At 45.4% G+C, this 57,671-nt stretch carries 49 protein-coding genes; 4 read left to right on the forward strand and 45 right to left on the reverse strand.

What is annotated here, in order from left to right:
- The 21 genes from AC4OGX_RS14925 to AC4OGX_RS15025 all read right to left on the reverse strand — a co-directional run.
- Nucleotides 1-744, reverse strand: a 744-nt coding sequence (locus tag AC4OGX_RS14925; protein WP_493331387.1) for a glycosyltransferase, incomplete at its 3' end; no start/stop codon positions are given.
- A 56-nt stretch (nucleotides 745-800) separates the two neighbouring features.
- Nucleotides 801-1,424 (reverse strand): acyltransferase, encoded by a 624-nt coding sequence (locus tag AC4OGX_RS14930; protein ID WP_493331389.1) that lies wholly within the window; start codon nucleotides 1,422-1,424, stop codon nucleotides 801-803.
- The gene (locus tag AC4OGX_RS14935; RefSeq protein ID WP_493331390.1) at nucleotides 1,417-2,565 is read right to left on the reverse strand and encodes a glycosyltransferase family 2 protein; all 1,149 of its coding nucleotides are present in this window, start codon (nucleotides 2,563-2,565) and stop codon (nucleotides 1,417-1,419) included. The genes AC4OGX_RS14930 and AC4OGX_RS14935 overlap by 8 nt, the downstream gene beginning before the upstream one ends.
- Nucleotides 2,555-3,595: a stealth family protein gene (locus AC4OGX_RS14940; RefSeq protein ID WP_493331391.1), complete on the reverse strand. Its 1,041-nt coding sequence runs from the start codon at nucleotides 3,593-3,595 to the stop codon at nucleotides 2,555-2,557. The genes AC4OGX_RS14935 and AC4OGX_RS14940 overlap by 11 nt, the downstream gene beginning before the upstream one ends.
- Nucleotides 3,596-3,674: 79 nt before the next feature.
- Nucleotides 3,675-4,838, reverse strand: coding sequence for a glycosyltransferase family 4 protein (locus AC4OGX_RS14945; RefSeq protein ID WP_493331392.1), 1,164 nt, complete (start codon nucleotides 4,836-4,838; stop codon nucleotides 3,675-3,677).
- Nucleotides 4,839-5,819, reverse strand: a complete 981-nt coding sequence (locus AC4OGX_RS14950; protein ID WP_493331393.1) for a glycosyltransferase family 2 protein — start codon at nucleotides 5,817-5,819, stop codon at nucleotides 4,839-4,841.
- 26 nt (nucleotides 5,820-5,845) lie between these two features.
- Nucleotides 5,846-7,162, reverse strand: coding sequence for a UDP-glucose dehydrogenase family protein (locus tag AC4OGX_RS14955; RefSeq protein ID WP_493331394.1), 1,317 nt, complete (start codon nucleotides 7,160-7,162; stop codon nucleotides 5,846-5,848).
- A gap of 98 nt (nucleotides 7,163-7,260) precedes the next feature.
- Nucleotides 7,261-9,123, reverse strand: coding sequence for a hypothetical protein (locus AC4OGX_RS14960; RefSeq protein ID WP_493331395.1), 1,863 nt, complete (start codon nucleotides 9,121-9,123; stop codon nucleotides 7,261-7,263).
- Between the two features lie 3 nt (nucleotides 9,124-9,126).
- On the reverse strand, nucleotides 9,127-10,596 hold the full coding sequence (locus AC4OGX_RS14965; RefSeq protein WP_493331397.1) for a flippase: 1,470 nt from the start codon (nucleotides 10,594-10,596) through the stop codon (nucleotides 9,127-9,129).
- A complete protein-coding gene (locus AC4OGX_RS14970) occupies nucleotides 10,596-11,618 on the reverse strand; it encodes a glycosyltransferase family 2 protein (RefSeq protein WP_493331398.1) in 1,023 nt (340 codons plus the stop codon). Before AC4OGX_RS14970 ends, AC4OGX_RS14965 begins: the two co-directional genes overlap by 1 nt.
- Before the next feature lie 40 nt (nucleotides 11,619-11,658).
- Complete coding sequence (locus AC4OGX_RS14975; protein WP_493331399.1) at nucleotides 11,659-12,666, reverse strand: glycosyltransferase family 2 protein; 1,008 nt, start codon at nucleotides 12,664-12,666, stop codon at nucleotides 11,659-11,661.
- A complete protein-coding gene (locus tag AC4OGX_RS14980) occupies nucleotides 12,657-13,766 on the reverse strand; it encodes a glycosyltransferase (RefSeq protein WP_493331400.1) in 1,110 nt (369 codons plus the stop codon). Before AC4OGX_RS14980 ends, AC4OGX_RS14975 begins: the two co-directional genes overlap by 10 nt.
- Nucleotides 13,763-15,145, reverse strand: coding sequence for an O-antigen ligase family protein (locus tag AC4OGX_RS14985; RefSeq protein WP_493331401.1), 1,383 nt, complete (start codon nucleotides 15,143-15,145; stop codon nucleotides 13,763-13,765). The genes AC4OGX_RS14980 and AC4OGX_RS14985 overlap by 4 nt, the downstream gene beginning before the upstream one ends.
- Nucleotides 15,146-15,174: 29 nt before the next feature.
- Nucleotides 15,175-16,260, reverse strand: a complete 1,086-nt coding sequence (locus AC4OGX_RS14990; protein WP_493331402.1) for a glycosyltransferase family 2 protein — start codon at nucleotides 16,258-16,260, stop codon at nucleotides 15,175-15,177.
- An 80-nt stretch (nucleotides 16,261-16,340) separates the two neighbouring features.
- Nucleotides 16,341-17,561 (reverse strand): glycosyltransferase family 4 protein, encoded by a 1,221-nt coding sequence (locus AC4OGX_RS14995; RefSeq protein WP_493331403.1) that lies wholly within the window; start codon nucleotides 17,559-17,561, stop codon nucleotides 16,341-16,343.
- A 54-nt stretch (nucleotides 17,562-17,615) separates the two neighbouring features.
- Nucleotides 17,616-18,314 (reverse strand): sugar transferase, encoded by a 699-nt coding sequence (locus AC4OGX_RS15000; protein WP_493331451.1) that lies wholly within the window; start codon nucleotides 18,312-18,314, stop codon nucleotides 17,616-17,618.
- 32 nt (nucleotides 18,315-18,346) lie between these two features.
- Nucleotides 18,347-19,549, reverse strand: coding sequence for a DegT/DnrJ/EryC1/StrS family aminotransferase (locus tag AC4OGX_RS15005; RefSeq protein WP_493331404.1), 1,203 nt, complete (start codon nucleotides 19,547-19,549; stop codon nucleotides 18,347-18,349).
- A gap of 5 nt (nucleotides 19,550-19,554) precedes the next feature.
- A complete protein-coding gene (locus tag AC4OGX_RS15010; RefSeq protein ID WP_493331406.1) occupies nucleotides 19,555-21,555 on the reverse strand; it encodes a polysaccharide biosynthesis protein in 2,001 nt (666 codons plus the stop codon).
- Between the two features lie 25 nt (nucleotides 21,556-21,580).
- Nucleotides 21,581-23,398, reverse strand: coding sequence for an LCP family protein (locus AC4OGX_RS15015; RefSeq protein ID WP_493331407.1), 1,818 nt, complete (start codon nucleotides 23,396-23,398; stop codon nucleotides 21,581-21,583).
- 231 nt (nucleotides 23,399-23,629) lie between these two features.
- Nucleotides 23,630-25,792 (reverse strand): protein translocase subunit SecD, encoded by a 2,163-nt coding sequence (gene secD / locus AC4OGX_RS15020; protein WP_493331408.1) that lies wholly within the window; start codon nucleotides 25,790-25,792, stop codon nucleotides 23,630-23,632.
- Between the two features lie 32 nt (nucleotides 25,793-25,824).
- Nucleotides 25,825-26,262: a hypothetical protein gene (locus AC4OGX_RS15025; RefSeq protein WP_493331409.1), complete on the reverse strand. Its 438-nt coding sequence runs from the start codon at nucleotides 26,260-26,262 to the stop codon at nucleotides 25,825-25,827.
- Between the two features lie 236 nt (nucleotides 26,263-26,498).
- Between AC4OGX_RS15025 and AC4OGX_RS15030 the strand changes: the two genes are divergently transcribed.
- Nucleotides 26,499-26,984 carry a cytidylate kinase-like family protein gene (locus AC4OGX_RS15030; RefSeq protein ID WP_493331410.1) on the forward strand — a complete coding sequence of 162 codons (486 nt, stop codon included), beginning with the start codon at nucleotides 26,499-26,501 and terminating at the stop codon, nucleotides 26,982-26,984.
- An 83-nt stretch (nucleotides 26,985-27,067) separates the two neighbouring features.
- Here AC4OGX_RS15030 and AC4OGX_RS15035 read toward each other — a convergent pair whose 3' ends face one another.
- On the reverse strand, nucleotides 27,068-28,339 hold the full coding sequence (locus AC4OGX_RS15035) for a dicarboxylate/amino acid:cation symporter (RefSeq protein WP_493331411.1): 1,272 nt from the start codon (nucleotides 28,337-28,339) through the stop codon (nucleotides 27,068-27,070).
- The gene (gene rfbD / locus AC4OGX_RS15040; RefSeq protein ID WP_493331412.1) at nucleotides 28,340-29,299 is read right to left on the reverse strand and encodes a dTDP-4-dehydrorhamnose reductase; all 960 of its coding nucleotides are present in this window, start codon (nucleotides 29,297-29,299) and stop codon (nucleotides 28,340-28,342) included.
- A 132-nt stretch (nucleotides 29,300-29,431) separates the two neighbouring features.
- On the opposite strand from rfbD, the gene AC4OGX_RS15045 reads away from it, so the two are divergent.
- The gene (locus AC4OGX_RS15045) at nucleotides 29,432-30,328 is read left to right on the forward strand and encodes a DUF4474 domain-containing protein (RefSeq protein WP_493331414.1); all 897 of its coding nucleotides are present in this window, start codon (nucleotides 29,432-29,434) and stop codon (nucleotides 30,326-30,328) included.
- Nucleotides 30,325-31,194 (forward strand): metallophosphoesterase, encoded by an 870-nt coding sequence (locus AC4OGX_RS15050; RefSeq protein ID WP_493331415.1) that lies wholly within the window; start codon nucleotides 30,325-30,327, stop codon nucleotides 31,192-31,194. The genes AC4OGX_RS15045 and AC4OGX_RS15050 overlap by 4 nt, the downstream gene beginning before the upstream one ends.
- Nucleotides 31,195-31,209: 15 nt before the next feature.
- On the opposite strand, the gene AC4OGX_RS15055 is transcribed toward AC4OGX_RS15050, so the two are convergent.
- The 4 genes from AC4OGX_RS15055 to pth form a co-directional block, all read right to left on the reverse strand.
- Complete coding sequence (locus tag AC4OGX_RS15055; protein WP_493331416.1) at nucleotides 31,210-31,770, reverse strand: manganese efflux pump MntP; 561 nt, start codon at nucleotides 31,768-31,770, stop codon at nucleotides 31,210-31,212.
- 126 nt (nucleotides 31,771-31,896) lie between these two features.
- Nucleotides 31,897-32,949, reverse strand: a complete 1,053-nt coding sequence (locus AC4OGX_RS15060; RefSeq protein ID WP_493331418.1) for a peptidylprolyl isomerase — start codon at nucleotides 32,947-32,949, stop codon at nucleotides 31,897-31,899.
- Nucleotides 32,950-32,997: 48 nt separating this feature from the next.
- Nucleotides 32,998-36,375, reverse strand: a complete 3,378-nt coding sequence (gene mfd / locus AC4OGX_RS15065; RefSeq protein ID WP_493331419.1) for a transcription-repair coupling factor — start codon at nucleotides 36,373-36,375, stop codon at nucleotides 32,998-33,000.
- A 5-nt stretch (nucleotides 36,376-36,380) separates the two neighbouring features.
- On the reverse strand, nucleotides 36,381-36,959 hold the full coding sequence (pth, locus tag AC4OGX_RS15070; RefSeq protein WP_493331420.1) for an aminoacyl-tRNA hydrolase: 579 nt from the start codon (nucleotides 36,957-36,959) through the stop codon (nucleotides 36,381-36,383).
- 221 nt (nucleotides 36,960-37,180) lie between these two features.
- On the opposite strand from pth, the gene AC4OGX_RS15075 reads away from it, so the two are divergent.
- Nucleotides 37,181-37,615, forward strand: a complete 435-nt coding sequence (locus AC4OGX_RS15075; RefSeq protein WP_493331421.1) for an FMN-binding protein — start codon at nucleotides 37,181-37,183, stop codon at nucleotides 37,613-37,615.
- A 24-nt stretch (nucleotides 37,616-37,639) separates the two neighbouring features.
- On the opposite strand, the gene AC4OGX_RS15080 is transcribed toward AC4OGX_RS15075, so the two are convergent.
- From AC4OGX_RS15080 to mraZ, 18 genes are all read right to left on the reverse strand, one after another.
- Nucleotides 37,640-37,903 (reverse strand): glyoxalase, encoded by a 264-nt coding sequence (locus tag AC4OGX_RS15080; protein ID WP_493331422.1) that lies wholly within the window; start codon nucleotides 37,901-37,903, stop codon nucleotides 37,640-37,642.
- Nucleotides 37,896-38,573: an HAD family hydrolase gene (locus AC4OGX_RS15085; protein WP_493331423.1), complete on the reverse strand. Its 678-nt coding sequence runs from the start codon at nucleotides 38,571-38,573 to the stop codon at nucleotides 37,896-37,898. The genes AC4OGX_RS15080 and AC4OGX_RS15085 overlap by 8 nt, the downstream gene beginning before the upstream one ends.
- Before the next feature lie 254 nt (nucleotides 38,574-38,827).
- Nucleotides 38,828-39,607, reverse strand: coding sequence for an RNA polymerase sporulation sigma factor SigG (sigG, locus tag AC4OGX_RS15090; RefSeq protein WP_493331424.1), 780 nt, complete (start codon nucleotides 39,605-39,607; stop codon nucleotides 38,828-38,830).
- 227 nt (nucleotides 39,608-39,834) lie between these two features.
- A complete protein-coding gene (locus AC4OGX_RS15095) occupies nucleotides 39,835-40,452 on the reverse strand; it encodes a manganese catalase family protein (protein WP_493331425.1) in 618 nt (205 codons plus the stop codon).
- Entirely contained in the window at nucleotides 40,453-40,890 is a 438-nt protein-coding gene (locus AC4OGX_RS15100; RefSeq protein WP_493331426.1) for a spore coat protein CotJB, read from the reverse strand.
- 111 nt (nucleotides 40,891-41,001) lie between these two features.
- Nucleotides 41,002-42,612 carry an MBL fold metallo-hydrolase RNA specificity domain-containing protein gene (locus AC4OGX_RS15105; protein WP_493331427.1) on the reverse strand — a complete coding sequence of 537 codons (1,611 nt, stop codon included), beginning with the start codon at nucleotides 42,610-42,612 and terminating at the stop codon, nucleotides 41,002-41,004.
- A gap of 758 nt (nucleotides 42,613-43,370) precedes the next feature.
- Nucleotides 43,371-44,111 (reverse strand): RNA polymerase sporulation sigma factor SigE, encoded by a 741-nt coding sequence (gene sigE, locus AC4OGX_RS15110; RefSeq protein ID WP_493331429.1) that lies wholly within the window; start codon nucleotides 44,109-44,111, stop codon nucleotides 43,371-43,373.
- Nucleotide 44,112: 1 nt separating this feature from the next.
- Nucleotides 44,113-44,901, reverse strand: coding sequence for a sigma-E processing peptidase SpoIIGA (locus AC4OGX_RS15115; protein ID WP_493331430.1), 789 nt, complete (start codon nucleotides 44,899-44,901; stop codon nucleotides 44,113-44,115).
- A 417-nt stretch (nucleotides 44,902-45,318) separates the two neighbouring features.
- Nucleotides 45,319-46,518 (reverse strand): cell division protein FtsZ, encoded by a 1,200-nt coding sequence (gene ftsZ / locus AC4OGX_RS15120; protein WP_493331431.1) that lies wholly within the window; start codon nucleotides 46,516-46,518, stop codon nucleotides 45,319-45,321.
- A 235-nt stretch (nucleotides 46,519-46,753) separates the two neighbouring features.
- The gene (locus tag AC4OGX_RS15125) at nucleotides 46,754-47,827 is read right to left on the reverse strand and encodes a cell division protein FtsQ/DivIB (RefSeq protein ID WP_493331432.1); all 1,074 of its coding nucleotides are present in this window, start codon (nucleotides 47,825-47,827) and stop codon (nucleotides 46,754-46,756) included.
- A gap of 36 nt (nucleotides 47,828-47,863) precedes the next feature.
- The gene (locus tag AC4OGX_RS15130) at nucleotides 47,864-48,949 is read right to left on the reverse strand and encodes an FtsW/RodA/SpoVE family cell cycle protein (RefSeq protein WP_493331433.1); all 1,086 of its coding nucleotides are present in this window, start codon (nucleotides 48,947-48,949) and stop codon (nucleotides 47,864-47,866) included.
- 14 nt (nucleotides 48,950-48,963) lie between these two features.
- Nucleotides 48,964-50,331 carry a UDP-N-acetylmuramoyl-L-alanine--D-glutamate ligase gene (gene murD, locus AC4OGX_RS15135; protein ID WP_493331434.1) on the reverse strand — a complete coding sequence of 456 codons (1,368 nt, stop codon included), beginning with the start codon at nucleotides 50,329-50,331 and terminating at the stop codon, nucleotides 48,964-48,966.
- A 3-nt stretch (nucleotides 50,332-50,334) separates the two neighbouring features.
- The gene (gene mraY / locus AC4OGX_RS15140; protein ID WP_493331435.1) at nucleotides 50,335-51,291 is read right to left on the reverse strand and encodes a phospho-N-acetylmuramoyl-pentapeptide-transferase; all 957 of its coding nucleotides are present in this window, start codon (nucleotides 51,289-51,291) and stop codon (nucleotides 50,335-50,337) included.
- A 131-nt stretch (nucleotides 51,292-51,422) separates the two neighbouring features.
- Complete coding sequence (locus tag AC4OGX_RS15145; RefSeq protein WP_493331436.1) at nucleotides 51,423-53,192, reverse strand: peptidoglycan D,D-transpeptidase FtsI family protein; 1,770 nt, start codon at nucleotides 53,190-53,192, stop codon at nucleotides 51,423-51,425.
- Between the two features lie 79 nt (nucleotides 53,193-53,271).
- Nucleotides 53,272-55,290, reverse strand: a complete 2,019-nt coding sequence (locus AC4OGX_RS15150) for a peptidoglycan D,D-transpeptidase FtsI family protein (protein WP_493331437.1) — start codon at nucleotides 55,288-55,290, stop codon at nucleotides 53,272-53,274.
- An 11-nt stretch (nucleotides 55,291-55,301) separates the two neighbouring features.
- Complete coding sequence (locus AC4OGX_RS15155; RefSeq protein WP_493331438.1) at nucleotides 55,302-55,841, reverse strand: hypothetical protein; 540 nt, start codon at nucleotides 55,839-55,841, stop codon at nucleotides 55,302-55,304.
- 72 nt (nucleotides 55,842-55,913) lie between these two features.
- The gene (gene rsmH, locus AC4OGX_RS15160; protein WP_493331439.1) at nucleotides 55,914-56,855 is read right to left on the reverse strand and encodes a 16S rRNA (cytosine(1402)-N(4))-methyltransferase RsmH; all 942 of its coding nucleotides are present in this window, start codon (nucleotides 56,853-56,855) and stop codon (nucleotides 55,914-55,916) included.
- A 37-nt stretch (nucleotides 56,856-56,892) separates the two neighbouring features.
- A complete protein-coding gene (mraZ, locus tag AC4OGX_RS15165; protein ID WP_493331440.1) occupies nucleotides 56,893-57,330 on the reverse strand; it encodes a division/cell wall cluster transcriptional repressor MraZ in 438 nt (145 codons plus the stop codon).
- Nucleotides 57,331-57,671: the final 341 nt, after the last annotated feature.

Genomic DNA, 57,671 nt, shown 5'->3' on the forward strand with positions numbered 1-57,671 from the left:
CTTATCATTAAGATATTCAAAAAAATTTTTCTCATCTATTCGTAATTTATTTGATACATTGTTATTTTTTGAAGTTGAAATTCCACTGCCAAATTCATACCATATAACATTTCTGTTTATAAAACCAATATCCTCTTTTTTTACTAAAGCAAGTACTTGTACAAGATCTTCGCAATAAATAACCTTATCCTGCATTTCTTGCATAGATTGAAGTATAAACTCTCTTTCATAAAACAAACTAGCACCTGAAATATATTTGCCGAAAACTATAATATTTCTTTGAATTTTTTTCATATTTTTATTATAAAAAGAATCTATATCAAAAGGAACTGGATAATATACTAATTTATTTTCACATATATTAAATGCCTGTAACAAACCAAATGCTATTTTCTTACTATTTGATTCCATGTAAGTACACATATGATATAACACGTTGTTATCATACAGATAATCCCCAGGTCCAATAGCCTTTATATATTTTCCTCGCGCTTGCTCTATTGCCTCATAAAAATTTTTAACTGTTCCTACATTTTTTTCATTTTTTATAAGCTGATAATTGCTAAACGCTTTTTTATTAAAATATTCTTGAATATCTTCAAAGTAATCATTTTTGGATCCATCATCGCTTATAATAATTTCTAATCTTTCAAACTCTTGATCAATAATTGAATCTAACGTTTTAATGATCTTCTCTTTCTGCGAATTATAAGTCAAAACAATTACACTGCATAAAAATATCATGTTTTATCCCCTCTAGACTCTTCATTAATGTTCATCTCAAATAGCTCTCCACTTACTTACAATACTTTTTTAATAACTTTTGCTGGGACTCCTGCTGCAACACAATTAGAAGGTATATCTTTTGTAACAACCGCGTTTGCCCCCACAGTAACATTATCACCTATTGTAACACCTGGGAGTACTACTACATTTTCTCCTAACCACACATTACTTCCGATACGAACTGCTCCTTTTGAATGTAATTCTCTTTTAATAGGTTCTATCGCAGCCTCTTCCATTATTATTTTACCATGTGCATGATCTGTAATATATACGTGCCCACCTGCTAAAAAATTATTTCCTATAACAATTTTATTAATGCAACCAATATGACAATTCATGCCAAAATAAGCATTTTCTCCAATCTGAATACTTGGTTCAAAATTTTGCTTTTCGTATTTATCATAGCACTGTAGAATCATTCCCTCATGAGCAGTAAAATTATCACCAACTTCTATGTATTCCATTCCCTTTATATTAAGAGGCATAAAAACGCGAAAATTTTCACCACTATTTTTCAAGCAACGTTTTATTTTTTCACTATATAAATACCTATTAAAAATCTTAAACGCTTTTATTAACTTTAATGGATATAAATAGGATAATAATTCTATAAACTTTAAAACAACTTTTTTATTCATTATCTTCACCTATTTTTTTCCCAACTAAACCTTTCACCTTTTCTTCAATAAAAAACCAAGTCTTCCCTTTAATTGCTCTCTCTCGAATTCTTTTATACTCTACTACCCAAAAATACGACATCATCCAGCATCTGTGAGCCAATAATGACAAAGCAACTTTTTTTCTGATGGATGATTTCCAAATATGTTTCCTAAATAAAATGACCTCTTTAAAGTTGTTCTGATATATTATTTTCTTTATATGCTTTATTTTTTCGAATAATCTCCTGTCATTCTTGCAACTCCCTTCATTTAACAGCAACTGTTCAAACATCGTGCACACTTGATAGTTTTTATAGTGAGTTAGTATACTATTGTCATAATTAGATTTTTTCAACATACAGATTACATCATCTATAAACTGCATATATTTTCTTTCAAATCCTTCTATATATTTCCAATTATAAGTTTCAGATTGTAAGTTTATTCGCCATTTATATCCCATATAAGAAAGTGTACAAACTTTTTTAGCGTGTAGCATTATATCTAAAAAAAACAACAAATCATCTTCGAAATCAACATATCTTCGAAATCTTATATTATTACTTACAATCAGTTCCCTCAGTACCATACACTTCCAAATACTTCCGACCCATCTTTCGCTAGGGGCTCTTCCTAAATCAGAACCATAAAATAAAACAGGTTCTATTATCTCCCTATTAATCTCCTCTTCCGGTATTACTTTATCAGCAAACTTTTCCAGTGGGATTTCTTGGTTGTTGATATATCTAGAAGTCCCACAAATCGCAATATCACCATCATTCTCTTTTAATGTTTTTAATAAAAGAGAATACATGTCTTTATTAACCAAATCATCTTGATCACAAAAAGAAATATACTCTCCAGAAGCTAGTTCTAATCCTAAATTGCGGGCTGATACGATTCCACCATTCTCTTTTTTAATATACAAAATATTGTCATTGCTATCCATTAAATCTTTACATATTTTAGCGCTACTATCTTTTGAACCATCATCTATTATAACTATTTCAATTTCCTTTAAGCTGGAATTTAATATAGAATCTAATGTCTCTTTTAAAAACTCTTCCCCATTATAGACTGGAATAATAACGCTTACATAATACTTTTTATTACTTTTCATATACACTCTTTTCTGGCAATATTTCAGCAAAACTACTTTTTATTTTATCTTTTACATTATTAAATACTTCATTAGTACAATCATCATTCAAACAAATAACTTTATATTTTTGTTCTTTAATTGCCTTATATATCTTTTTATTGTCTTCATGAATAAAAAAAGCATGCCCCATTTTGAATATATTTCCAGGCACAAATTCTCCTTTTAATAAATTCCAAAGACGGAAAATATATATATTAACATCTCTCGCATCTCTGAACTTATTCATACAAACCTTATTTAAAATCTCGCCTTCTTTATCCCACAAATCTAAGAAAGACGACTTTAAATATGGTCTTGAGAAATGTGGCGTTAGCAAACCAAAAAACCTGGGATATGGTATGCAATACAATATTAAGTTGTAGAAAAAATACATCCCGTATTTGGGTGTTAGAATTTTACTTCGTAATTTTCTTTTATATTCTTTCCTTGAAAAGTATTTTCCAATCAAATTGAAATCATTGGCTAATACATTTGAAAAAACCGCAGCATTTCCTCCACACATAATCGGATATTCCATAAAAATATCTTTTGGTAACCCTTTGTCAAAAAAGTCTTCTGGTTTTACATAATTTGTCAAAAAGCAATCATCATTAAACACAACAAATTTCTCACTCAGTCCTGGTATTCTATGCAAATTCAACTCTATTGGATGTGAACTAAAAACAGGTAAATACTGCTCTGGAATATAGTCTTTATGATCAATAATACATACTTTTGGATGCTCTTCATTTAGCCAAAATGGAACCTGCTCATCAGAAATGAAATAAATCTTATTTACCCAAGGTGCAAATTTTTCTATCCCCCTAAATAAATATTGTAGATTATCCCAATCTCTATATCTATTTATTCCATTATCTTGTTCTGATGAGTTGCAATACTCTTGGCGTTTTTTCTGCCATCTTTTATCATTACCATCTACCCAATAAATAACAAAATCTATAGTTTCATTACATACCATAGTTCCAATCTCTCCTAAAATTCGCTCCATTCATAATTTCCCACATTTCTATCTTTCTACTATTATTCTTTTCACTACATCATTTCATAGTTCTAAAAATATATTTACATCATAAACACGTTTTTATTAATTCTGCATACTCCTGTCCAATTATAGCATAATCATATTTTCTTGCAGTATCTAGTGCTCCTTCTTTTATTTTTTCATACATTTTACTATCATTCAAAAGAATATTTAACTTATTTGCAATGTCAGAAGCATTTTTTTCTTCTGTAAGCAATCCGTTCTGACCATCTATAACAACTTCTGGTATTCCTCCTGAATTGCTTCCCACTACGGGTAACCCCGAAGCCATAGCCTCTAAAAAAACTAACCCAAACCCTTCTTTATCCCCATCTTTTGCGGTTATAGAAGGAGCAGCAAAAACATCTGCAGATGCATATATTTCTTTTAACTCCTGATGTGTTTTAGGTCCCAAAAAAACAATTTTATCACCTTGCTCTTTGGCCTGTTCTTTTAGTTCTACTTCAAGATTCCCTTTACCTACAATTACTAGCTTTGCATCAACTGTCTTCATTGCATCAATCAGATAGGTTACTCCTTTTTTTTCTGCAAGTCTTCCAACAAATAGTACCACCTTTTTATTTCCTTGTTGAAAATAATCATGCACTTTATATTGAGGACTAAACTCATTCACATTGCATCCCATAGAACGAACATATATTTCCGATTCTGGAACCAATTTATGTATTTCCTCTTTTAGCGCATTCGAAACAACAGTCACTTTTGCAGCATTTCTCAAAGATTTAATTTTTAGTTTCTTTATTAGCCCTTTATTAAGTGAAGTCACATCTCCCCCATGACCTGTAACAATATATGGCTTCTCAAAAAATGATTGGACAATCCCCTGAGGGATTAACCAATGTGCATGGATAATATCAAAATCCTTAATAATTTTTGTCATTTTAATCCATAACCCCAAAAATAAAAATGGCACTAAAAAAATACGCACCTTTTTTTCCTTAATCCGTGGTAAAATAGCCCCTGGATAACATAATGTTTCCCATTTATGAATTGGGAAATAGTGATAACGTATTACATTTATTCCTTCCATAACCTCTATATCTTTGGCTTCTGGACAGCTAGGAACAAGCACGGTTACCTCAAAATATCTTTTCATAGCTATACACAAATCTAGTATAAATCTAGGTTCTGTATCATTAATCCATCTTGGAAATGTTGAAGCAGTTACTAATATCTTAGGTTTACTCATTTATTCTTCCTCATTACTATTTATCTTCTGTTCTTCATGCCCTTTGCCATAATCCATTTTTCGCAATTCGAACTGTATTTCCTCTAACAATTTTCTATTTGCAGAAATAACATCTCCTAAAAGTCCAATCACTCCACAAAGAACTGAGATAATAATTAACATACTTGCTAAAATCAAGGACTGAATATGTCCAGTTCCGGCACCTAAAGCCATATAAACTAAGAATCGAATCCCTAACGCCAATCCTGCAATCCCAAACACAGCCGCAATACAAGCAAAGCAGTACAGAGGCTTATACATCATCAAGGCCCGACCAATCGTCAGCATAGACTTCTTCACATACCCAAACATACTGCTGAACAGCCTGGATGGTCTAAGCTCTGCATTCGTACGAATCGGAACAGAAGTAACTGCCATTTTCTGGCGCCCGGCCTGCACAATTGTCTCCAAAGTATATGTATACTCATTAATAACATTCAACCGCATAGCAGTATGTCTGCTATACGCTCTGAACCCGCTCGGTGCATCCGGTATATCCGTCTTTGATGCTTTTCTTACCACCCAGCTTCCCAGATGCTGCAATTTTTTCTTAAGCGGTGAAAAGTGTTCCGTATCATCGATCGGACGCTCTCCAACTACCATTCCTGCCTCTCCTCTAAGAATCGGCTGGATCAATTTTTCGATATCGGCACCACAATACTGATTATCTGCATCAGTATTTACAATGATATCTGCACCGTTCCTTAAACATGCATCGAGACCTGCCATGAATCCTCTGGCAAGTCCCTTATTATTTCTGAAATTGACGACATAATTAACACCCCAGTTTTTTGCTACTTCAACTGTATTGTCCTTACTTCCATCGTTAATAATCAAATATTCTATTACATCAACACCATCGATATGTTTCGGCAGGTCATTTAACGCAACCTCCAGCGTCTCAGCTTCGTTATAACATGGAATCTGAATAATTAACTTCATTTGCTTATCCTCTTGTTTCTTTTTATTTATTTCTTAAGTAATTCCTGATTCACAACACTACGGCCAATTGAATCATAAACTACATTTGTATTCCTCATCTGCTCTAATGTATAGCAATTTCTTCCATCAAGCACAATCGCCTTATTCATCAGGTCTTCATACTTATGAACATCAAACTGCTTTACTTCATCCCACTCAGTCAGAATCAGACAGAGGTCAGCACCTGTGATGGCCTCCTCTATACTATCACAGTACTGTATCTTTTCGGGGTAATGCTTCTTAAAGTTCTCCATACCAACCGGATCCCAAATTCGGACATGTGCTCCGTCTTCCATAAGAAGAGGAACATTGACCAATGATGCGGCCTCTCTAAGATCATCTGTTCCCGGCTTGAATGTACACCCAAGTACAGCCACATTCAAGAACAGGAAATCATCATAATATTTCTTCGCTTTTTTAATTAGCTTAAACTTCTGGTTTTCATTTACTTCAATAGCAGCACGGATCGTCCTGATCTCGTTGTCATTAAAATTAGCAAGCCAATTTAATGCTTTTGTATCCTTCGGAAAACAGGAGCCGCCATAACCAATTCCCGAATTCAGAAACTTATTACCGATTCTGGCATCATATCCCATTCCACAGGTAACTTCCTCAATGTCAGCACCGACAATCTCGCACAGATTGGCGATCTCATTAACATAACTGATTTTCAGGGCCAGGAAGTCATTGGAAGCATACTTGACCATCTCTGCACTTCTTCTCTTCACAACGAGCTTCGGCGCTTCAAATTTTTCATATACCTTTTTCAATATTTCCCCAGGTACTTTCTCCTCCACACCAATAACAATCCTAGATGCATGAAGAGTATCCTTCACTGCCGTTCCCTGTGAAAGGAATTCTGGGTTGGATGCAACATGAATCTTTACATCGTTTTTCTGTTTGTCATGGATATAGGCTTCTATCTTATCATTGGTTCCGATTGGGACCGTTGATTTTACTACTACTACACAATCATGTTCTACACTTTCTGCGATCTGTTTTGCCACTTTATACACATAGGAAAGATTTGCAGAACCATCCTGCTTCTCTGGGGTACCGACACCGATAAAGATAACCTCCGCGTCTTTATATGCAGATGCATAATCTGTCGTAAATGTCAGGTGCTCCATACTCTCCGTCATCAGTTCTGACAGACCTGGTTCATAAATTGGAGATATGCCTTTCTGCATGATTTTCACTTTATCCTCATCGATGTCAACACATGTTACATCATGACCTTTACTTGCCAGGCAAACACCTGTTACTAATCCTACATATCCGGTACCGGCAACTGCTATTTTCATATTAACTCACCATTCCTCGTCCGTTTTCATAATTGATTTTCGTTAATTTTCGACATGTTCTTTAATAATATAACATACTTTTCTTGCTTTTTCCACCCTTAATGAGTGCCTGTCAATGATATACCATACTCTCCTATCTTTTCCTGTAGATTTTCGCCAAGAACATAGACATACTCATGCTCTGCAACCTGCCCCAAAAGATAGCCTTCTTTACTGAGTTTCTGCCACTCTTCCGGGTTTTGGCACAGGTAAACAGCCTCTTTCTCATTACCTGGCGGCAATTCAGAAACCACCGGATTGCCCAACATACAAAATTGATATAAATATTTTGTCTGCTGTCCTGTCCCCTCTACGCTTGCATCTTCTACATAGATTTTATCTGGCAATACTCCATCCTGTTCCAGGTTCTTAAGCAGATCTACCGTGTCATCCACATAGGAGTAATTTTTCTGCCCGCGGTATCCTTCATGATATACCGCATTGTAACAATAACAATAAACTAACATCACACATAATAACCCAAGTATAATCTGAGTTTTCTTTTTCCTGTACAAAATATAACAGATCACCAGAACCGCCACTACTACCAGTGTCCCCGGAAGGTAAGTCCTCAAACGTATGGTATCTTCAAATCCTTTTGTTAAGGAATATGGGGCAAAATCCCAACAGCTTCCGTTAAAATTACTGATATAAGGTAAAATGCACAGCACCCAATACCCCTGCAGTAATACTGTGGTAACGCAAGCAACCGGATACAGCTTCCCAAACATTTCTTTCTTATGATAAAAATAGGCAATTCCTATCATCAGCAGCGGTCCTACATAGGCACCATAATAACGAAAATAGGTGAGTGCTCTGTATTGGTCCGGATCACCATCAAAAAACATCGCATCCCTCACACCTGCAAGCCAGCTGATTGACTGTCCTCCTATTGTTGCCACGACTGCAGCAAGAAAAACACTTCCAGCCAAAATGTACGGACTTAAGTTTTGAAGCTCAATTCTGTCACTTTTTTTCCTTACAAGCCCTTTCCATAAAAGGATTAAAGCAGCAATAACTACAAATACTGCCAAACCACCTGTCACGATTACCGCTTCATTCAATTGACCCATGATGATATTCACCCAGGCCGGCCATGTTTTTATGTCCTCCAAGAGATTTCCAAGAGGCAGCGACACCCCCGTATTAGACACCTCTGAGCTTCCCACCTTCACAAAGTAATTCAGAACCGCTTCAATTCCCTTCTGGCTGACAACAAACGCCCCTGCCCCCATCACCAGGCAGACAGGAATAGATACCAGTGTCTTTCTATACACCCAGCCATAATACACAATCCCGAATGCAACGGCCATCCATACAGCCGTTGCCCGTGAATGTACGGTCGACGCATAGAACAGAACCAGAACTAAAACAACCGTATACAGAATCTTTCTCCTCTTATCATCCACACAGGCATTCAGCTTAAGCAGTACCCAGGCCAGCAGCCACATCACGAATACATAAATGAATTCCGGATAAGTATATACTGCCCGGACTGCCACCAGGTAAGAACAGCAGATAGAAGACACACACAATATCTTCTCATTATCCACATTCAAATACTTTTTCATTAAATGATATGCGATCGGAGCACTTGCGCTCTGTGCCAATGCCATCAAAAGCACCATCATACGATACAAAAGTACCGGCTCATGTATGAACTTGAAAAAGGGGATCAAAAGAGCCGTATAGCCATACCCATAATACCGGTAACTCTGCATGACCCCGCTCCAGTCATATCCGACCAGTTTTGCAGCAGGCCCCATTGCAAAGATCTCGTCCCCTCCAATAGATACTGGATCCGATAAAAATACAAAAATAAGTCTGGGCAGAAATGCCGCTGCAAATGCCAGCCATATATATTTATTTTTATAGATAGACTGTAAGGCTCCTCCGCCTTTTCGTTTGTTCTGCTGTTCCATTTCCTATCTCCTGTTCAGTTTATTCTTTATCATCTGATAGCTGCCTTCCAGCGTTGTACACACAAAGCTTTCCTTCTGTAACACAAGCATTCCTCCGTAGATCCCGAAGAATACAACCGCCGATACAAGCAGATTCAAAAACAGATTTGTGATATTTAAATAGCGCACTGCTTCCCCGCCTGCCATCGCAAGGATCACTGATATCAGTATCTTTCGCACGCTGATATCCTTGACGATCTTAGGAAGGGTATCTTTCAGATAAACACACTGCACCAGCAGTACGACCAGCTCTGCCACCGTTGTGGCGATGGCAGCACCATCCGCCGCAATATAAGGGATCAGAACCAGATTTAATACAAAATCTGTCGCCGCACCCGCAAGGATCGAATACAGGACTTTTGCCTCACGTCCTGTCGGGGTAAGCACCTGGATTCCCGTTACATTCGAAAGACCGATCAGAAGCACCGTCGGCATCAGATATTTCATCGGGGCGATCGCTCCGTAAAAGTCTTCCCCAGCCAGCAAAAGAATGGACTCCTTCGCATACATCCAGAAGTACACCGTCACTCCCGCACCCAATAAAACGACAAAATTGCAGGCCTTCGCAATAATCTTGTAAAATTCCTCTTTATTCCCCTTTTCCGCATAATAGGACAGCCTTGGAAGAAGAACTGTTCCCAGAGATGTGATCAGAGTGGACAAAACGGATTTCACCTTAATCCCTGCACTATAGTACCCTACGTCCACATTGGTCTTCATCATCCAAAGCATGACCGTATCCAGGTTTGTATAGACACTGATCCCCGCAGATGTCGCAAAGAAGATCATGATCGGTTTCAGATGCTCTTTAAAGTGGTACGGCTGCGTTTTCTTAAAATCCACATATCTGCGCAGCCGCAGAAAGTTCAGGACATAAGAGCCGCCGCCGGCAAACACGCTGATGGCACCATAAATAATATAATCATCCGGGCTTTTTACCATCAGGAACATGAATATGATGGAGATCACTTTAAAGATCAAGGTCCTGCTGGCTATATACCCGTACTCCTCCAATGCACTGTAAAGCCAGGAAACACCGATCACGTTCAGGATCAGGGAGATACTGTTGATCATAAGAAGCTCTTTCTCAGCAGCAAACTTCGGGACAACAGCCAGCAGGATCAAAAATACCACATAGGTCAATACTGTGGTTACAGTATTAATGATCATCAGCTCCTGAACAGTCCTTGAAAGCTCCTCCCTGTTATCCCGCACCCTGGCGCATGCACGGATTCCATATGTCGGGATCCCCAGAGAAGCGAACATTGCAAAATATGACAGCACAGAGGCTGCAGACGATACCGCCCCGCTTCCGGCTGCCAATAGTGTCCTAGATATATACGGGAAGGTGATCAACGGGAAAATGATAGAGGATGCCGTCAATATGAAATTCATAATGAAGTTAAACTTCACTGAATTTACCTTTAAGGCCATTACGCTTCCTCCATCCCGTTCCGCTTTTTCCCCATCGCCATGATTTTCTTGTATCCTACAAAATTCAGTTTCCGAAGCAGCTTTAAAGTCCCGCTTTCTTCTCCTGACTTCTCATAGATTACCCGATTCGTATCCCTGATCTTTTTATCAAATCCGATGAACTTTGCCTTAATCTCCTCATTCTCTACAGGATAGCTCATAAAGATCGTCACCTGATCCCCTATCATCTGGGCAATCCGTTTGGAAATAAAAGCAAGCTTCTCCGGTTCTGCCTGACTGTCCTTTTCATACCTGCCATAAAACTCCGTCAAATGCTGAATCACATCCATATGATTCTGGATATGCTTTTGAAAGCCCTGCATGCTCACGCTCTGTGTTGCCTGAGCCAGACGATACATATAGATAAACAGGTCGAAATAAGTCACCGTCCTGACATAAGGCAGCGGGTAGAGGATATACTCCACATCTACATAAAAGCTGTGCTCATCCAGGCGGATTCCATTCTCCTTTAGAATACTGCTTTTGAAGATCAGAGCATGCATAGACGGCTGAACCTTCTCCGCGATCTCTTTAAAAGTCCAGTGTCCCTCTACCCTGTCTTTTAATAATTCCTTGTATTCCTTCTTCGTTTTTTCCCCGGTCTGATTATTCACTTCATAATAGTTGGTGACAACATAATCTGCATCACAGTTCTCCAGTTTCCCGATCAATATCTTGAAGTCTTCGGTGTTGACCCAGTCATCCCCGTCCACTACCTTAAAGTATTTTCCCGTGCATTCCTCGATCCCTCTGTTGATCGTAGAACCATGTCCCCCGTTCTCCTTCGAAATAAGGCGGAAGGAGCCAGGATATCTCTCCTCAAAACGTTTTCCGATCTCTGCTGTGCCATCCTTGGAGCCGTCGTCCACGATGAGGACCTCGATAGCATCCAGAATGCTCTCCTCTATAAATGATTCCAGTGTCTGTTCCAGATATTTTTCCACATTATATGACGGAATGACAATTGACAATGTTTTTCCCATACTATCCTTACAATCCTTTCTTTATGTGCCGTGCACTCTTTTATCTGTGGCGTATGATATCGGCCTGTTTGCGGGCTTTGGACAAAAGGACCGTCACCTTGTACCATCTCCGCTGGATCAGCCACAGCATGATCTTATCCTTTATTGATAAACATTCCCCTATATAGGGATTTTTAGACGCATTGGGGAAGATCCCTTTTACATATTCCCTGAACTGTTCCAGATAGGGGCTTTTCGGGTCATACAGAAGAACTTCCTTTGTCGGTACAAAATAGGCATGCTCAAAAGCAAGATACTCCAATTCGCAAAGAAAGATATTATAGATCCCCCGTTCTTTAAAATAGCTCATGATATCCTCTATCGCTGCCCTCCGGTCCTCGAAGCTCTTCTGAAAATTCCTGCTGCGCATGATGGATCCCTCGTGAAGGATATAATGATACAACGGCTTACTGTCCAGATATATGATCCGCTCTGCATTCGAAAGCAGCATCGGGATCAGAGTCAGGTCCTCGTAGTTCCTCCCCAGCGGATATCTAAGCCCGCTCTCCCTCCAAAATTTTGTCCGGTACAGCTTATTCCAAGGGCAGGGCGTGGTGATCAAAAGCTTGGGGACCAGCCCCGCATTGATCGGAGTATCCCGTTCGACGTTCATACTCCATCTGTCCACACGTCCCGTGCTTTCTTCGATCTCATCAAAATCCAGGATCACTACGTCTGCCTGATGCTTAACGGCCGCATTGACGGCATACTCCACGAACTCGGGGGCCACGTGATCATCCCCGTCCACGAACATCAGATAATCACCTTTCGCCTCTTCAACTCCCAGGTTTCTCACATCTGCGATCCCGCCGTTTTTCTTATGTATGACTCTGATGCGCGGATCTGCTTCTGCTAACCGGTCGCAGATCTCTCCGCTTTTATCTGTCGAGCCGTCATCAATCAGTAATAGTTCCAATTCCTTCCAAGTCTGGTCTCTCAGACTTGTCACACATTTCTCTATATAGCGTTCCACATTATATGCTGCTACGATTACACTGACTAGTGGCATACAATCCTCCTTAGCTGTTCTTTTTGTCTGTCCAAGTCATAATTTGCTGCTTCCTCTGTCAATTTCACCTGTGCCCTGTCATATCTGCTATGTTCCAGGATGAAGTCAGCCCATTTCCCTGCATTGTCCGAAGGCGGCAGGAAATAGCAATGGTCCTGTATCTTTGCCTCGCGGGTAATGGTATCACTGAATATACAGAGAAGCTTTGCACATTGCGCCTCCACACCCACGATCGGCAGTCCTTCAAATCTGGAAGGGAGCAGGAACAGATCCATAGCCTGATACAATCTGTCTGCATCCGGCCTCCATCCCAGGAATCTGACGCAGTCTGCCAGCCCTTTTTGTTTCACCAAAGCCCGGACCTCCTCCTGCTCCACGCCTGTTCCTACAAGCAGGAATGTACAGTCCTTCCTTTTTTCATAGACGGCTGAAAATAACTCCACCAAAAACGGATAATTTTTTGCATAACAAAAATTCCCGATATGGCCGACCACAAGCTGATCATCTGTAATCCCAAGCTCCTGCCTGACCTGACTCCTGATATCAGCCTGATATTGAAAACGCTTACGATCCACAGCGTTATAAATCACTTCGAATTTCTCTGACCGGACAATCCTTTTCGGGAAAATCCATTCCCCCGCTTTGACAGAGCAGCCATAAAACCGGGTCCCCGCACGGTAAAAAAACATTTTGCAGATCCGATGCACTGTATTATAAATCAGGCGCTGCAGCGTACTTTCACAGTCATTCCCACTGGAATGGCTGTGGATCGCCCGCTCCCTAACCCCCATCTTCCTGGCTGCGAATGCCGCGATACAGTCGATGGCGGTAGACACATTCAGGTATACCATGTCATAGGGCTTTTGTGCCAAAATGGAACATACCTGCCGAAACTGTCTGACCGGATGCCTTAATCCGGCGATCGCATACAGTTCACAGTTGTACTGTGCCAAATATGTCTTCAGCTCTTCGTGTATCTCATCTGTCAAAAAGTCGATCTGCACATCCTGGTCCTTTACGGCATCCAGAAAATTCAACAGATACTTATCGACTCCTCCTGCTTTGCCGTCCATAATAAATCCGGCTAATATCCGTTTCATACCGTTTCTTTCTCTCCTAACTGGCAAAACCTCATCGCATATCCTAAAAACAGCCAGAAGCATAGGTTTTGAGGTGTATTTACATAAAATATAAAGGATAAAAATGTCCCTGCCACAAACAGCGCCCCTGACGCGGCCACCGCAAATACTGTTTCTGCAGTATCTTTGGATGCTGTCCGGTGAAGCCTCTTAAACAGGACCACGCAGGTATTTCCGACCAGAAGCAGGAACAAGATCCCGCCTAAGATTCCCTGGCTTACCAGAACATCCAGTTCCAGATTATGCATGGAATCATACTGGATACCAGAAGAATTTTTCATCAGATATCCTTCCGGAAAATGCTCTTTCGAATATCCCACGATGTTCCGGTAACCGATCCCGACAACAGGAGAACTTTCTACGATCTGCAGACCGTTCTTCCAGATTTCAAAACGTCCATTGCTGTAATCCTTCTGTATATCCGTTTTTCTGTTTGTCTTGCTGATCGGTTTTACAGGCTTTTTCACAGTTAACATGCTTACGATTTTCTTATCGATCGGCTGGTATGCCTCATTTAAAGCATATGTTCCTGCAAGCAGGACACCTGCCGCAAGTACTGTACACAACAGAGCCGGGATCACGCGTCTCCTATGTTCACCGCTCCGAGCCTTTATCCAGACATATGCGATCCCTGCAAGCAGAACCCCTGCTGTCAAAGTCACTATCCCCGTCCTGGAGTCTGACAGGACCAAATACAGGTAGTTTATGACAAAGCATAGGATAACTACTGCCCTCTGCCAAATTTTTCTCCCCCTGTAAAACAGATATATCAGCAGAAATATCGCAGCCACCGTGATCGTAGCCCCGTGGTTTGGATCATCATAAATTCCCCACAGACGGTTCCAGCGGTAACCAATGGAATGAACCATCCCGGTTCCGTCTGTGTAATCAAGCTTACGCCCCCAGTACACCATCGTCAGGCTGACAAGGTTGGCCGCCGTACAATAGAGAATATAAATAACCGAAAACCACTTTAATTCTCTTCGGATCTCCTCTCCTGACATATCAAACGCAGCAATATAGGCAAGAAAAATCGGAAGCACCAGCCAGATCAGACCTTTCACATTGTCAGATACTCCATAGGAAAGATGCAGTACTGCACTGATGACATAGCTTACGATAAATGCCCCCAGGATCCATAAGTGATACGCCCGCCTGTAACGCTTATACTGGAAGAACATCCATAGGATCAGTACGAGTCCTGCAGCCGTGATCACATAGGATGCAGCATTCATCCAGGCCATCCCGTTAAAGAATGCATTGAATGCGAGCAGTAAGTACACCAGGTAACAAATCTTGAAAATAAATAATGTCTGTTTAAATTTTTTGTTTTCTGTCATAATACCCCTTATTTCTTTTCTTGAATCCACTACCTCCCTGATTTAATCTTTGAATAAACCATTGGCAGAAATTTACGAATTACATAGATCCCCCGCCCCATTATCAAACAAAGGATTGCCCTCTTCCACCTGAATAATACCAATGCGATGCGAAGTGACAAGCTTTCCTTTGCCCTTGCTACTGGTATCAGCTCATTGAACAGCCCGTCTGCAAATACAGATCTGCACCATTTGTAGCGCTGTGAATGGTCCATTTCGGAACGTTTGTCACAGTTTCGTTCCAGTGCAGATAAAATATATCGGGCATATAAACTTCCCAGTATGCTTCTGATTTCCTCTGTACAGATTCCCCAATAGGAAAACTGGTCAAACAGCATCTCGATCCTGCGCTTATGCAGTGCAAAATAGTCCGGCACAAACTTATTCGTCAGGTTTGCCTCCATACGCTTCCCATAGTGGTAAGGTGTGATCGGCAGTATATTCAAGGATTCGATATCCATGAAATATTTCACATTGAATGTAATGTCCTCTATCAGCCTGATATTTTCAAAATCCAGCTTTAATTCCCGGATATAGTCAAGCAGATAAAACTTATTCCATGCATATCCATACAGCGTCTCCTGTTCTAACTCGATGATATGCGGACGGAACTGCCGGGCACTTTTAAAATATTGCTCCTTTGGACAGATAGAATGTGTATACTGAAGCTTTCCCCTCTTATCGTAGTACTCTTCCACATGTCCAAACAAGATCACCTGCGCAGGATTGTTCTCTATGGAATGGTATACCTTCTCTAACAAGTCCGCATCCACATAGTCATCCGGATCCATATACCAGATGTATTTTCCGGATGCCGCCCTGGTTCCTGTATTACGTGCCGGGCTTAAACCCTTGTTTGTCTCATGATGCAGTACATGGATCCGGGAATCCTCTGCGGCGTACCGCTCCGCGATCCGTCCGCTTTTATCCTTGGTACAGTCATCAACGACGATGATCTCCCAATCGTCAAATGTCTGCTTTTGTATACTGGAAATCGCCCTGTCTATATACTTCTCCACACCATATGCCGGCATGACGACCGTAAAAAAGGGGGTTCTATTCTCTGCTTTATCCATAGATGTACCTCGTCGTATTTCTTTTTTGACCAGTTTCCTGATCTGTATTCCACTTTTTTCTCATTCCGTTAGACCGTCTTTTACTTTTCGGTCAGCCCTCTGATCAGCTCTTCAATCTTCTGATAGGACTTCGGCCTGTCGAACTGTTCCTCTGCAATCTTTCTTGCCTTTCTTCCCATCTCAAGACGGGTCTCTTCATGACTGAACAGCTCTTCGACAGCATCTGCAAGGATCTTCACATCCTCCGGTTCAATGTTCACCCCGAAGCCGTCATGTTCCACTTTGTCACGGAACTCAGGGCTCATACAGGTATTGATCATTGCCTTCCCCGCTGCCAGATAATCTCCGATTTTTGTCACAATGCTCTGAGGCGCCTTCTTCACAAAGGAATTGACTAAAATATCTGATTTTTTCAGATAAGCCGCCATTTTATCATAAGGTGCATATCCGACAAACTCGACATTATAGATCTGACGCTCATTGGCAAGTGTCTCCAGCTCCTCTTTCATAGGGCCGCCGCCCAGGATCTTGATCCTGATATCCTGATACCCTCGCTTCGCCAGCTCTTCTCCGGCAAGGACCATTGTCCTGATATCATAGCTTGTACCGATCGTCCCGGCATAGGTTACCCAGAACTCTTTCTCCAGCTTGACCACGGCTGCATCATGATCTGCCGCACCCTGATCAAAAACAGAAATTTCATTTCCCACATATACCGTTGCCTTCGGTACATTTCTGTTCTGATGCTTAAACGGCCTGTCTCTGTACTCATCTGATGTGCCGATCACGCCGGAAACCAGGGAATATACCTTCTCCGCATCTCTTAGCAGCGGATAAAAAAGAATATCACTGACTACCGGGATATCAAGGACCATACGCATAGCCTCCGGCCACAGGTCATTGACATCCGCCACGAACGGAATTCCCTTCTTCTGTGCATACTCTGCAGCGGCAAGTGCCACATCATTGGGAGGGATTTCCGCATATAACAGATCATAATCCCCTTCCCTCTCCAGCATTTTAGTCAGATTTTCCGCCGCGATCCTGTGACTGCGGATCCTCCGCAGATCTACATTCTTCTTGTAGCCCGGTTCATAAATAAACTTTATACCAAACTTATAATCTTCTTTTTTGATTTTCTCAATATCGCGCTGTGCCTTTTCCCAATGCTGGAATGTTGTCGTGATCAGGTCCACCTGGTATCCTGCATCCGTCAGGAAATCGCAGAGATACCGAAATCTCGTATACCCCTTCTCACCGTCCAGCCTCACGCCCATCGTAATAATTCCTATCTTTTTCATATTGTCAGTGTTCCCTCATTTCATCATCTTGTCCGGTATTTTCCAGATGTAAAGTTATCGTATTACAGCGAAAGCCGTATCTAACATAATTTTTATATCTCCCCAGAAGCTGAATTGCTTCAAGTACTGAAGGTTGTGCTTCATCTTTAACGGAAGGATATGCTCCACATATACCTCATCGACTGTTTTTCCAGTCTCTCTCTGGTACTTTTCCATTAATTCATCCTCATCCTTGAACAGGATGCTGGTCCTTGATGTGATCCCCGCCGGAAGGAGCAGTGTTGCCATCATCTCCTCGGAATACCGGTCCACATACTTCTTCACCTCCGGCCTTGTCCCTACAAAGGACATATCCCCCGTCAGTACATTGAACAGCTGCGGCAGTTCATCCAGCCTGCACTTGCGCAGGAAGCTGCCCGCCTTTGTGATTCGGTCATCCTGCTTCTTCGTCACCAAAGGTCCCTTTTTGTCGGCTCCGGTGACCATAGTCCTGAACTTGAAAATACGATATGGTTTCCCATATCGTGTAATTCTTTCCTGTCTATAAAAGACAGGACCTCTGCTGTCTAATTTTATCCACAAAGCGAGTCCTGCCATGACCGGGGACAGGACGATCGTCAAAATAAGCGCAAGTATAAAATCCGCCGCGCGTTTCAGACGCAGGCTGGCTTCCTTCCTTTTCAGCTTTTCATAATATGGCCTCACATATCCATTACGCATGGATCTTGGCAGCTTATCCCAATGTGGTATCATCATCTCTGTCTCCTAACCCATATGAATTATGATCATAAAAGATCACGAAATTTCTCTGCCACGTATTGAACCTGTTCATCCGTAAGACATGTATGAAGCGGCAGTGTAATCTCGTTTTCAAACTGTGCGTATGCATTCGGAAAATCCTGGATGTGAAATCCCAGATTCTTGTATGCACTCAGCAGAGGAAGCGGCTTATAGTGAACATTTGCTGCAATATCCGTTTCTGCCATTTTTGTAATCATATTGTTACACTCTTCCCGCGATTTGTCAAGCACGCGTACTAGATATAGATGCCCGCTGGATTTGTGTGTCTCCCCATAGTGGTCAAGCACCTTGACCGGACATCCTCTCAACACCTCATCATACTGCGTGATCAGTGCCTTCCTGCGTCTTAAGATCTCCGGGTAGCGTTTCAGCTGCACTAATCCGATAGCAGCCATGATATCTGTCATATTACATTTGTAGTAAGGTGCCACGATATCATATTCCCATGCCCCGGCCTGTGTCTTTGCCAACGCATCCTTAGACTGTCCATGCAGAGATAAGAGCATGTATTCTTTATACAGCTTTTCACTGTCGATCCCTGCGTCTGTAATAGCCGGAGACCAGGTAACAGCACCGCCTTCAGCGGTTGTCAGGTTCTTGACTGCATGGAAAGAAAAACAAGTGAAGTCGGCGATCTGTCCGCACTTCCTTTCTTCCCGTTCTGCCCCGAATGCATGTGCGGCGTCTGCCATGATCATGATCCTGCCCAGTGCTTCCTGGCGTTCATTCGTTGGATGGAACAGTTGCTTTTTCTCTTCCACGATTTTGAAAAGCTCATCATAGCGGCTGTATATTATCCCCGCCAAATCCACACATATGACTGCCTTTGTGCGCTCTGTCACGGCCTCCCGGACTTTTTGCGGATCCATATCAAAGGAGCCCGGCAGTGTATCCACCAGCACAGGAACGGCACCCACGTGGCAGATACAGCTGCAGGTAGCCGTATAGGTATAGGCCGTGGTGATGACCTCATCCCCCGGTCCGATCCCCATGACCCGAAGCGTCTGCTCCAGACACGCAGTCGCGGAGTTCAGGCACACTGCCCGGGACGTCCCGCAGAACTGTGCGATCTGGCGTTCAAATTCCTTGGTCCTGGGACCGGTGGTGATCCACCCGCTTCTTAATGCTTCTGCAACTTCTGCGATTTCTTCCTCTGTGATATCCGGTGGTGAAAATGGTACCTTCATTGTTTTTATGCTCCTCTTTCTTTCTGATCCTTTTCTTCCTCGTTATCTGCTGCCCCCCTATTTAAAAAGGCACTGGGCAGATTCGAACTTGTGTCTGTGAACTCCTTTTTCCATCCTGCCTGGATCTGCTGGTCACGGATAATATCCGCTTCACGAAGATGATAGGTGGGCACGATCTTATGCACGATCCGTTTCATCTGGTCATTCTCCGCATATGCTTCTCTGTACAAGTCTTCCAGATCCTTTAAAAACTCTTCTTCGTCAAACTCGATCGGCTTTCCAATATGGATTTTTTCATTTTCCGTATTCTCAAGGCCTTCCTCTGCCATCAGAAGCTCTTCATATAATTTTTCCCCGGGACGAAGGCCGGTATACTTGATCTCAATATCTACCCCCAGTGTATAACCGGAGAGCCGGATCAGATTCTTTGCCAGATCCACGATCTTCACCGGCTGTCCCATATCCAGCACAAAGATCTCTCCGCCCTTCGCACTCGCACCCGCCTGCAGGACGAGGGAAACGGCCTCCGGGATAGTCATAAAATACCGGATGATCTCCGGATGAGTCACGGTCACTGGTCCGCCTGCTTCAATTTGTTTCTTAAACAGCGGGATCACACTTCCGTTACTTCCCAATACATTTCCGAAACGGACTGCAACATACTCTGTCCTGGAACGGTTATTAAACACCTGTATGATCATCTCACACATCCGCTTGGATGCGCCCATGATGTTGGTGGGATTTACTGCCTTATCTGTTGAGATCAGCACAAATTTTTCCACACCATAACGGTCGGACGCCAGAGCCACTTTATAGGTTCCAAATACATTATTCTTGATCGCCTCATTGGGACTGTCCTCCATCAGCGGCACATGCTTATGTGCAGCCGCATGGTAGACGATATCCGGACGGTACTTCTCGAACACACTGTTTACCTTACGCCCATTTCTCACAGATCCGATCAGAACGACCAGATCCAGATTCGGATATTTGGCTTTGAGCTCCTGCTGGATATCATAAGCGTTATTCTCATAAATATCAAAAATGATCAGCTGCTTCACTCCATTGGCTGCGATCTGGCGGCAGAGCTCACTTCCGATACTCCCGCCGCCTCCTGTGACCATAACAACCTTATCAGAAACATAACGTCCGATCTTCTCGGTCGTGATCTGAATAGGGTCTCTGCCGAGCAGATCCTCGATCTCCACATTGCGCAGCTTGGATACGCTTACTTCCCCGTTCACCAGCTGGTAGACCCCCGGCAGGATCTTTAGCTCGCAGGCCGGGATCTTCTGACAGATTTCCAGGATCTTCTGCCGCTCTCTTTTATCTGCGCTGGGAATGGCAATGATCACCTCGTTGATCCCATATTTTTCTGCATATTTCAAGATCTCATTTCTGCCGCCTACAACCTTTACTCCATGAATATAGGTTCCATGCTTTCTCGGGTTGTCATCGATCACGCAGCAGATCTTCGCATCCAGCTCTGTACTCAGCTCCAGCTCCTTCATGACCACGTTGCAGGCCTCCCCTGCTCCGATGATCATGGTGTTGCGCACATGGCGGCCATGGATGTTCCCACGGTACAGAAGACGCATCAATCTGTAGGAAAACCGGCTCACACAGGTCAGCAGAAAGAGTGCTGTCGCATAAAGCAGAAAATAGCTTCTGTAAATAATCTTATAAGTTAAAAAGTACGCTAAAATATTAAATAATACAGATACCGCACATGCTTCAATGATGTATACCAGTTCCTTGATGCTTGCAAACCTCCACAGACTTGTATAAAGTCTGAAAGCCGCAAAGATCAGGACGGTTACGATCGTATTCGCAATGGCCACATCCCAGACAGAAGTGTAATATTCGATCGGTATCTCTGAGATATGCATGTTAAAGCGGACCCAAAGTGCTAAAAAGGAGCTTATATTAATAAATGCAATATCAAGCAGCACTAAAAACACTTTATAAATGATAGACAAGTCCCACTTTTTTATTAATTTCATCATATCTTTTTCCTCTGTATCATCAGATTTATTCGGCAACTACGGAATCCGGAAGTGTCTCACCCTTCTCCACAGCGTCAATTGCCTGTTTGATGGCCGTGATAGAATTCATATCCGGCTGAGTTACATATAACATATTGCCCGGTGAGGAATAGCATTCCTGCTGGTCGCCTGTTCCCTCGGCAGACATGGACTTGATATTCCAAGCCGCACCTTCTGCAAGCTGGCTCTTGATCAGCTCCTGAATCTGCTCCTGGGACATATTTGTGTCCACATTTCCGCTCACACTGCTCAGAAGGCCGTTTGCCCCGGTCAGGATGGCAGGTGAGATCGCCTTCTTGATCATCGCTGTAATGACAGCCTGCTGGTTCCTTCCTCTCTGGAAATCACCGCCGTCCACATTATATCTCTCACGTGAGAAGGCCAGTGCCTGCTTTCCGTTGAAATGGTTCATTCCCTGTACCACGTCCATGACCAGACCGGAATCATCGCTTGTTGTAAATGACTGTTCTGATTCCACATCAACTCCTCCCAGCGCATCTACCATCTGGATCAGAGATGTAAAGTTTACTCTTGCATAGAAATCAATATCTGTATCATATAAAGTGGATAAGGTTGTCATCGAAGCATCCACACCGTAAATCCCTGCATGGGTTAGTTTGTCCTTCTGCCCTCCGGATATTCCCGGTATCTCAACATAATAATCACGCGGTGTTGAAACAAGCAGGATCTGGTGTGTCGTTGGATTCACAACTGCGATCATATTTACATCACTGCGGCTGTTCGTCTCGATCGCTCCAAATACATCGATACCACTGATGTATACAGTAAAGCAGTCATCATCCACCTGGACATCCGCCGCCTTGTTGACCAGCTTGCTCGTGATCTCGTGAGAATAAATGATTTTTACATTGTCACTGAAGCCTTCAAAGGATTCCTCCAGGATCGATGTATACGCATCATTGTAAATGATCGCACTGACATCCCCGTCATGCAGTGCCTCAGCCTGCTCATTCAGGCTCTTATACTCTACGGTGTTAATATCTCTTCCCGTCTCATTGTTGATCTCTTCGATCGTTGCCCGCATGTCATCGCCTTTTAAGGCATACTGCACACCAAAGCTGTATTTCTTTGCATCATCGATGGTCTCTGCCGGATCACTGGATAAAACAGCAACCACCATCTTATCTACCTTCTTATCTCCGCCGCTGATCGCTTTAACAGTACCATTCGTCTTAAAGATATAGTAAGATCCGAATACCAGCACGATCGACATCAGTACACTCAGTACTTTCCCGGCGATGGCCTTCTTCTTGGAAATCAGCTGGCTGGCCAGCGGAATGACCCACAAGAAGACAAGCACTCCGATGATGATCCCCAGATATTTCATAGGCAGCATATTCAGGATAAACAGTGCCGCGATAAACACAAGCGTAACTGCAAACTGAATGCCGCATAAAATGATCCCGACCTGTTTACTTATTTTATTGGAAGCGCCCTTTCTTCCTTTTGCATTCCTGGAGGCTGTATTTCTGCCCGGACCGCTCTTTGGACCGCTTTTTGGACCACTCTTCGGGCCGCCTGCCGGTCTGCCCTTCGCAGTGCTCTTCGCTGGATTTCCTTTCCCAGTGCCTGTTCTGCTTCTGTCAGAAGCACCCTTTGTACTGCCTGCCGTCGTTCTTCTTCCGGCAGCATTTTCTGTGGTGCTGCTCTTCGGCCTGCGCTTTCCTGGCGCGCCTGCTCTTGCAGGGCTCCCGCCCGCGCCTTGTCTGTCGTCCATTCTCCGGCGCTTTCTTGGCTGCTCCTTTCTATATAATTCACCGTCACTCATGTTTTTCTGGCCCATTGGTTCTGCCCCTTCCATTTCTTTATTTTATCAATTCCATCAGTTTACACTCTGCTGCAATCATACGTTTCTAGTATACATACCAAGACATAATATCATTTTTCAACAATTTTCGCAACAAAAGGAATTTTTCTTTAAGAAAATTTAAGGAACCGCCTTCCTCACACTTATGCGCCGGCCCTTCTTACCGGCCGGCGCGGAGGATCCAAAAGCCCGTTCTGTGTTACGCTTTTATTTTTTTATCTGCTTTCTGTCTTTCCAAGTCACCCAGACAGCACTGGCAATACAGACAGAGGAATAGCAGCCGCTGATCATTCCGGCCAGCATAGGGAGCGCGAAGATCTTGATAGATTCAATATTATATATGACCGCAAAGACAAGCACGATAGCAACGCATAATACTGTAGTAAATGCGGTATTGACCGACCTGCCCAGGGTTTCTGTGATGCTTTTGTTCACCAGAGGCACCAGGCCCTCCCTGGAGTGCTCTCTCATATGCTCCCTGATCCGGTCATAAAGTACAATGGTGTCGTTGATGGAATACCCGATGATCGTCAGAGTAACCGAAACGAACGCATCATTTAGCGGAATCTTGCATACACCAAATACAAGGAATACGATAAACACGTCATGAACAAGTGCGATCACCCCGGATACCCCTGCAGACAGCCCCGACAGTGCTGCAAAGCGCAGCTTGATATAGATCACGATAAACAACGCCGCCAATCCGATCGCCAGGACTGAATTTTTCAATGCCCTCGCTCCGATATAAGGTTCCACCGCATAGGTCTCGGAGGACTGGTAATTTTGCCCCGGATCCGTTTCTCTGATCGTCTTTAATACTTTTTCCTGTTCCTTCGGAGTGATCCCCTGATTGCCGCCGAGATTCAGCACCAGCTTCTTCTGACCGGACACGAAATCTTCTCCTGCCTGGACGCTTACTGGGCGTCGGATGGCCTGCTCAACGGCTGCGGCTGTCTTCTCTGTGTTTGGAGAGCCTTCACAGGTATACTTTAGGATCACCCCTCCGGTAAACTGGGTGTCCAGCGTTACGCCGCGCACTGCGCTGATGAGCGTCCCGGTAACCAGGACCATCGCGGTAAACAGAAAGATCTGCTTTCTTTTCCCCAGAAAATCGATGGTCTTTTTCATCTTTTTTACATAAAAAAGCTTCGGATTCTGGAATCTCGGATACAGGATGATCGAACTAAGCATGATCCTGGACAGCCAGACGCCTGCCAAAAGATTGATCAATACACCTGTCAGCAGGGTGTACCCAAAGCTCAGCATGGTACCCGAGCCAAATATCATCAAAATGACTGCGACCGCAGCCGTTGTCACGTTTCCATCCAATACAGAAGAAAAGGCATTTTTATAGCCCCGCCTCACCGCGGATTTCAAACTGCTTCCCTGGCTAAGTTCTTCCCCGATCCGCTCACTGATGATCACATTGGCATCCACCGCCATTCCCAGTGACAGGATCAGACCCGCGATCCCGGGCAGGGTCAGAGTATACTGGGGAACGGAAAGAGCCAGTACCTGCAGGCTCATCTGGAAGACAAGTGCCAGGCAGGCGATCAGGCCCGGCAGACGGTAATAACCGATCATAAAAAGACAGACCAGGGCAAAGGCGGTCCCTGCTGCCATGACCATCGCTTTCAATGCCCCGCTCCCAAGCGTCGGGCTGATGGTATTATAATTTGTAGTTTTCAGGGAAAAGGGCAGTGCTCCGGCATTGATCTTATCGGAGAGAGCCTTCGCATCCTCCTGGGATTTCATCCCGTTAATGACGGCCTCGCCTCCCTGGATCGGTTCCTGAACGACTGGATCGGAGATCATTTCCTCATCCATAAAAATCCCCATAGGCTGTCCGGTCAGCTTTTTGGTGGCCTCATAGAAATCTTCTGCCCCCGTTTTATCGAATTGAAGGGAAACCTCGCAGGCATTGGTCTGCTTGTTCCTTACAACCTGGCTGTCCTTCACATGCTGCCCCTCCACCAGCACGTTTCCCTTAGCATCCCGGAAGGTCAGCCTCGCAGTCTCACCAAGCTCTGCGATCGCAGCCTCCGGGTTGAATTCCTTCTCATCGGATTTCCAGGGAAACCGTACGATGATATCGCCGTGGTCCTTATCAACGGTCACTTCCCGATCCAGGATATTCTGAGCATCCAGCCTGTTTTCAATGACGGTCCTGGCAGACTCCATATCCTGTGCAGATGGAGTCTGTTTTTCTTTGTCCGGTTCAAAGACCGCTTCCACTCCGCCCCGGATATCAATCCCAAACCGCATATCCATAGCGCCCTTGAATCCGCTGCCCAGCCCAAATGCAGCAGCATAAAGGAACACTGCAATTACCAACAGTGTGATCCATATATTTCTTTTATTTACTTTCAAATTAAGTCCTCCTATTCTTTTCGCCTGGTTTATTAAGAATGTGAGAACCCTTTCTTTTTTCCGTCCCATGACTGGAGTATCTGGATCTGATACATGGTGCTGTCCTGAAATCTCATGCAGATAGACTGGACTGCTGCCCACGGCCTGCCGTCCAAAAGAAAATAAAATGCTGTTAAGATAAGAAAAATACCCAATAGAAACAGAACCGACTCCACGGTTTCCTCTCCCTGTCTGCCCGTCCTTATGAGAGAAACGCTTCCTGACTCAGAGGATAAGACTCCGTCAGGTATCCCGAGGCTGTAACGGCTGGAGGAATCCAGAGCCTGACTGCCTTTGGAACTATGCATGGAATGCAGCCCCGGCTGAGCCTCCTGTGTATAAGTCGGATCACCAGAGCACCAAAATGCACCCAGGAGCATTACGATAGCCAGGATGATACCTGCTGCCAGTTTTAAGCTTCTGTTCATCATAATGCTGCCTCCTTTTCTTATTTTCCTGCGTTCCAAAGATACTGTTTTAAAATTCACTTTATCTGACTATACTCTAGGTACATTATAACGATTCCTGGTGCCTCATACAACTGCAATCTGTCATAAAGTATTTATTTATGAAATATATCATACACTTTTCTTCCCATCGGTGCTATAATAAAAACCATACGAATTACAACCATGAAACTTAAGGCACACACGAAGGAGGAATTCATATGAAACTAGTGATTACAATGAGCCGCCGTTTCGGTACGGGCGCGAGCGTGATTGCAAAGGAACTTTCCGAAAGGCTTGACATTCCCGTATATGATAAGGCATATATCGAACAGCAGATTGACGACCACATGTATGAAACTGAGGCAGAAGCCATTCGTGAGTTAGCCAGCCAGCCATGCATCATTCTCGGCCGCTGCGCATCTGATATTTTAAAAGACAAACTGAATGTCCTGAATATTTTCGTCTGTGCAGACAAGGAAGACCGCATCCATCGTATCATGGGGCTGGAAAATCTATCCTACGAGGACGCCAAAGAGAAGGTTGAACGCACAGATAAGGAGCGTTCCGAGTATTATTACGAGCATACCGGCAAGACCTGGGGTGATGTGAACGACTATCACATGATCTTAGATACCACAGAATTAGGTGTGGAGAACTGCGCGAATATACTGATGCAGTATTTTGAAAAACTGGAATATATTTAATCCCCCTCATATCTGTTTACATAAAGAAGGATAAGTACCAAAAGAAGCAGGCGCATCACCGGCCTGCTTCTTTTTTCTTTCTTCTAACCCATGCGGTCAAATACTTCCCTGTTCAATGACTTGTTCTGATGAGCCACGATCGTTGTGCACACTGCATCTCCTGTGATATTGACTGCTGTCCTGGTCATATCCAGAATTCGGTCAATTCCCATGATCAGAGCGATGCCTTCTACCGGAAGGCCGACAGAGTTAAATACCATTGACAAGGTGATCAGGCCCACACTCGGTACGCCCGCTGTTCCGATGGAGGCCAGGGTTGCTGTCGCGATCACCGTGATATAATCCGCCGGTGTCAGATGAATCCCAAATGCCTGGGAAACGAAGACAACTGCGACGCCCTGCATGATAGAGGTCCCGTCCATATTGACAGTAGCACCCAGCGGAACTGTAAAGGATGAGATCTTCCTGGACACTCCCATTTTTTTATCCAATGTTTCAATAGACAGCGGGATCGTTGCGTTGGACGTGGCCGTGGAGAATGCAAATCCCATGACCGGCAGGAATTTTTTGATGAATTTCACCGGATTTAATCCTGTGAACAGCTTGAGAAGTATCTGATATACGCCGAAGCCCTGCAGGAATAAAGCCAGGAAGACCGCTGCCATATATTTCAGCATCGGCAGAAACGCATCAAACCCGATCCCGGCAAATGTTTTGGCGATCAGGCAGAATACACCGAATGGGGCCGCCTTCATCACTGCCATAGTCATATCCATCATCAGATCATTGAACTCCGCAAAAAACTGAGAAACAGATGCTGCCCTCTCTCCTCTTTTCGCCAAAAGGATCCCGATAAAGATCGCGAAAAAAATGATCTGCAGCATATTTCCCTCAGCCAGTCCCTGGATCGGATTTTTCGGGATAATCTCTAAGAGGGTGTCTGCAAAGCCGGATGACTCAGCAGCCGCTGTCTCTGCCCTCTCAATGCTGCTGATGTCCAGTCCGACTCCCGGATCGATCAGATTGCCTACTCCCAGTGCAAGGGAAATAGCCGCTGCGGTCGTAAACAGATAGAAACCGATCGTTTTCACCCCGACCCTGCCAAGCGTTTTCGTGTCCCCGATCGCCATGCTCCCGCAGATCAGGGAACAAAAGACAAGCGGCACGACCAGCATCTGCATGGCCCTTAAAAAACCGTTTCCGATTACATAGAAAATCCCATTGATGATCACCGTATCCCTTAGATACCCTTCCGGCACCCAGTAGTGTAATATCACGCCAGCCAGCGCTCCGAGCAGCAGACTGATAAAGATCAAAGTAGTAAGGCCTAATTTCGTTCTCTTCTTTTCTTTCATCTACATTCCCCTTCCTTTTCTTTCATTCCTATTGATGTCACTCTTTTCCGAAAAATATTCCCCCATATATTCCGCCAGTGCCTCCTGCCAGGATGCCGGTGTCTGTATCCCGCACATCCGAAGCATCATGTTATCTAATATGGTGTATTCTGGTCCTTCTAATGTGGAATGCACCTCAGCCATTTTGACCGGAGTCAGCTTCTCATCCTCTCTGCCCAGAAGTCTTAACACCTCCTGTGCCAGCATATAACGGCTGCAGTATCCCGAGCAGACAGCATGATAGATTCCCTCCTGCTCCTCCTGGATCAGACGCAGGATCACTCTGGAAAGCTCTCTGGCACTTGTCGGACATGCAAAATCATCCACCGCTGCCTCGATGGGCTGACTGCTCTGCGCCTTTTCGATGATGGAATTCACGAAGTTGTCCCCCTCTTTTCCATAAACCCAGGAGCTTCGGATGATCAAATGCTTCGGGGCCAGCTCCTTCACAAAGTTCTCTCCCGCCAGCTTTGACTTCCCATATACAGTCCGCGGATTCGGGGTATCAAATTCATGGAAACTTCTTTCCTTTGTATCCCAGAAAATATCGTCTGTTGAGATCTGGATGATCCTCGCGTCTATCTTACGTGCGATCGCACTTAAGTTTCTGGCTCCCAGAGCATTGACCTTATAAGCCTGTTCCATATTTTCCTCACAGGCTTTTACATCTGTCATCCCGGCACAGTTGATGATCGTATTCGGACGGTTTCTCAAACCAAATAGATTCACTTCCTTGGCATCGGTGATGTCCAGTTCCTCAATATCTGTCTCGAAAAGCTCCACATCACGCATATCCAGCATGTTATGGATCATCGTTCCTACGCGGCCTGATGCTCCTGCGACCCATATCTTCCCATAATCATATCCCATAATCTTCTCTCCTCTATCCTTTTTCATCTCATCACTTCTGCTTAAAAACATAACTTCGATATTATAATGTGATTCCTTTTATTTTTCAAGACCCAATCTCATTCCCTCTTTTCTCTTGTCTGCTTCTTCCCGATTCTGTCCTGCTGCATATAATATAGTAAGAACAGCTGCAGGACTTTGAGCATGTACTACTTAATCCCAATCCCTATCGTACTTTTATTTGTCTTATTTTTACTGAATTACCACAGAAAAAAGCAGGCAGCCGAAAAAATCAGCCGCATGTCTTACAGAAAAAAGTGTGACCTGCTGAATGAACTTGCGAAGCCATATGGATTTTCCTACCAATTCGTCCAGGATATCTTTACTGCCCGGGACGATGCCTGGCAGAAAGAATTGGGGTATGAGGAATCTCTTGCTGCATCGGCACTGTCTATGCATATGGTGTTAGACTGTGAGCCCGTCTACTTTAACTATCAGGGTAAAACCTGGCTGATCGAATTTCGAAAGGGCCAGTACGGGATCAATACCGGGGCAGAGGCCGGATTCTATCACGCAGACACCGTCATCCCGCCTGCACTGCGCCCACAGACCGTTTTTAAAGCCATATCAGACAAGGAAATGCTTCCTGTCAAGCTGCGCCTGATTGGGCCGGACTGTCCCTTTTTCACCCTCTCCCAAAAGCACTGGTGGGCAGCCGGATTTGTGATGGGCATCGCCGCCCCGCCTGATGACCTGATACTGGAGGTGACACTGTCCTTCCCGGAAGCTTTAATGTGCCGCGCTTTTGTCCGGGCCATGCAGGGACTTGGCTATAAAAGCAGTGAACTTCTCGTCTCCTCTGCCTGCGTGCAATTTTATTTTACACGGCCGAAAGCCGCACCGCTTGTACCTCCTGATCCTTTGAAAAAGAAATATATGCTCTTTCAAAACCGCACTCTGTGTGACCTTTTTCTGTGGACCGCAGAGCCCTTTTTCACTACTGTGGACCGTCTGCTCTATCTGAATGAGACTCATCCCTTTCTCTTTCGAAGGCTTTTAGTACTTCGGACGTTCCAAAAGCACAGGAGGTGGAAAAAATGAGCTGGTATGAACGGATCTCCCGGGCCTTTGACAAGGCACCCCAGATACCTTTTTACAGCAGCTCCCGGTTTGTATTGATCAGTGACTGTCACCGCGGGTGCGGCAATCACAACGATAATTTTTTAAAGAACCAGAACCTGTACTTTGCTGCCCTGAATTATTATTATGAAAAGGAGTTCACTTACATTGAGCTCGGAGATGGCGATGAATTGTGGGAAAACCGTTCCCTCTCCCAGATCATCGATATACACAGTGATGTCTTCTGGCTGATGACGAAATTTCAGGAGAAAAACCGCCTTCATCTGCTCTATGGCAACCATGACCACAGTAAGAAGCACTGCTCTTACTGCCACAGGCACTGTTCCACGTATCACGTAAGCGGTCAGGAGGTAGAAACGCCCCTTTTTCCGGATCACTGTTATCTGCAGGGATTGATCTTAAAAGATATGGAGCTTGGAAATGACCTGTACTTAACCCACGGACATCAGGCGGATTTTTTGAACAGTACCCTCGCCCCTGTGGCGAAATTCCTGGTCCGGTATGTCTGGAAACCACTTGAAGCAGTAGGACTTTCCGATCCGACCAGTACGGCCAAAAACTATACGAAAAAAAAGAAAACGGAAACACGCCTGACTAACTGGGCGATGAAAGAGAATAAATTTCTGGTGACAGGACACACGCACCGGCCCATGATAGGGAGCACCAACTCCCCTTACTTTAATACGGGCAGCTGTGTGCATCCCAGATGCATTACCTGTATTGAACTCCAGAACAGAAAAATGACTCTCGTCAAGTGGACGCTGCACACCCGGGAAGACCGGACCTTATATGTAGCCCGTGTGGAGCTTGGAGAATTTGAGATCTAAGTATGTAATAAAACTCTAAAATATTCCGAGGTGTTCCAGCAGGATCTTGGTGCCGAGCAGGATCAAGATCACCCCTCCGGCCAGCTCTGCCCTGGCCTTATATTTGGTCCCAAACACATTACCGATCTTCACTCCAGCCACTGAAAGGAGAAAGGTGGTCACACCGATGAAGGAGACCGCAGGAATGATCTCTACCTGAAGGAATGCAAACGTGATTCCCACTGCAAGGGCATCGATACTGGTGGCAACCGCAAGTACGAACATCGTTTTGATGTCCAGGGAATCATTTGCATCCTCACAGTCACCCGAGAGAGCCTCTTTCACCATATTCACGCCAATGGCTCCCAGCAGGATGAATGCGATCCAATGATCCACAGCCGTGATCTTATCCTGAAACTGAACACCCAGGAAATATCCCAAAAGCGGCATCAGCGCCTGAAATCCGCCAAACCAGAGCCCGGCAGTGGAGGCACTTTTTATTGTGACCCTGCGCATTGCCAGCCCCTTACAGACAGACACCGCGAAAGCATCCATGGACAGTCCCACTGCCAATAAAAATAATTCTATAAATCCCATTTTGTTTCCCTCCTGCGCAATTAGGTTTTTATTTCATAGGAAATTCTTATGAAATAAAAAAGACCATGTACAGTCCGTCTGCTGTACATGTGTCTCTTTCTTTCAGATAAGCCAGGCTTTTATTCCTTACTCCTGTCCAGCTTCCTCACTCTGCTTTACTGTTACGCCCTGCTCATTAAAGTCTACTTTCTTCCAGACCTTTTTATGTTCTTTAATGTCAGTATCTTTTCTCCATTTCTTCAAAAGGGAGTCGTACTGCTCCTGCTTTCTTTGCTGCACGATAGATTCCTTCTTTGCATCTGTGGCTTCTCTGTCCAAAAAGCTTGTAACCTTTGCCACATAGATCCCGGAATCTGTCTCTACGATATCCGTGACATCCCCTTCATTCTCCAGCGCATCTGCCGCCTTAATGAGATCCGCATTCGGCGAAGTGGATTCGGAATCAAAAGCCGCCGTCTTAACCTCCAGTCCGGCTTCCTTTGCTGCCGCTTCAATGTCCTTTGTCTCGCCCGCCTTTAAGTTATCAGCAAATGTCTGTGCCTGCTCCTTCAATGCAGCCTTCTCGTCATCGGACAAAGCAGTGGAGTTTCCCTCCTCATCGGTCTTGTTATATGAGAAAAGCACATACTGCATACTCTTCTGTGCCGCTTCCTCATCGGATACGTTCTCATCAACGCCCTCCTTCATCGGCTGGTCCATCTTACTCTGAATGGTGGCCAGCTCAAGGAACCTCTTAACATTCTTCTCATAACCGGAAACTGCCTCTTTGTCCTCTAAGGAGTTCGCCTCCACAAAAGATTTGGCTGCCTTATTGATCGCTTTTTTATCCTCATCAGTCAGTTCTACTTTATAATCCGGGGCATGCTGTTCTAAAAGGTACAGGTTCTCAAGAGCCTCTAAGATGCTTTCCTTTGTGCTGTCTTCGTAGGTCTTCCCGTCTTCGATCTCCTGTTTCCACATATCCTCGCCGGTCATTCCCATCATGCCTGCATAATAAGTCTCATACTGTGCCTGCTGCATCCTTGCATAAAAATTCGCTACTCCCAGCGTGATCTTATCCTTACCGACCTCAGCAACAACTGCATCGTTATCCATAGACCGGCTGCAGCCTGCCAGAGATGAAACTGCGAGAGCACCTGCCGCTGCCGCGATGATCAATTTTTTTCTGAACTGTCCCATAACATCCTCCTAAGTACATTCTAACTTCATTATTATAGCGTTTTTTTGCTATTCTAACAAGCCTTTTATATCATTTAACACCTTTTTCACCAATTCCAGAACGTCCTCATCCTTGGATTTTTTGCTGCGTCCCTTCTTCTGGTACATAAAATACGGCGGTGTCTCGGCTTTGAAGACAAGGCTGCCATTGTAGGCCTTTAAAAGCCCCGGTATCTTCTGCGGCTGCACCTTTGCCTTTTCATACATAGTGAACTGATATGCATCCCCCTTCTGCTCCACGGCTGTCACATAAGCTGAATGAGCAAGGGCTTTCAGGCCTGCAATGTTAAGCAGCTGCTGTACTTTTCTTGGAATATCTCCAAAACGGTCGATCAGCTCCTCGATCATATCATCCATCTCATCTTCATTTTCAATGCTCGCGATCCTCTTATAGACATCCAGCTTCTGGTATTCGTTCGGAATGTAAGATTCCGGGATATAAGCGTCGATATTCAGGTCTATAGTAGTGGTGTACAGTTCTTCCTCGATCTCGCCCTTCAGCTGTTTGACAGCCTCATTGAGCATCTTACAGTAAAGATCATACCCTACCGCTTCCATGTGTCCGTGCTGTCTTTCGCCAAGAAGGCTGCCGGCACCGCGAATCTCCAGGTCCCGCATAGCGATCTTAAATCCGGAGCCCAAGTCCGTAAACTCCCGGATCGCCGCCAGACGCTTCTCCGCGATCTCTTTTAGCATCTTATCTCTTCTGTACAGGAGAAATGCATATGCCATGCGGTTAGAGCGCCCCACTCTTCCCCGAAGCTGGTAAAGCTGTGAGAGTCCCAGCTTATCAGCATCATGTATGATCATCGTATTGACATTGGAGATATCCAGCCCTGTCTCGATGATGGTCGTTGACACCAGAACGTCAATATCTCCGTTGATAAAGTCGTACATGATGTTCTCCAGCTCCCGCTCATTCATCTGCCCGTGGGCGAATGATACCACGGCCTCCGGGACCAGCTTCTGGATCCGTCCCGCCACATCCGCGATATCACTGACGCGGTTGTAAACATAGTAAACCTGTCCGTCCCTGGAGAGCTCCCGTTCGATCGCCTCCCGCACCATCTCATCGTTATACTCCATGACATAAGTCTGGATCGGCATACGGTCCATGGGTGCCTCCTCCAGGACACTCATGTCGCGGATGCCAATGAGGCTCATATGCAGCGTCCTCGGGATCGGGGTCGCAGTCAGGGTCAGCACATCGATATTTTCTTTGAGCTTTTTGATCTTCTCCTTATGGGTCACACCAAAACGCTGCTCCTCATCGATGATCAAAAGTCCCAGGTCTTTAAACCGGACATCCTTTGATAGGACTCTGTGGGTTCCCACCACGATATCCACCAGCCCCTTTTTCAGATCCTCCACTGTCTTTTTCTGCTGTGTGGAAGACCGGAAACGGCAGAGCAGGTCTACGCGCACCGGAAAATCCTTCATCCTCTGCATAAAGGTGTTATAATGCTGCTGTGCCAGGATCGTGGTCGGCACCAGGTAGACCACCTGTTTTCCCTCCTGCACGGCCTTAAAAGCCGCACGGATGGCGATTTCTGTCTTCCCATATCCCACATCTCCGCAGATCAGACGATCCATGATCTTTCGGCTCTCCATGTCCCGCTTCGTATCCGCGATCGCCTGGAGCTGGTCCTCCGTCTCCTCAAAGGGGAACATCTCTTCAAATTCCTTCTGCCAGACCGTATCCGGCTCATACATATATCCTTCGGCCTGCTGTCTGACGGCATACAATTCCACAAGATCCCTGGCCACCTCACGGACAGCTCCGCGCACCTGGCTCTTGGTCTTCGCCCACTGGCTGGTTCCCAGCTTGTTAAGCTTCGGCTTCTTTGCATCCGCTCCCGCATACTTCTGGATCAGATCCAGCTGGGTCGCCAGGATATAGAGGGTGCCTCCGCCCGCATAGGAAATCTTCATATAGTCCTTTGTGACCTTATCCACTTCGATCTTCTCAATGCCCTGGTAGATCCCAAGTCCGTGGTTCTCATGGACAACATAATCTCCCACCTTGAGCTCCGAGAAATTCTGGATCTTCTGGCCCTCATAGATCTTACGCCGTTTTTTCTTTTTCTGCTTACCAAAAATATCGGTCTCTGAGATGACCATGAACTTCAGCATCGGATATTCATAGCCCTCTTCCACATGGCCGTAGGCCACCATGATCTCTCCTGACTGCACCTCACGGTCCATGTCCTCGCTGTAAAAGCTGCTCAGGTCATAATCCCTTAGATCCTCCGCCAGACGTCTCGCACGTGTCCTGGAACCAGAAAGAAGGATTACCCGGTAGCCGCTCCTCTTTAACCTTTTCAGATCCCTGGTCAGCATCTCAAAGCTGTTATTGTAAGGATTCACGCCCTTTGTCTGAAGACTATAGGTATCCCGCACATGGAACTGTCCGCACCTTGATTCCAGTGTGGTAAATGCGATCCCATGATACAGATTCATTTTCTCGATCAGCATCTTGGTGGAGAATACCACCAGCTCCTCTTCCCCGTCCGTAAGACCGGCCTCTTCCCTGTTCTTCTGGCTGCTTAAGAATTCTTCTTCCACCTCGTCCAGCCGTTCGGTCAGGCGGATCGGCTCATCCAGGAAAAGAAGGCTTCTCTCCTTCGGAAAATAATCCAGAAAAGAGACGCATTCATCGCCCTTTTCCTGGAGCTCTGCCGCAGGGTAGATGGTCACCTCATCCAGGTTCTCAATAGAACGCTGGTTCTCCACATCGAAAGTACGGATGGAATCCACCTCGTCCCCCCACAGTTCGATCCTCACAGGCTGCTCCTCTGTCAAAGGATAAACATCCAGGATCCCGCCGCGCACCGCAAACTGCCCCGGTGCATCCACCTCGATCTCCCTCTCGTATCCCATGGCGGAAAGCTTTTCCTGAAGCTTTGTAAAATCAACCGCACCATCTGAAGCAATATGGACTCTCTTTTCCTTGATCTCTTTTAGCGGGGGCATTCCGTCTAAAAATGCATCCACTGTCGTAATGACCGTGATCCCTTTTTCCGCCCCAGACACTTCGCAGCTCTCTTTTGTCTCCCCGGCCTCGATCAGCGCGCGTACTACCTCCATGCGCTGCTTTGCCAGATATTTCCCCTTGATATCCGCATGATAGAACAAAAGGTCCTTTGCAGGGTAAAGATATGCCTCCTTATCCAGGAACCGGTACTCCTCGTATGCCTTTTTTGCCTTCTCATCACTGGAAAAAGCGATGATCTTGTAAAAACAACCATCGCCAAGTGCATACATCAGGTGTGTCTTCTGGGAATTGACACAGCCTGCGATCTGCAGTATTCCATTGTCCTTCATTCGTCTGCCGAATATCTCCTTATATTCCGCCAGCTCGGCAAGCGGCGCTAAAAAAGCCTGCATATTCTTTACTCTTCCTTCTTTTTCCGGTTATATTCATTCATGGCTGCCTGGATCTCCCCGGCCGTCATCATCTCCACGGCATGTACCGCATTGCGGTAGCCCTCTTCCATCAGCTCATGCTCTGCCTTGGTAAAATGTCCCAGAACATAGTCCGCCAGATCATACCTGGGCGGCTTCTCTCCCACGCCTACCTTGATCCGAGGAAACACCTGGCTGCCAAGATGCGCGATGATGCTCTTGATCCCGTTGTGCCCTCCTGCGCTTCCCTTGGCGCGTATCCGAAGCTGTCCGACTCCGAGGCTGACATCATCATAGATAATGATCAGCTCCTGCTCGATATCCACCTTGTAATAATCCACAAGGCTGATAATGCTCTCCCCGCTAAGATTCATATAGGTCATCGGCTTCGCCAGAATCACTTTCTGGCCGCCTATGATTCCTTTTCCGATCAGTGCACGGTGTTTTCTTGTGTCCACTGATATATTATATTGGTCTGCTATGGCATCAATGACTTCAAATCCCACATTGTGCCTTGTGCCTTCATATTGTTTATCCGGATTTCCTAATCCTGCAATAATATACATTGCCCTTCACCTCTACATTTCATACTTCCTGGACTGCTGATATCCGATCAGATCTCACCACATCTCAATCCATTTTACAGGATAGTCTTGTGTTTGTCACGCAAAAGAAGCGAATATTTTTCAGGTTCCCGTCATACACTTATAAAAAGCGAAATGGGCAGAGCTTAGGTTTCTGTTCCATTCACCAAAAGCAAAAATGACGAACATGGGAGGTCTTTTTCATGGGTTCCAAAACAAAAATCATCGTTCTGCATATGAAAGAAATCATTTATACCGCTGTTTTCGCGGCACTGGGCATACTGCTGATCATTCTTTTAGTAGTCATGTTCCGCCCCGGAGGAAAAGATAAAAGTGCAGATGCGAAAAAGCAGTATACTCCGGGAGTCTATACCTCTACACTGACTTTGAACAACACAAACCTTGAGGTTGAGGTGTCCGTGGATGAGTCCCATATCAACTCCATCCGGTTCTCCAACCTGGATGAGGCGATGACTACCATGTTCCCGCTCATTCAGCCGGCGATCGAAGATATCGCAGACCAAGTCTACGAAAAGCAGTCACTGGAGGATATCACCCTATCCGACGATACCCCGTACACATCCCAGGTGATCCTGGACGCCATAAAAGAGGCCATAGAAAAAGCCGCAGTGAAATGATGCTGCGGCTTTTGTATGTGTTGACTAACCCTCTACGATCAGATACTGACCATTTTGCAGTGCAAATACTTCTGATGCTTCTTCCAGTTCTTCTTCTGACATTGCATCCACATCGATCCCATTCTCTTCAAAGTATTCTCTTACTTCCTCAATGGAATCTACAACCACTGCCATGCAGTCTTCCAGGAAGGCCTCTGCCTCCTCCAGTGTCTCAGCCACTGGTTCATCAAAAAGCTGGGACTGCTTCTTTAAAAATGTAAGTAGACATTCCTCATCGTATTCATTCATGACTTTCCACCTCCCTATTCTTGATAAATTCCATGATCTCCTTTGGAGAATCTATGATTAGACCGGCTCCTGCCTCCTTGAGTGCTTCTCTTGTGCGGAAGCCCCATGAGACCCCGATGGTCTTCATCCCTGCTGCCATTCCCGTTGCGATGTCCACCTCAGAGTCCCCGATATAAAGAATCTCTGATGGTGCTGCCCCAAGTGTCTTAGCGATCTCAAGCGCAGCTGCCGGGTCCGGCTTTCTCGGTATGCCCTCTTTCTGTCCCTGTACCCGGGAAAATGTGTCTGTTCCGAAGATTTCCTCTACCACGCTGCGTGCATTGCTGTCCGGCTTATTCGATAATACGGCACACGCAATCCCTGCTTCTCTCAAGCCTTTCAGCATATCAAGGATTCCATCATATGGTACTACATGATATGTGCACCCTGTGCGAAATATGCGCTCATATCTTTGAAGCGCCTCCCCGATCCGTGTTAAGCCCTTATCACCTGCCGCTTCCAGGGACTTCTCCAACAGTACCCTTGAGCCATTCCCCACAAACGTCCGGCACTGCTCTCTCGTGATAGCAGGAAGTTCCATCTCCTTCAATGTCTCATTCACAGAAAAAGTCAAAGAATCCAACGTATCTGTCAAAGTTCCGTCTAAATCAAAAATACAGGCTTTATACATGATTCCTCTCCATACCTTTCTATCTCCTATTCCCCTGCCATGCAGGTTCACCTCTCATCTGCCTTAAGGAGCCAAGCCGGAAAGCTTGACCCTGCATCGTCTGCAGATCAGGCTGGTGCATCGCAGACTTTTGTATCTCACCCTGCTGCGATGTACTAGAAATATCATAGTATGAAGTCATGGAAATTTCAACCATAAAAAAGAAAAATTTACTAATGAACTTTCCAGGGGCATACTCTAAAGCTCTGCTTTACTTATCCTAACAGGTACTGCTTCATGACTTTCAGGGCATTTTTTTCTAATCTGCTCACCTGAGCCTGGGAGATTTTAATCTCTTCGGCCACCTCCATCTGAGTCTTTCCCTCGAAAAACCGGAGTGTGATGATGTACCTTTCCCGTTCATTGAGCCGTTCCATGGCAGCCTCTAAGGACAGCTCCTCCACCCAGTTTTCCTCTTTATTCTTTTTATCACTGACCTGGTCCATCACATAAAGTGTATCCCCTCCATCGCTGTAGACCGGCTCATGCAGGCTCATCGGCATCTGGATGGCATCCAGGGCAAAAACGATGTCTTCTTTGGAGATCCCGATCTCCTCTGAGATCTCCTGCACGGTAGGCTCCTTTAAATGCTTCTTCATATACCCTTCCTTGGCATAGATCGCCTTATAAGCCGTATCCCGAAGCGAGCGGCTGACACGGATGGAATTATTATCCCTAAGATACCTTCTGATCTCCCCGATGATCATGGGCACTGCGTAGGTTGAAAATTTAACTGCCCGGTCAGGATCAAAATGGTCCACTGCCTTCATCAGCCCCACACACCCTATCTGAAACAGGTCATCTGCGTTCTCATTACTGCTCGAAAACCTCTTGATCACACTTAAGACCAGCCTTAAGTTTCCCTTGATATACTGCTCCCGCGCTTCCTCATCCCCCTGTTTGATCCGCACAAACAAAGCCTCCTTCTCCTCTTCCTTTAAGAGCGGAAGCTTTGCCGTATTCACACCACATAATTCAACTTTATTCAGAGCCATATTAAGAATCCTCCTGGACGAAAATTTAATCTAGTAAAATGATTCTCAATTCATCTGCCAGTTATTCTTAAGGGAGGGAAATTAAAAAAAGTTTTAGTCCTTGACAATGAAAAAGATGCCATGCTTTCTGATCTCAAAACATGGCATCCTTTTCCTTCATATCGGGCTTGAGAGACCTGTCATCCCCTGCCCAGAGGGTATGAACGAAAATTCCGCAAGAGATGGCTTTAGAGCTCTGTTTTCATCATCCCTTTGTCAAATTCCGGGTTAAAGTAGTAGAAATTCTTAGAATCAAGTTTTTCCTTTGTCTTTTCCAATGCCTCTCCAAACCGCTGGAAATGCACGATCTCTCTTGCACGTAAGAATTTTAACGGCTCTCTTACTTCCGCATCCGGGATCATTCTTAAAAGGTTATCATATACGGTACGGGCCTTCTGTTCGGCCGCCAGGTCCTCGGTAAGGTCTGTGATGGCATCTCCCTTGGATTGGAATTCGATAGCCGTAAAAGGCAGTGAGGATGCTGCCTGAGGCCATAATGCCGTCGTATGATCAATATAATAGGCATCAAAGCCTGCTTCTTTTGCTTCCTCGATCGTCAGGTGCTTCGTCAGCTGATAGACCATGGCGCAGATGATCTCCATATGCGCCAGCTCCTCGGTCCCGATATCAGTCAGAAGCCCGCCTACCTGCTTGACAGGCATCGTATAGCGCTGTGACAGATACCGCATAGATGCTGACAATTCTCCGTCCGGTCCGCCATACTGGCTGATGATCAGCTGCGCCGTCTTCGGACAAGTTTTTGTGATCTTTACCGGAAACTGTAATCTTTTTTCATAAGTCCACATTTACACACACGCTCCTTCCCAGGGCATCGGACCTTCCTGCCAGCAGAAAGCCCCTCCCTTTCCACAATCATTGATGCAGTCTCTTGTCAGCGGATAAAAGGATGCTGCAAACTGCTGTTTCAATTCTTTTCTCTCTTTCGATTTCTTTTGATACATTTCCATTGCCTGGCTGTCCTGGCAGTGTGTATCCAGATACAAGGTCAGATCATCGAGGACAAAGCTTACTTCCATGATCTTACTCAGCATTTCTTCCCGCTTTCTCTGCTCCTCTGACTTTGGTGCAGCCTCCTTAAGGCTCTCTTTTTCAATTTCTGCTGCGAAAAAGGGTTTGTTTAACTCCTGAAAGACCGTACCTGTGCACAAGGCTTCTTTTTCATCATACAATGCACCCCACTGCTGTATCGGTACCGATGCGATCGCCAAATGTTTTTCCTGCATAAAAAAATCTCCTTTCTTCACATAAATGCATACACAACTGTGCACACTTAGTATGTGGAGAAAGAAGATTTCTATATTAGTTTAACATATCCATTTTTGCCAGATCACAATTTACTCCCAGCTGTCCCACTTGTCTGCCAGGTTGTTGATCTGATTCTCAAATTTGGCCTTATCCTTGTTGGCAATGCCTTCGTTTTTGTAGATCACATCCAAAAGTCGTCTTCCGGCTGCAAGCAGTCTCTCAAACGCCGCATCCGCCTTCTTCTGGGCAGGCTTTTTGCCCTTTACAGGAATCCGTACGCCTTCGCTTATGATCTCATTCTTTGCCAGATCCACCTCTGCGTTGGGATAAGGCGCCCATGCCTGACATCCAAATTTTTCTTCGATCGTCCTGGCAAATTCTTCCGTCACCTGATCCTCTCCGTGAACAACAAACACATGCTCAAATGGTGTCTTAAAGCCGCTCATCCAGTCCAGAAGTCCATTCATATCCGCATGGCCGCTGACACCGTGAAGGCTTTCGATCCTGGCATGGACCTCGATCGGTTCCCCAAAAAGCTTTACATTTTTCTCGCCCTCTAAAAGCCGCCGTCCAAGCGTTCCATTGGCCTGATAGCCCACAAACAGGATCGTACACTCCGGCCTCCACAGATTGTGCTTTAAGTGATGACGGATACGTCCCGCATCACACATTCCTGATGCAGAAATGATGACCTTCGGCTTCTCGATCAGATTGATCATCTTGGAATCCTCACTGGTCGTGGAGGTCTTTAATCCAGGGAACACCAGCGGATTGATCCCCTGGTTCACGAGTGCAAGAGCCTCCTCATCAAAGCATTCCCTCATATTTTTAGAAAATACCTTTGTCGCCTCGATCGCCAGCGGGCTGTCCAGATAAACCTCAAAATCCGGGTACTCCTTAAGCAGGTTCTTCTCCTTGATCTCCCGGATAAAATACAGCATCTCCTGTGTCCTGCCGACCGCAAAGGACGGGATCACCACATTTCCTTTTCTGTCAAATGTTTCCTTTAGGACTTTCGTAAAATCTGTCAGATAATCGATCTTCTCCGTCGCATGGACCCGGTTGCCATAGGTGGACTCGATCACGACATAATCCGCAGACTCTGTATAGCTGGGATCCTTGATGATCGGCTGATCCGTATTCCCCACATCACCGGAAAATACGATCTTCTTCGAAACACCATCCTCTGTGATCCATACCTCGATGCTGGCCGATCCCAAAAGATGCCCCACATCGGTAAAACGGATCTCGATACCGTCGCAGATCTTAATCCGCTGTGAGTATTGGCACGGAACGATCAGCTCGATGGTATCCAGTGCATCCTGTGTAACATAGAGCGGCTCATAGACCGGCTGACCGGCACGGCGCCCTTTCCTGTTCCTCCATTCTGCCTCAAACTCCTGGATGTGTGCACTGTCACGCAGCATAATGTTGCAAAGATCTGCTGTGGCATAGGTCGTAAATATCTCCCCCTTGAATCCTTTCTTCGTAAGAAGCGGCAGTAAACCGGAATGATCGATATGCGCATGGGTCAAGAACACATAGTCGATGTCCGTCTCCGGGATCGGAAGTCCCGGGTTCTCATACAGGTCAGGTCCCTGCTCCATCCCACAGTCAACCAGAATATTCTTTCCCGCTGCCTGCAGCAGATGACAGCTGCCTGTCACTTCATGGGCTGCTCCAATAAACGTCAGTTTCATAAGCTTCACCAACCCTTTTCTTTCTATTGTAGCATCTTTCCTGCCAAACGAACAGAGGAACTTTGGGGAAATGTGAGGGGGACGTGATTTGTGGGTAGTCCGCCGGGAGGGAGGGGAGCTGTCGTCCTTAGATGCTGTTATTTGCGGATAACTGCCCCTAATCAAAAAGAGGGACAAAATGACGGACACCGCCGGCACTCGAACGGACTCTTGATGAGTTCGTTCTGCGGGCCGGCTTTCTCCCAGGACTTGAAGTCCTGGGAGAAGTCTGCATTTCGTCTCTCTTTTTGATGAAGGGGCAGTAATCTGCAAATGACGCATCTAAGGTCGGCAGTTCCCCTCCCTCCCGGCTGCGTTCATCAAGTCAGAAGTTACATTTCCGGGGGGAAGTTCTGATTACTGTGAACCACCGCTTCACTTTTCCGTCTGCGGCCACTCTGTAAAACAGGCGGCGGACGGACCGACTTGATGCGCGCAGCCGCTGAGAATTCGGATATGGCGTGCGCAAAGGCGTTTAGGAGAATGGGATAAGCGGCTTACATAAAATATCAGGTGAAATGCGGACCACTTTACGGACCACAAGTCCGTAAAGTGAGCGGACCTACAGGCAAAAGTCATCAAGACTTTTGCCGCATGTCCGCGCTGTCCGCTATTTCACCTGATATTTTATTTAGCCGCTTACCCATTCTCCGACAGCCGCTGCACACGCCATATCCGAATTCTCAGCGGCGTCCCCCCTCACAAATCATCCCCCCATTTTACTCATAACGCACCATCTCGCGTTTCAGGCGCTGCATGATTTTTTTCTCTAATCTTGAGATATAGGACTGGGAGATTCCGAGCAGGTCTGCTACCTCTTTCTGGGTTTTTTCTTCGCCTTCGGGGTTATCCAGGCCGAAACGCATCTTTACGATCAATTTCTCACGGGCTGACAGTTTATTGATGGCTTTTATGAGTATTTTTCTTTCTGCCTCGGTCTCCAGATCTTTATAGATCGTATCTTCCTCGGTTCCCAGGATATCTGACAGAAGAAGCTCATTGCCATCCCAGTCTACGTTTAACGGCTCATCAATGGATACCTCCATTTTCGTCTTGCTGTTCCTGCGCAGATACATCAGGATCTCATTTTCTATACAGCGGGATGCGTAAGTCGCGAGCTTGATCTTTTTTGTAGGATTAAAGGTATTGATCGCTTTGATCAGGCCGATGGTTCCTATGGAGATCAAATCCTCGACTCCGACTCCCGTGTTGTCGAATTTTTTTGCTATGTATACAACTAACCTTAGATTATGTTCGATCAGAAGCTTCTTCGCCTCCTCATCATATTCGGAGCCGAGATGCTGTATCACCTCTGTCTCCCGCTCTGTCTCCAAAGGGGCCGGCAGCACCTCGGAGCCTCCGATATAATGTATTTCCTTATGGTTTGAAAAGAAAATACTTCTGATGTCTGGTATTACTTTGAGTTTAAACTGTTGGGGTACTGCTACTTTTACTACCATTTTATATGCCTCCTAATAGGTCAGGATTTAAAATCATCTGATATTCTTCTTGCTCTGAAACGTGCTCCTCACAAACTCCTATGACCGGCTTATCTATCCACTTTTCCTCTTTCAAATGGATACACATTTTTCGAATGCGGAAAACGGGCATAATGCTTTCTTTTCCGACGGTACGGTACGGTATGTAATGAAAGCCGTTTTTCATATCTTCATCTGTCAAAATGGATCTTGCCAGAGCTTTATCTACAACACTTACCGGCTCCTTTGACAGATTGTCTTCCAGAGCGTTTCCGGTGTCAATTAACGCTTTTATTTTTCGTTCGCCAGCACTGGTGTAAAGTGTGATCTCGCATATTTTTTCCTGCAGTGATTTTAGTCTGATGAGGAATCTCCAGATTCCTTTCAGCAGATAATAGCATCCGACAGCAGCTGCAAAAAACAAGCTTCCTATGCGCACATACGGATGCAGCGCCTGCAGGATCCCTCCGAAAAGAAAAGATGCGATATACAATAAACCAAATGCTTTTCCAAATTCTCTTTTTCCTTTGATCTTCAATCCTGTTTTGATCATGATTGTATTGACTGTTGTGTGGAATAGAATGAGTTTTATAACTCCCGGAACCGGCATGGCGATAACGGCGCATGTCAGCCCCGATCCAACTGCTCCTCCTAAAAAAATGCGTCCATGTGTGGTAGGACATTTCAGCACTTGGTTAACGGATAGAAGCAATAGGGAATCCATCATAAAATTCACAAGAAACAACACGTCTATGTATAATTCATAGTACATGCTCCACCCTCTTTCTCGTTGGTACTAAATCGATTTGGCACTCAAGCAAGATTCATTATAAAGGCTGATACCGTAGAAAATTTGTCAGAAACTGACAGCAGCATCGAGATTCTTTCGACAAAATTAGAGTTGGCTTTTCGAAGGCTTTTAAGTGAGCCGTACAAGCCGTTAAAGAAAAAGAACGAAAAACAGAGGTCAGAATTCGTCGTTCAACGACGCAATTCTGTAGCATATTTGCCAAGAAATCCTGATGATTTCTCGGCAAATATGCTAGTGCCTCTGTTTTTCGTTCTTTTTCTTTTATGGATTGAAGGCAAACAGGTCAGTCTTCGAAAAGCCATACACAGCCACCGGTCGTAAACTTCGGCTGGATCTTTTTAAGCGCCCCAACCTGCCCTCAAAATTTCATTTTCACACTTATTTCTTGAAAAAGTCCGGAATCTTAATGGACTGTTCTTTTACTTTGCTTGAAGGTGTTCTCGGCTGATCGAGAGTCGGCATTGTACCTCCTGCCGGTCTGCTTGTCACACCTGACGGTCTTGCTGCAGCTCTGCGCTGTTCAGGATCGATCTGGGTCCTGCCGCTTACCATATCTCCAGACGGAAGGATAGAACCTACCTTCTGCTGTCCTTCCAGTCTTGCCTTTAACTTGGAAGAGCTTCCGCCTACGTTATGTAAGCCGGTAGCGATAACGGTGATCGTCGCTTCATCTGATCTGGAATCGTCGTACATCGCACCAAAGATGATGTTTGCATTCTCTCCGGCAAGCTCCTGTACATATTCTGCTGCATCGGATGCATCCATAAGAGTGATATCACCGGAAATATTGATGATGACATGGGATGCTCCCTGAATAGTTGTCTCAAGCAACGGGCTGGCAACAGCCTGTTTTACTGCCTCTAAAGCCTTGTCGTCTCCGCGGCCCGCACCGATACCAATGTGTGCGATACCCTTGTCCTTCATAACGGTCTGGATATCTGCGAAGTCCAGGTTGATCAGAGAAGGTACGTTGATCAGGTCAGTGATACCCTGGATACCCTGCTGTAACACCTCATCCGCTTTCTTCAATGCTTCCGGCATGGTTGTCCTTCTGTCAACCACTTCCAAAAGCTTATCATTCGGGATGACGATCAATGTATCTACATTTTCTTTTAATTTATCAATTCCTGCAAGAGCATTAGACATACGTGTTCTTGACTCGAAACGGAAAGGTTTCGTAACAACACCTACTGTCAGCGCTCCCTGCTCTTTTGCAATACGTGCTACGACCGGAGTTGCTCCTGTTCCGGTTCCGCCTCCCATACCGCAGGTAACAAATACCATGTCAGCACCTTTGAGTGCTGCTGATATCTCTTCAGAACTTTCTTCTGCAGCCTTCTCCCCTACTTCCGGCTGCGCTCCGGCACCAAGTCCCTTTGTAAGCTTCTCACCAATCTGCATCAAGGTTGGTGCTTTACACAATTGGAGTGCCTGTTTATCTGTATTGATCGCTATAAATTCTACACCTGCAATCTGCTCATCGATCATGCGGTTCACTGCGTTATTACCGCCGCCGCCGACTCCGATTACTATAATTCTTGCAGCTGCTTCTGATTCGTTGGTTTTAATTTCTAACAAGAGTATTTCCTCCTTCGTCGTCCTATTAATATTATTTTATACATCCCTTGAGATTGAACGATATAATTCAATAAGTATATAATATAGTCTTTTCAGTAAATAATCAATAGATTTTTATTTATTTTCTCTTTTTTTTATTCAATTCATACGCATTTTATATTGGGGTATTTTTCCAAAATGACACAATCCTTGCTGCATAGACAACTATATGTCTGCCAGACCTCTTACCAGGCTCTTACCACTGGTTATCCTGGCTTTCATCCCCCTGACCGGACGCATCCCCGGTTCCATCCTGGCCGGCCTCACCCTGAGAGTCATTCTGGTCCCCCAGACCGGATTCCTCCTGAGCACCTTCCTGATCTCCCCCGTCTGCCCCCTCCTGGGAGCCATCCTGCCCTTCCTGATTTTTCTCCTGTTCTTCTGCCTTCTTCGGTACAAAACGGATTGCCTTGTCCGAGGCCTCAAAATTCTCCAGATGCAGAGTTCCCTCCTGATCCGGGTACTTTTCTTTCAGCTTCTCAAGAATTGGGGAAACCTGAGCAAGGCGTTCCTCATAATTGGATTTACCGAGCAGCACCTCCACCTTTCCGAAGTAGAGATTTAACTCACTCCCGGAACTGGTGACACGGTCCGGGTTCAGCTTGTATTTCACAAGAAGCTGTGAGATCTCCACGATCCGTTTAAAGAAATTTTTATCGGATACCGGAAGCACCTTTCCCAGCTTCACCTTAGACTCGTCAATATCCATGCCTTCAATATAAGCCGCCCCTTTCAGCCTCTCAGCCGTCTTTAAAAGGGCCGTCCCGTCCTTGTCAAAGTAAAGATATTGGTCTTTGTAATCTATATATCCGGTGATCTCTTTTTCTTTTACCGTTATCCGTACTGACCAGGGTGTCTTTAGAGAAACCTTTGAAGATTCCACGACAGGCAGCTGCTTTACATCTGTATGATTGTACTTCCACCACGCATAGACGGAGTTCATCGCATATTTGTCTTCCCGGTACCAGCTGATCACTGCATTATCACTACTGTACTGATTGCCTTTTACTTCGATCTTTTGTACATGAAACAAAAGCAGAAATGCAAAAATGATAATTGCAATTCCCAGGACAAAGGTAAGAAGTCCTAGAAAAACACCCTGCCTTTTTCTCTTTCTTCTCTCGGGCGGACGATAGCCTTCTTTATATAATACTTCATTTATATATGCTTCATCGTCAAACTCTTCATACTTTTCACGCCTGCGCTGGTTTCTGCTCTGGCTTTTTGACAGCTTTTTGCTTCGCTTTCCAGTCTGTTTACTGCGTTTCATCAAAAGTCCTCCTTATATCATTTATCTTCCCCTTCCTTATTCTACCAAATTGGAAACACTTAATACAAGCCCCATTTCCAAAAGCAGGAACAAAACTGAGGTTCCTCCGTAACTGATAAAGGGAAGTGTGATTCCCGTATTGGGGATGGAATTCGTCACAACCGCGATGTTTAAGATCACCTGGATCATCATATGTGCCATAGCCCCCGCTGCGATCAGCGCCCCCAGCAGATCCTTCGCATGGGTTGCGATCACGAAGAAACGCCAGATGAGGATCAAAAACAGCAGGATGATCAGGCTTGCCCCGACCAGACCTAATTCTTCACATATGATGGAAAAAATCATATCGTTTTGTGCCTCCGGGAGAAACCCCAGTTTCTGAACGCTCTCGCCCAAGCCTCTGCCGAACAGGCCGCCGGAACCGATCGCATACAGCCCCTGCAGGGTCTGATATCCCTTCTCAAACTTTTCCGGATTACGCCAGATAGCAAGCCGCTCCAGACGATAGCTTTCCAGGGCCAGAAAAATCCCCATAAAGCCCGCGCCTGCCGCTCCCATCCAGATGAACTGGGCATACTTAGGACTCGCTACAAAAATCAGGACTGCTGCTATGCCAAGAATAATGATCGCAGTGCTCAGGTTACTGGCACCAACCAGTGCCACGATAGGCAGTACCGGCACCATCACTTTTACCAGTGTCCGAAACTTTCCCATCTGTTTCACATTCTTCGTAACCAGGCAGGCCAGGAAGAGGATGATCGCCACTTTTGCAAATTCTGACGGCTGAAAAGAAACAGGGCCCAAAGAAAGCCATCTTTTGGACCCATTGTACTCATCTCCTATAAATATAACCGCTACTGATAACAGGATGGCTGTCAGATAACCAAGTGCAGCAAGCGGCACCCATTTATGGTAATCTATCTGCGCCACGATCAGCATCCCTGCAATCCCCAGTGCAGTGGCAAATCCCTGTCTCCTCAGATAATAGAAAGAATCGTGAAATTTCACTCGTCCGTTATAGGCACTGGTGCTGTACAAAAGGACCAGGCCGATGATCACCAGCAGTAATACCACGATCAACAGTGTGTAATCATACCGCTTCTTTTTTTCAGGACGTTCCAATATAAATTCACTCCTTATAACTGGTTTACAAGTTCTTTGAATTTATCTCCACGTTCTTCGTAATTTTTAAACATGCCCCAGCTTGCACATGCAGGTGACAAAAGCACCGCATCGCCCGGCACCGCGTTCTTTACACAGACATCCACCGCTTCCTCGAATGTATCTACCAGAATCGTATCTGTAAAGCCAAGCTCTCTGGCTGTCTGATCTATCTTCTCCCTGGTCGCTCCCAAAAGCACCAGCTTCTTCACCTTACCGTCAAATGCCCCGATCCATTCTTCATAAGAAGAATCCTTATCATAACCGCCTCCGATCAATAAGGTCGGACGGTTCATCGCCTGGATTCCTTTGATCGCCGCATCCGGGTTCGTTCCCTTGGAGTCGTTATAGTATGCAACGCCATCCTTCTCTGCCACAAATTCGATCCTATGCTCCACTCCCTGGAACGCCATGACCGTCTTACGGATGATTTCCATCGGGACGCCGTATGCAGCCGCCATCGCTGCAGCCGCCATCACATTTTCATGATTGTGGGTCCCCAGAAGCTTTAACTCATTGACATGGCATATCTCAACCGGCTCTCCTGCATAAGACAGCATCATCCTGCCGTCTTCCAGATAGATACCTTTCTCTAGTTTACGCTGGCTGCTGAAATATAGAACCTCTGCACTGATCTTTTTTCCAAATTCCCTGGTCACTTCGTCTTCGTAATTCAGGACACAGGTATCTTCCGGAGTCTGGTTCCTGGCAATATTCTGTTTTGCCTCGATATATGCCTCCATCGTATGATGACGGTTCAAGTGATCCGGAGAGATATTCAGCACTGCACTTACCTTTGGACGGAATGTATGTATGCTCTCCAGCTGGAAACTGCTCATCTCTGCCACGATCACAGAATCCTCTTTCGTTTCCAGTGCAATGCTTGTGTAAGGATTTCCGATGTTGCCCACCACAAAAGTGCTTTCACGGTAATTCTTCATGATCTCACCGAGCAGCGCCGTAGTCGTGGTCTTTCCGTTTGTTCCTGTGATCGCCAGGACATCTCCTTTTCCAAACACATATGCCAGCTCGATCTCTCCCCATATCAAAATGCCCTGCTCCCGCATCTGATCCACGATCGGAAGGTCTGTCGGCACCCCCGGGCTCATCACTGTGAGACTTAAGGTATTTAAGAGCTCCCCTGGAAGTTCTCCTAAAACTACCTGAATATCTGCACCTTCCGGCTTCCCTGCTAAAATCTCCTTACGGATATTTTCTGCATCCAGTGAGGGATTCCCATCATAAAGTATCACACAGGCTCCTTTTTCCAAAAGCAGCCGGCTTGCTGCCACACCACTTAATCCGGAACCAAAGACCAGAACTTTCTTATCTCTTAAATCCATAATTTATACCCCCATAAGTGCGATCAGACAAAGGATCGCTGTCACGATCGAGAACACCGCAACAACCCTCGTCTCAGACCATCCGCACAATTCAAAATGATGATGGATCGGCGCCATCTTAAAGAAGCGCTTTCCTCCTGTTTTCTTAAAGTAAGTCACCTGGATCATAACGGAGGCCACCTCCACCAGATAGATCAGACCTACAATGATCACATATAACGGCATCTGCATCATATACGCCGTTCCGATCACAAAACCGCCCAGCGCCAGTGAGCCTGTATCTCCCATAAATACGCTCGCAGGATACACATTAAATAGAAGAAATCCAAGCAATGCCCCTACAACTGCACAGGTGATCGGCTCCACTCCGCTCTTCGTACCGATCGCCACCACGGTAAAGAATGTTGCCACCAGCACGGTTACACTGGAAGCCAGACCGTCCAGGCCGTCTGTAAAGTTCGTTCCATTCACTGTTCCGATCACTGCGATAAACAGAAGCGGGATCGCCACCCATCCGATATCCCAGTACTTTCCGCCGGAAAACGGGATCAGCAGAGTCATTGGAATCTTTGCTACCTTGATAATATAGTATGCAAAGATCGCTGTCACAACGATCTGAAGTGCCATCTTCTGTTTTGGATAAAGCCCGTCAGAGCGTTTCATGACTACTTTTAAATAATCATCCAAAAATCCGATCAGTCCGAATCCGATCGTCAAAAATAAAACCGGGATAATGTTCGGATAATCCTTTACATAAAATAAGGAAGTAACCACAACACTGCCGAGGATGATCACACCTCCCATCGTGGGGGTACCCGCCTTTTTTAAGTGGGACTGCACGCCGTCTTCCCTCTCCGTCTGTCCCATCTTCAGTCTTCTAAGAAACGGTATTACAACTGGTCCCATCAACAAGCTGAGCGCAAATGAAATCAATACCGGAATCACTACATGATAACTCATACATCCACCTCTTCATCTCTTTTGTTAAGCAAAAATTTACTTATTCTTATCATTTCTGCCGTCCCTGCGCACAAATGCGCAGAACACCTCATTCAGTATACCTCAATTCCCTGTGTTTTTCAACCAAAACTCTACTCTCCTGCTTCCTCTCCCTCTTCGTCCTTTTCCGGAACCGTTCCCGTTTTTTCAATCCCCAGATAAGGGAGTACATTATCGTAAATACTTTTAAGCACAGGTGCCGCAATAGTTCCTCCATAGTAAACTCCCTGTGGATCATGGATCAAAACCATCCCCAGTATCTGCGGATTTTCCGCCGGTGCAAATCCAAGAAATGAAGAAATGTATCTGTTCGCACTTCTCGGGATCGTCTGGGAAGTCGCCGTTTTCCCTCCGATCGTGTAGCCCTCTATATAAGCATTTTTCCCGGACCCTTGTGATACGACACTCTCCAGCAGTGTCCGCATTGTTGCAGATGTATCCTCTGATACGATCCCGTCCTTTTCTTTATATTTGAACGTCTCGATCTTGTTTCCGTCTTTATCAAGCACTCCCACGCCGAGATGGGGAGTGACCCTTCTTCCTCCATTGATCAGAGAGCTGACTGTTGCAGCCATTTGGATCGGCGTCACCTGGAAGGACTGTCCAAAGGACATCGTTGCCAGCTCTACAGTACCGATATTTTCTTTTTTGTGCATGATCGTGCCTGCCTCGCCGGGCAGATCCACATTGGTCAGACTCATCAGCCCAAATTGCTGAAAATAATCATAGAACCGGTCGGGTCCCAGCCGAAGTCCGATGTCGATGAATACCGGGTTGCACGAATTCTGGATGCCCTGTACAAAGGTTTCCGCACCATGTCCACCGACCTTATGGCACCTGATCTTACGGTCTTCCACCACCCGGTATCCCGGACAGGAAAAGGTATCTGTCAGCTTTACCACACCTTCCTCCAGGCAGGCGGATGCGGTAATGATCTTGAAAACAGACCCAGGTTCATAGGTGTCATTGATGCAGCCGTTTCTCCACATCTGGTTAAGCTGGTTCTGCAGCTCCTCATCTGTCAGCGTATCCGGATCAACTCCTGTATTCAGTATATACGGTTCGTTCAAATTAAATTCCGGTACGTTGACCATTGCCAGAATTTCTCCGTTCTGAGGGTTCATTAACAAAATTGAAACGCTGTCTGCCTGCTTTTCCTCCATCACCTTGAGCGCCGCCTGTTCACAGAAGGACTGGATATTGTAATCCAGGCTGATCTGGAGAGTATTCCCTGCCACAGGCTCGATCCGGTCCTCTGCGATTCCTTCCAGCTCGATCCCTCTGGCGTCTGTCACAGTCAGGATGGTTCCGTTGATCCCTTTGAGATATTCTTCGTATTTTACTTCCAGGCCGATGATTCCCTGATTATCGCCTCCGGTAAATCCCAGGACCTTCGAAGCGATTTCATTATATGGGTAATACCGCTTGAAATCCTCGTCCACTTTGACCCCCGCCAGATTGTAGTTGCGGATCCGGTCTCCCACTTCCTTCTCCACATTTGTCTTTACCTTTTCCATGGAAGAAACCTTCTCCACTCGTTTTCTTACGGTTTCCTCATCCAGCTTTAGTTCTTTGGAAAGCGTCTGGATGACCATTTCCGGGTCTTTGATTTGATTATGGATAACAGATATGGTACACACTGTCTTATTGGTGGCAAGCACTGTCCCATTTCTATCCACGATTTCTCCCCTTGCCGCCTTGATCGAGCGTTCCCTCTCATGCAGTGATTCTGCTTTTTCCTGATAGTACTGTGCATCAAAGATCATCAGATATACCAGCCTTCCGATCAGTACCAGAAGAATGGCCGAGGCACATAAAAACACAACGAGTATCTTCCTTTTATTATATGTCTTGTTCTTCATAAATAAAAAAACCTTACAAAAGACGTTTTTATAACATATTACATCTTTTGTAAGGTTATTCCATTTTTACATTTCCCCGTTACTCCACAGGATCCTGTGATGCCCAGTCCGAAAGATCCGGATTATAATTATCATCGATATAGGCACCATCAGGCTTGTCATAGTTGTCCTCAAAGGTTGTACCATTTTCCTGGCTGTCAGACTGCTGAAGCTGTTCCGTCGGCACAGCTCCCTGGGTCGTACCTGTATATCCTTCCATCGTTGTGATGTTCAGATAGGGGAATGCCTGGGACATGATTTTTCTGGACAGCTCCAGCACATAGGAGCTGGTTCCCTGGTCTTCCACATTCGGTTCATCGATCACAACATATACGACTACTTCTGGATTTTCCTGCGGCGCATAACCGATAAAAGACAGAATATACTTCTCGTTCCCTCGCGGAAGCTTTTCTGCTGTACCAGTCTTACCGCCGATATCATAGCCCTCTACACTGGCACTTTGTCCTGTTCCGCTGGTCATAACAGCCTTCATGTATTGTTTCACCTTTGTGGATGTCTCTGCAGATACCGTTTTCTTAAGAAGGACCGGATCCTTTGTCTCGATCACTTTGCCGCTCTCATCCTGGATCTGCTTCACCACATGAGGTTCGTAATAATTCCCTCCGTTAATCAAAGAGCTAAATGCTGCTGTCATCTGTGTCATCGTAACATTAAAGCCCTGTCCAAAAGAGCTTGTCGCCAGCTCTGCGGGATTCAGCTGCTCTTCTGTATAAAGCAGGGAGGCGGTTGAGGCCTCTCCCGGAAGATCGATCCCCGTATATTCCCCAAATCCAAAAATATGCTGATAACGGCTGAAATCCTTTGCGCCTATCGCTTCGACCATATGCATCAAAGCTACGTTACAGGAATTCGCAACCGCCTGTTCGACCGTCTCTGGCCCGTGCCCGGACCTTAAATGACAGGCAATATCATAGTCTCCAACGTGCAGATAACCTCCACAGACATATGTCTCATTTCCTTTCAAAGCCCCCGTCTCCAGCCCTGTCGCCACAGTAAACGGCTTGGCTGTCGAACCCGGTTCAAAGGCATCACTGACGCAGAAATTCCTCCAGACTTCATTCAATGCCTCCAGCTTTTCGTCTTCAGACATCTCCTTAAGCTTTTCCTTTGAATAGATTCCTGACAGATCTCTTGGTTTATTCAGATTAAAATTTGGATAAGATGCCTCTGCCAGAATCTCTCCTGTATTCGGGTTCATGATCATGACCGCTGTATTCTTACTTCCCGGCTCTCCTTTTCTGACCTGGCCGGCATGTTCATCATTAAATTCTTTGATGCACTTTTCTACAATGCTCTGAAGAGTCACGTCTATTGTTGTGACAACTGTGCTTCCGTTTTTCGGCGGCTTGACCGTCCGCTCCGCATTGGAGGCGTCATCGAAATATCCATATTCCCGGCCGTCTGTCCCGTTTAAAATACTGTTATATGCACTCTCGATCCCGATCGAGCCTTCATTCCCTGAGACAGTAAATCCGATCACATCACTGGCCAGTTCATTGTACGGATACGCCCTCTGATAATCATCCTCCAGCCAGACTCCTTTGACATTGGGATATTTTTTGGTATTCTTCTCAATCTTCTGAAACTCCTGTGCCTTTTCATACGATACCCCTTTTGCCAGGATCTCATACCTGCTCTTCGGATTCTTTTTGATCCGCTCCCTGACATCCGACTCCTTAATTCCAAAGACATCTGCCAGGACCTCGATGGTGGGATCAATATAGTCCTTATCTGAGGTGATGACCACCACATCCAGGATCACATTGTAGACCCGCTGACTGACCGCGATCTTGGTGCCGTTGCGGTCCACGATATCCCCCCGCTTATATGGAATGACCCTGTTATCATATTCCTGCTGGTCGAGCACGATCTTCGTATAACGTTCTCCCTTGGAGGCATTGATATATGTAATTCTTCCCACAAGAACAACAAAAGCCAGTATAATTGCCATGAATAGCATTACCAGCTTTTTTTGCATCCTTTTCGGAAATTTTTTAGTTAAAAACTCAAATCTGTTTTTTCTTTTACGCTTTGCCATATTTTTTGTCCTTACTCAGCTGCATCCTTTGACTTGGCGAGAACTCCATCTGACGGGATATCATTATACTGCTTTACATAGTCACTGGTAGGGCTTTCATACTCCACCACGTTTCCCTGGGAAGCATAGACCATCCCCATCTCATTCATTGCCTTGTCTCGGATCTCTTCCAGATTCACAGAATCCGCTGCCGCATTGTATGCAGTATCATTCTGTTCTGTTAAATCTGCGAGTTCTTCCTGCAATGCAGAAATATTCTCTGATCTGCTCACCATATCTGACTGAATCTTAAGATATCCAACACAGATCAAAACTGCACAAACCGCTGCAACCGCTAAAAATACCGTATATGCAGGGCTCATATTCATTGCACGTTTTCTGTTTCTGCGCACCTGACGGCTTGTCCTTACCGGACGCTCCGGCTGTGCGGCTGATTTTCTCTTTGGCAGAACTTCCGGCTTTGGTACGGTATTCCCATAAACATATGCCTGTCTATAGCTGCTTCTATTGTACGATTGTCTGTTACCATAAGCTTGTCTTCTTGCAGCCATTCGTCTGCCCCTTTCTTAAAACTTGATTCCGTCGGGCTCTCCCCTTCCCGGCGGATATATCTTATATACTCCTTATTCCAGCCCTCGTTCGAAAATCCTCAGCTTTGCGCTTTTTGAACGGCTGTTATGTTCCAATTCTTCCTCACTTGGAAGGATCGGCTTCTTTGTGATCACTTTTCCCTTTGAAACGTTCCCGCATACACATACCGGAAAATTTTTCGGACAGATGCATGGATCTTCATTCTTCCTGAATGAACTTTTCACGATCCTATCCTCCAGTGAATGGAAGGTAATGATACAGAGCCTTCCTCCGGGATTCAGTAAATCAATCATGGTATCCAGGGTATCCTTTAGAACGTCCAATTCATGGTTCAATTCAATACGGATCGCCTGAAATGTCCTCTTGGATGGATGTCCCGATGTTTTTTGTATTTTCATCGGGATGGCCCTTGAAATCACCTCATTCAACTGGCCGGTTGTTTCGATCGGCCCTTTTTCGCGTTCCATTACGATATGCTTTGCGATATTCTTCGCAAATCTGTCCTCCCCGTAATCCCGGATCACGCGAAAAAGGTCCGCTTCGCTATAGTCATTGACAATGTCCCTGGCCGTCATCTTTTGTCTCTGATCCATCCTCATGTCCAGCGGGGCATCTGCGCGATAGGAAAAACCTCGTTCTGCCGTATCTAACTGATAAGATGATACGCCCAGATCAAGTACGATCCCGTCGACCCTGTCAATGCCTATCTCATGGAGCCTCGGCTTCATATCACAATAATTGCTCCTGATTATTGTAACTCTCTCCCCGAAGTCGAGTAATCGGGCACCAGCCGCTTCAATCGCGGCAGCGTCCTGGTCTATTCCTATAAAACTCCCCTTGCTGTTTAAGCGCTTACACACTTCATAGGCATGTCCGCCTCCTCCGAGTGTAGCATCAACGTAAATCCCATCCGGCTTGATCGCCAGACCGTCTACAGTTTCCTCAAGTAAAACTGATGTGTGCTTGAATGCCATAAAATCCTCCATCTGCTTATTGAAGCTGCCATCACTTTTAAATCCTGATGCCAATTGCCTCCATACGTTCGGCGATCGCATCCAGATCTTCTTCGCTGACCATGCTTCTCTCTTCCCAAAGTGCTTTATCCCAGATTTCAACGCGGTCCTGAACTCCCACCAGGACAACATCTTTTTCCAGATTAGCCGCTTTCCTCAGAGAAGGTGGTACCAATACTCTCCCCTGCTTGTCAAAGCTGCCCTCTGAAGCACTTCCGAAGAAATAACGCTTGAATATTCTGGCATCTTTATTCATACGTGGTAAGGTCTCCAGTTCAGCAACGAATTTGTTCCATTCGTCCATAGAGTACACAAAGAGACAGCCCTCCAAGCCATTACAGATCACGAAACTCTCTCCCAAATCGTCTCGTAACTTGGCTGGGATGATTAGTCGGCCTTTTTCATCAATTGTGTGATTAAACTCCCCTAATAACATCCGGAACCCCTTCTCTTAAGTGAGGTCTCCACTTTTCACCCCACTTTGTGCCACTATCTACCACTTCCTACCACTTGCCTCCATTGTAAACCACACTCCCCCCATTTTCAAGTGTTTTTTCAAAAAAATTTCTGGGGAGGGAGAGGGGATTCGGAGAATGGGGGGGCGCTGCGGGAAGCGAAGGACCCGGGATGGCGGGGCAGGTTAGCGTGGATAAGCGGGACTAAGTGGGAAAAGGTGGGAGGGGGTAATTAGTTTTTAGAAATAGGGAGGGGTGGAGGGAAGTGGGGAGATTTTTGAAATAGTGGGGGGATGTGGGGGCGATTATTAATATTCTTCTG

The organism is Faecalicatena sp. (genome assembly GCF_058819085.1).

Excerpts from the sequence above, each read along its gene's own strand:
- AC4OGX_RS14995 (WP_493331403.1), bottom strand. The coding sequence starts at position 17,561 with ATGAAAAAGATAGGAATTATTACGATGGGCGTGAGGCTGGACGGTGAG.
- pth (WP_493331420.1), bottom strand. The coding sequence starts at position 36,959 with ATGTATATTATTGCAGGATTAGGAAATCCGGATAAACAATATGAAGGC.
- AC4OGX_RS15150 (WP_493331437.1), bottom strand. The coding sequence starts at position 55,290 with ATGGCAAAGCGTAAAAGAAAAAACAGATTTGAGTTTTTAACTAAAAAA.
- rfbD (WP_493331412.1), bottom strand. The coding sequence starts at position 29,299 with ATGTTTTTAAGCAGAAGTGATGAGATGAAAAAGGATAGAGGAGAGAAG.
- AC4OGX_RS15000 (WP_493331451.1), bottom strand. The coding sequence starts at position 18,314 with ATGATACCACATTGGGATAAGCTGCCAAGATCCATGCGTAATGGATAT.
- AC4OGX_RS14980 (WP_493331400.1), bottom strand. The coding sequence starts at position 13,766 with ATGAAACGGATATTAGCCGGATTTATTATGGACGGCAAAGCAGGAGGA.
- AC4OGX_RS15125 (WP_493331432.1), bottom strand. The coding sequence starts at position 47,827 with ATGAAACGCAGTAAACAGACTGGAAAGCGAAGCAAAAAGCTGTCAAAA.
- AC4OGX_RS15030 (WP_493331410.1), top strand. The coding sequence starts at position 26,499 with ATGAAACTAGTGATTACAATGAGCCGCCGTTTCGGTACGGGCGCGAGC.
- AC4OGX_RS15100 (WP_493331426.1), bottom strand. The coding sequence starts at position 40,890 with ATGCAGGAAAAACATTTGGCGATCGCATCGGTACCGATACAGCAGTGG.
- AC4OGX_RS15035 (WP_493331411.1), bottom strand. The coding sequence starts at position 28,339 with ATGAAAGAAAAGAAGAGAACGAAATTAGGCCTTACTACTTTGATCTTT.
- AC4OGX_RS15080 (WP_493331422.1), bottom strand. The coding sequence starts at position 37,903 with ATGAATGAATACGATGAGGAATGTCTACTTACATTTTTAAAGAAGCAG.
- AC4OGX_RS14960 (WP_493331395.1), bottom strand. The coding sequence starts at position 9,123 with ATGGAACAGCAGAACAAACGAAAAGGCGGAGGAGCCTTACAGTCTATC.
- AC4OGX_RS14940 (WP_493331391.1), bottom strand. The coding sequence starts at position 3,595 with ATGGAGCGAATTTTAGGAGAGATTGGAACTATGGTATGTAATGAAACT.
- AC4OGX_RS15045 (WP_493331414.1), top strand. The coding sequence starts at position 29,432 with ATGTACTACTTAATCCCAATCCCTATCGTACTTTTATTTGTCTTATTT.
- AC4OGX_RS15060 (WP_493331418.1), bottom strand. The coding sequence starts at position 32,949 with ATGGGACAGTTCAGAAAAAAATTGATCATCGCGGCAGCGGCAGGTGCT.
- murD (WP_493331434.1), bottom strand. The coding sequence starts at position 50,331 with ATGGATTTAAGAGATAAGAAAGTTCTGGTCTTTGGTTCCGGATTAAGT.
- AC4OGX_RS14990 (WP_493331402.1), bottom strand. The coding sequence starts at position 16,260 with ATGGATAAAGCAGAGAATAGAACCCCCTTTTTTACGGTCGTCATGCCG.
- AC4OGX_RS14965 (WP_493331397.1), bottom strand. The coding sequence starts at position 10,596 with ATGGCCTTAAAGGTAAATTCAGTGAAGTTTAACTTCATTATGAATTTC.
- sigE (WP_493331429.1), bottom strand. The coding sequence starts at position 44,111 with ATGGTAGTAAAAGTAGCAGTACCCCAACAGTTTAAACTCAAAGTAATA.
- AC4OGX_RS15095 (WP_493331425.1), bottom strand. The coding sequence starts at position 40,452 with ATGTGGACTTATGAAAAAAGATTACAGTTTCCGGTAAAGATCACAAAA.
- rsmH (WP_493331439.1), bottom strand. The coding sequence starts at position 56,855 with ATGGCATTCAAGCACACATCAGTTTTACTTGAGGAAACTGTAGACGGT.
- AC4OGX_RS14935 (WP_493331390.1), bottom strand. The coding sequence starts at position 2,565 with ATGAAAAGTAATAAAAAGTATTATGTAAGCGTTATTATTCCAGTCTAT.
- AC4OGX_RS15055 (WP_493331416.1), bottom strand. The coding sequence starts at position 31,770 with ATGGGATTTATAGAATTATTTTTATTGGCAGTGGGACTGTCCATGGAT.
- AC4OGX_RS15015 (WP_493331407.1), bottom strand. The coding sequence starts at position 23,398 with ATGGGCCAGAAAAACATGAGTGACGGTGAATTATATAGAAAGGAGCAG.
- mfd (WP_493331419.1), bottom strand. The coding sequence starts at position 36,375 with ATGCAGGCTTTTTTAGCGCCGCTTGCCGAGCTGGCGGAATATAAGGAG.
- AC4OGX_RS14930 (WP_493331389.1), bottom strand. The coding sequence starts at position 1,424 with ATGAATAAAAAAGTTGTTTTAAAGTTTATAGAATTATTATCCTATTTA.
- AC4OGX_RS15075 (WP_493331421.1), top strand. The coding sequence starts at position 37,181 with ATGGGTTCCAAAACAAAAATCATCGTTCTGCATATGAAAGAAATCATT.
- AC4OGX_RS15005 (WP_493331404.1), bottom strand. The coding sequence starts at position 19,549 with ATGAAGGTACCATTTTCACCACCGGATATCACAGAGGAAGAAATCGCA.
- AC4OGX_RS14975 (WP_493331399.1), bottom strand. The coding sequence starts at position 12,666 with ATGCCACTAGTCAGTGTAATCGTAGCAGCATATAATGTGGAACGCTAT.
- AC4OGX_RS15085 (WP_493331423.1), bottom strand. The coding sequence starts at position 38,573 with ATGTATAAAGCCTGTATTTTTGATTTAGACGGAACTTTGACAGATACG.
- sigG (WP_493331424.1), bottom strand. The coding sequence starts at position 39,607 with ATGGCTCTGAATAAAGTTGAATTATGTGGTGTGAATACGGCAAAGCTT.
- AC4OGX_RS15010 (WP_493331406.1), bottom strand. The coding sequence starts at position 21,555 with ATGATGAAATTAATAAAAAAGTGGGACTTGTCTATCATTTATAAAGTG.
- AC4OGX_RS14985 (WP_493331401.1), bottom strand. The coding sequence starts at position 15,145 with ATGACAGAAAACAAAAAATTTAAACAGACATTATTTATTTTCAAGATT.
- AC4OGX_RS14945 (WP_493331392.1), bottom strand. The coding sequence starts at position 4,838 with ATGAGTAAACCTAAGATATTAGTAACTGCTTCAACATTTCCAAGATGG.
- AC4OGX_RS15105 (WP_493331427.1), bottom strand. The coding sequence starts at position 42,612 with ATGAAACTGACGTTTATTGGAGCAGCCCATGAAGTGACAGGCAGCTGT.
- mraY (WP_493331435.1), bottom strand. The coding sequence starts at position 51,291 with ATGAGTTATCATGTAGTGATTCCGGTATTGATTTCATTTGCGCTCAGC.
- AC4OGX_RS14970 (WP_493331398.1), bottom strand. The coding sequence starts at position 11,618 with ATGGGAAAAACATTGTCAATTGTCATTCCGTCATATAATGTGGAAAAA.
- AC4OGX_RS15025 (WP_493331409.1), bottom strand. The coding sequence starts at position 26,262 with ATGATGAACAGAAGCTTAAAACTGGCAGCAGGTATCATCCTGGCTATC.
- mraZ (WP_493331440.1), bottom strand. The coding sequence starts at position 57,330 with ATGTTATTAGGGGAGTTTAATCACACAATTGATGAAAAAGGCCGACTA.
- AC4OGX_RS15050 (WP_493331415.1), top strand. The coding sequence starts at position 30,325 with ATGAGCTGGTATGAACGGATCTCCCGGGCCTTTGACAAGGCACCCCAG.
- AC4OGX_RS15115 (WP_493331430.1), bottom strand. The coding sequence starts at position 44,901 with ATGTACTATGAATTATACATAGACGTGTTGTTTCTTGTGAATTTTATG.
- AC4OGX_RS15145 (WP_493331436.1), bottom strand. The coding sequence starts at position 53,192 with ATGAAGAACAAGACATATAATAAAAGGAAGATACTCGTTGTGTTTTTA.
- AC4OGX_RS14950 (WP_493331393.1), bottom strand. The coding sequence starts at position 5,819 with ATGAAGTTAATTATTCAGATTCCATGTTATAACGAAGCTGAGACGCTG.
- AC4OGX_RS14955 (WP_493331394.1), bottom strand. The coding sequence starts at position 7,162 with ATGAAAATAGCAGTTGCCGGTACCGGATATGTAGGATTAGTAACAGGT.
- AC4OGX_RS15155 (WP_493331438.1), bottom strand. The coding sequence starts at position 55,841 with ATGGCTGCAAGAAGACAAGCTTATGGTAACAGACAATCGTACAATAGA.